The sequence below is a fragment of the Bacteroides oleiciplenus YIT 12058 genome (assembly GCF_000315485.1).
GTDB lineage: Bacteria > Bacteroidota > Bacteroidia > Bacteroidales > Bacteroidaceae > Bacteroides > Bacteroides oleiciplenus.
Genome location: NZ_JH992944.1, coordinates 149,781 through 207,451 on the forward strand (window position 1 = coordinate 149,781; position 57,671 = coordinate 207,451).

Sequence of the window (57,671 nt, forward strand, 5' to 3'; positions counted from 1 at the left end):
GGAGGAGGAGAATTGAGATAGTGCTGTTTATCATTTGCCTCATTACTAATCAGATTTGAGGCAAATGACTTCAGCAAGGCAAAGATGTATTTACAGCTTATTGAACGTATTCAGAAAGCTTGGGGAACACGCTCGGAAAGCTTACCGAATGTGTTCGAAAAGCTTACGGAACAAACCGTTCATATATAGACAGATATGGATTACCTTCTTTTACCTTATAAGTACATGGTTGTTTCCTCTCATGGTGATTCTATTTACCCCAAATGGCAACTTCATTTACACGCCGAGGTAAAGGCCGTTACATGCCGTGGTAAAGAGCGTTACAATAGGTGGTAAAGGTCGTTACATACGGCGGTAAATACTTTTACATTGTGAGATAAATTGTATGTAAATGCTATCTACTGATAATCAATAAACTAAGCAGATGCATTGGCAAGGCTGATTCATTCCTGTGCGGATATGATTCTTTTCATTAAAGTACACACTACGAATGGCATTATTTACCCAAAACGAACTCAACAATATCTTCCTTCTCTCCCATCCCCAACTTCTTGCGGATGTTCGTCTTTCGTTGATAAATGGTAGGAATGCTTTGCTGTGTCACCACACTAATCTCCTTTGTGGAGAACTCAGCACAAAGTAAACAGCATAGTTGCTGTTCCTTATCAATGAGTACGGAGCCGAAACGTTGATTCATTTTGGTATAGAACCCATCATAGATACGGTCGATTACGGGATACAAGTCTTCCCACACTAACAGGCTTTCTACAGGAAGCTCATGATTGGTGATACCGGATATACGCCGGAGCAATTCCTGGTTTTGGGATGTAGGCTGCGTAGCCACTAAACGAATAATACCCAACTGTTGCAAAAGTATCTTCCGGAAGAACTGCCCGTCTTTCACTTCTGTTGCCGAAGTCTCTTCCTGTCCCCTATCCCCTTTCGTGGCCTCTACTAACAAGCGATTCAGAGTCTCAATGCGTTCTTCCGCTTCAATCAAGCGGTTGCGGCGCCCCCGGATATAGAAGAAAGCTCCTCCACCTACCAATACCAGCACCAATACGCAGAACAATAGCGTCAATTGCGCTTCCTGCCGCTCCACCGTTAGCATCAGATTAGCATTGGAAAGCGACTCCTTGCTTTCATCTTTCCGCTGGATAGTGCTTTGCAAAGCATAGAGAGCATTGTGGATGGAATCGTTATAACGCATCACATCCAAGAAGTCGAATGTGCCGTAGCGGGTATAGTCTATCAATCCCTGATAGTAAGCAATCATATTTTCCGTAGTCAGGAACTTCTTGAAATGGCCAACCTCAGCCTTTCCCCGGTCGAGATAGTACTGGGCAGAATCCAATTCTCCAATTTTCAAATAGCATTCCGTCAGTACAAGAGTAATCATCGCATCATTTACTTTATCAGAAGGAAAACTCTGCAAGCGTTTTGAAACTCTTATCGCCTTTTCATAGTCTTGTCCTTTGTAAGACAATAACTGTGCATAATTGCGTAAATAGTGTACCAAGCGTGCCGTATCTTTCTTTTGCGTAACCAATTCGATACTGCGGTCCATATAATAAGAAGCGGAATCATTTCCCAGCAATCCCATGGCAATGCCCAGAGAATAGCACAGTCCTTCATCTTCGCGAATGGCAATCGCCCGGAGGTGAGCCTCTATCGCTTTCTTATAATCCTTCTCGACATATACATATCTATACGCTTGTTCAGCAAGCATACTGACCATCAAATAAGTATCCCGGCACGCGATAGCCTCCACAATACCACTATCAAGCACGGCCATAGACTCTGTATGTTTTTTCAGCCAATACAAGTATTTGGATTTCAGCACGTATGAGTTCAGCATCTTCACTGTGTCCCGACCGGAAACAAAATAATTGAATGCAGGCAGAATCAAGGAATCTTCTGCCATAGAAGCCCCTCTTACATTGTGTGCAAATGTACGCAACCAGCCGTACAGCATTTTTTCCTCAAACGGCAACCGCTCCGGATTCTTTATCTGCGACAGGAGTTTCATGGCACTATCTGCATTTCCATAAATCACGTCATCTGCCTGACGCAGTACAGCCGTATTATCCGTACGACTACAAGCACACAACAAAACACAAGTTGTGACGAAAAGATATAAGAGTTTCTTCATTGGGTATAATTCTTATTGCATCACTGCATCACAAAGTTGCCGTAAAGCCTGCTCCAGCACTGAACGGGGGCAACCGATATTCAGCCGCATAAATCCTTCTCCGGGTTTGCCGAACATGGTTCCGTCGTTCAAAGCCAAGTGTGCTTTCTCTGCAAAAAGACAGGTTAACGCTTCCTGGCTCAGTCCCAGCTTCCGGCAATCCAGGAAGACAAGGTAAGAGGCTTGCGGACGTATCATGCTAATGCCGGGAATATGCTCTTTCAGATAGCTTTCCGTAAAGTCTATATTCCCTTCTATATAAGCAAGCATTTGCTCCAACCACTCAGCGCCATGCTGGTAAGCAGCGGCAGCACCAATATAGGCAAGCAAATGTCCTTCGCTGAACTCTCCGGCTTCCATAAATGTCTGGAAACGTTCGCGGATGGTTTCATTTACAGTAATTGCATACGAACTACCCAGTCCCGGCATATTGAAGGCTTTGCTGGGAGCCATGAAGACAAGTGAGTTTGCAGCAGCCTCTTCGGAAACTGTGGCAAAAGGATGATGCTTGTAGCGAGGCAGAGTCAAATCAGCGTGGATTTCATCAGAGATGACAAATGTGCCGCTATTGTGGCAGATGGCCGCAATCTCTTTCAGTTCTTCTACTGTCCAGACACGTCCACCGGGATTATGAGGGTTGCAGAGGATAAGCACTTTGCAGTCCTGTATATCTTTACGAAAGCGACCGAAGTCAATATGATACTGCCCGTCGCGCAAATCCAGAGGGGAGTAGACAACTTCGCGTCCCATCCGTTCGGTCACTAGGAAGAAAGGATGGTAAACAGGTGTCATCACCATCACTTTATCACCGGGATTAGTGAAACACTGCAAGGCAAAAGCCTGACCACGGACAATACCGGGGACAAAGGTCAACATCTCACGGGTTATATCCCATTGATGGCGGTTATGTAGCCAGGTACAAATGGAGGTGTACCACTCTTCGCAGGCAAAGGTATATCCCAGTACTTCATGCTCCAGACGCTCCCGTAAAGCATTCATTACGAAAGGCGGGGTACGGAAATCCATGTCGGCCACCCACATAGGGAGCAAGTCGTCACGTCCCCAGATATTTTTTACACCATCCCACTTCACAGAATTGGTTCCACGTCGCTCTATGATTTCATCAAAATTGTATTTCATCGTTCTATTTTATTAATTATATCGGAAAAACTACAAACACTGCTACGTCCCATACCGCATGCGATACAATCAACGCCCCAAGTTTATGCGGATACAGTCTGTAAGCCAGGCCCCAAATGCCACCAACCACCAGCGCAGCCATTACCAACATAAAGTTGAACGACCAGATATGCACCAGCGCATACACCAGCGTCGTAATTATAAATCCAGCATTCGGGTTCCATCGTTTGGAGAGCGCATTCTGCACATAGCCCCGCCAGAAGATTTCTTCCGCAGGACCTATCAGAATAAGTAACAAGATGGAAAGTAACCAGGGATTTTCTCCGGTCTTCATTCCATAAATAAGCTCTACCTGCGGACGGGCAAAGTCAAAAAGCCAGGCAGAAGCCTTATCTCCCACCCAGAAGACTCCCCACAAGACTACCGCCAACGCCACACCACCGACAATATTCTTCCAGTCGAACTTCACATCTTCCACCCACCACTGTGGACGAAGGGCAAAAGCCATATTCATCAGCACAATAGCCGAGAAACTCATCGCTGTCCAGAAGTTGAATATTCCGCTGGTCCAGGGTGAAAACATGAAAAACCACAAGAAAGCGGCTATCAATAAAGGAATAATTACTCGTTTCATATATTATATAAGGAATGTAACCGTAAACAACAAACTGAACAGAAGTTGCAGTTTTGCAGTCTTTTCATCCAGATTGGAAATCGCACAAATCCCTTCTTTGGGCAAGCGCAACATAGCACGCGCATTGGCAATGGCAGGCAGGAGTCCAAGCATAGTCAGCAACGACCACCAGGGAAAATACCCCAACACTGCACAAACCACAATCCATAGAAACGGGAAAATGACTTCAAATATATAAAGGAAGACATCGGTCTTTTTCCCCAATTTCATTGCAAGAGTACTGATTTTAGCACGTACGTCAGTCTCGATATCACGGGTATTATTGGCATGCAGGATAGCTACAGTAATCAGACCTACCGGGACAATAATCAGTAAGAGGTCGGGCAAGAACCGTCCGACGGTGATATAAGACACCCCCAGTGTAGGCAATATGGCATAAGCTACAAAAATTACAAAGTCACCGAAAGCACGGTATTTCAGCCAAGGATAGAGTAATGAACAAATCGCTCCGCAAACTCCCACCCAAAGCAAAGGAAGTCCTGTACGGACCACCAGCCAAAGACCGATAACTACCGCCGGTACCATCAGTCCCAACGCCAGGTTACGTATTTCCAACGGCATGAACTGTCCGCTTGTCAGCGTCTTCACTCCAAAGGTATCTGCCCGGTCCACTCCCCGTTCGAAGTCGAAGTAATCACTCCACGCATTACCCGAAGCATGAAAGATAATAATACCGAACAGTGCCAGCAATCCGTTCTTCCAGTCTATTACACCGTAAGCCCAATATAAATATGCCAACGTCACAATCACCGGCATAGCCGACGCCGGAAATGACCAAGGGCGCACGGCAATCAGCCAATCTTTTAAGGAATGCTTCTTCATTGTTTATTGTCAATTAAAGATATTCTGTTTCATAAATGATAATTTAGCGAAGCAGAGCTTCGCAGTAGTAAGTAATAAGTAGCAAGTAGTTAGTAGAATAGTCCTGTTTATAAAGGTGGTTATAATCCAGAGTATCTCCTACTTACTACTTTACTACTTGATACTAACTACTTATCGCGCTTCGCGCGATAAATTATTTGCTTGCAAAAATACGAATTATCCTCGCTTTTGAGTACTTTTGCACACAAGTAAAATAGAAATAATATGATTAAAGCCCTGTTTTTTGACATCGACGGCACTTTAGTGAGTTTTGACACCCATGCTATTCCCGAAACCACCATAGAAGCCATCGCCGCTGCCAAAGCCAAAGGCATTCGGATATTTATCGCTACGGGACGTCCCGCAGTTATCATCAACAACCTCTCTGCCCTGCAAAATCGCGACCTGATAGATGGTTACATAACCATGAACGGCGGATATTGTTTCGTAGGTGAAGAAGTGATTTACAAAAGTGCCATTCCTGCCGCCGACGTGCAGAAACTTGCACGCATCTCTGCCGCACAGAACTTCCCTTGCATCTTCGTAAGCGAGCATGACATCTGTGTCTGCCAGCCGGACGAAATGGTAAAGAAGATATTCAACGACTATCTGAAAGTGGATATTATTCCGGAAAAGACGCCCGAAGAAGCTATTGGACAAGAGATATTCCAGATGACACCATTCATCACACTGGAGCAAGAGCAAGTGATTCTTCCCCAATTGCCGGGTTGCGAATCCGGACGCTGGTTTCCCGCTTTTGCCGACATTACCGCCAAAGGAAACACTAAACAGAAAGGCATCGACGAAATCATCAACCACTTCGGCATTCGCTTGGAAGAAACGATGGCATTCGGCGACGGCGGTAATGACGTAAGCATGCTCCGCCATGCAGCCATCGGTGTAGCCATGGGTAATGCCGTGGATGAAGTGAAGGAACATGCCAATTATATAACGACTTCGGTGGATGAAGACGGAGTAGCCAATGCACTCCGCCATTTCTCCATCATATAGTCCTCTTTCAATTTTTAATTATTAATTTTTAGTTCTCTTGTCCCAAACAGTAGATACCAACAACAAAGAATTTCAGGATGCCCTGAGTCTTATACAATATACCCGCCAGTCCGTCTTCCTGACCGGAAAGGCGGGTACGGGTAAATCTACTTTCTTGCGATACATCTGCCAGAACATAAAGAAGAAGCACGTGGTTTTGGCACCTACGGGCATCGCCGCCATCAATGCCGGTGGCAGTACTTTGCACAGCTTCTTCAAACTACCTTTTCATCCCTTGTTGCCCGATGACCCGAATCTGAGCCTGCAACGGGGACGCATCCATGAATTCTTCAGGTACACCAAGCCTCAGCGAAAGTTACTGGAAGAACTGGAACTCATCATCATTGACGAGATTTCCATGGTACGTGCAGACATAATCGACGCAGTGGACCGCATTCTGCGCGTTTACTCCCGCAACCTGCGCGAACCTTTCGGCGGAAAACAACTCCTGTTAGTAGGTGATGTTTTCCAACTCGAACCTGTAGTGAAAGGTGATGAACGGGAAATTTTGAATCGCTTCTATCCCACTCCTTACTTTTTCTCTGCAAGGGTATTCAGCCAGATAGACCTCGTATCTATCGAACTCCAGAAGGTTTACCGCCAGACGGACAAAGTATTCGTCAACGTTCTGGACCACATCCGCAGCAATACGGCCGGTGCCGCCGACCTGCAATTGCTCAATACCCGCTACGGTACCGACATCGAAGAAAACGAGGAAGATATGTACATTACCCTCGCGACGCGACGCGACAATGTGGATTACATCAACGACCGGAAACTGGCGGAACTGCCCGGCGACTCCATTACTTTCCGCGGCGAAGTCACAGGCGATTTTCCTGAAAGCAGCCTGCCTACTTCTCGAGAGCTAGTATTGAAGCCTGGCGCACAAGTCATCTTTATCAAAAATGATTTCGACCGTCGTTGGGTGAACGGCACTATCGGCGTAGTCAGCGGTTTCGATGAAATAGAAGAAACCCTCTACATCATCACCGATGACGGAAAAGAATGCGACGTCAAGCCTGAACACTGGAAGAACATCCGCTACAAATACAACGAAAAGAAAAAAGAGATAGAAGAAGAAGTGCTCGGCACCTTCTCACAGTTCCCCGTACGGCTGGCATGGGCAATCACTGTCCACAAGAGCCAGGGATTGACCTTCAGCCGTGTTGTCATCGACTTCACCGGCGGTGTTTTTGCCGGTGGGCAAGCGTACGTAGCCCTCAGCCGTTGCACATCACTGGAAGGTATTCAGTTAAAGAAGCCCGTCAACCGTGCCGACATCTTCGTCCGCCCAGAGATAGTGAACTTTGCCGAACGTTTCAACAACCGGCAAGCCATAGACCGCGCCCTGAAGCAGGCACAAGCCGACGTGGAATATGCCGCTGCTACCAAAGCCTTTGATGAAGGAAACTTTGAAGTCTTCCTAAACCAGTTCTTCAAAGCCATACACTCCCGATACGACATAGAAAAACCCGCCATTCAACGGCTCATCCGCCGCAAGTTAGGCGTGATTAACAAACTGCGTGACAGCAACGAACAACTAAAAGCTCAGATGGCAGAGCAACAGAAACGCCTGCAAACTTATGCACGTGAGTATTACCTGATGGGCAACGAGTCTATCACTCTTGCCCACGACTCCCGTGCCGCCATTGCCAACTACGACAAGGCACTGGAACTTTATCCGGAATACGCGGACGCGTGGGTACGCAAAGGCATCACCCTCTTCAACGACGGTAAATACCTTGAAGCGGAAGAATGTCTGACACGTGCTGTGAAACTACGCCCGGCAGAATTTAAAGCCGTTTATAACCGCGGAAAACTGCGCCTGAAACAGCAAGATACCGAAGGCGCCATTGCTGATTTAGACAAGGCCACCACCCTGAAACCTGAACATGCCGGAGCCCACGAACTCTTCGGCGATGCCTTGATGCAGGCGGGGAAAGAAGTAGAAGCCGCACTGCAATGGCGGCTGGCAGAGGAGATACGTAAAAAGAAGTGATTAAGGGTTAGTGATTAGTGATTAATACCATACGGCATGATAGTGCAGCCCATTAATCACTAACCCTTAATCACTAATCACTAATCGTTAATCACTAAATAACCTGCTTATTTGATAATAAGAAACTTATTCCCTACTTTTGTGTTATTATATATAGACTAATTGCCAGCCCTATGCTTCTGAAACTTTACGAAAAGAATAACAATCCCCAAGACCTGCAACAGGTAGTGGATATTCTGAATGACGGCGGAATCATCATCTACCCCACTGATACTATGTATGCCATTGGTTGCCATGGACTGAAAGAGCGTGCCATCGAGCGCATCTGCCGCATCAAGGATATTGACCCGCGCAAGAATAACCTTTCTATTATCTGCTATGACCTGAGCAGCATCAGTGAATATGCCAAAGTGGATAACACTACGTTCAAGCTAATGAAACGGAATCTGCCCGGTGCTTTCACTTTCATCTTGAACGGTACGACCCGGCTACCCAAAATTTTCCGTAACCGGAAAGAAGTAGGTATCCGTATGCCGGATAGTGCTATCATCCAGGAAATAGCCCGCATATTAGATGCTCCCATCATGACCACCACCCTTCCTCACGACGACCATGAGGATATAGAATACAGTACCGATCCGGAACTGATTGACGAAAAATTCGGTGATCTTGTCGATTTAATTATCGATGGCGGCATCGGTGGAACAGAACTTTCCACCATTGTGAATTGCACCAATGAAGAAATTGAAGTCGTGCGTCAAGGGAAAGGCTGGTTAGATGAAGGATAACTCAACCAAATGCTCATCTTGTTTGTTTCTTAAAATAAAGTAACAATAAGTATATGAGCACAAAAGAGCAATACTGGAAATATTCATTAATTACCATCATCATTGGGCTGGGCGTAATCCTATTCTTTCAGATCACTCCTTTTCTGGGAGGATTATTGGGCGCACTCACCATTTATATCTTGGTCAGAAAACAGATGATACATCTGACTGGTAGACGAAAAATGAAACGGAGCCTTGCCGCCGCACTCATCACCACCGAATCCATACTCTTTTTCCTGGTCCCGCTGGCACTGGCAGTATGGTTATTGGTCAGTAAATTACAAGATATTAATCTCGACCCTCAGAGCATTATCGCCCCCGTTGAAGACATGGCGCGCATTATTAAAGACAAGACAGGTTATGATGTACTTGGTAAGGATACAACTTCATTCATCATCTCTATACTCCCCACGATAGGGCAATTCGTAATGAATGGCATCAGCAGCTTTGCCGTCAACCTCTTTGTACTGGTCTTTGTACTCTACTTCATGCTGATAGGCGGGCAGAAAATGGAGAAATACATCAACGAAATACTTCCTTTCAGTGAAACCAATACGAATCACGTGGTGCACGAAATCAAGATGATTGTACACTCCAACGCCATCGGTATCCCTTTGCTGGCAATTATCCAGGGAGGTGTAGCCATGATAGGTTACTGGTTCTTTGATGTCCCTGACATTTTGCTGACGGGATTCCTCACCTGCCTTGCGACAGTTATTCCGATGGTAGGGACAGCGTTGGTATGGTTCCCCATTGCCGTCTACATGGCATTGTCCGGTGACTGGTTCAATGGCATCGGGTTAGCGATATTCGGAACTTTGATTATCTCCCAGCTTGATAACCTGATACGTTTCATTCTGCAAAAGAAAATGGCTGATATACATCCACTTATCACAATATTCGGAGTTGTCATCGGTCTTTCTCTATTCGGTTTCATGGGTGTTATCTTCGGACCGCTATTACTCTCGCTGTTCTTCCTTTTTGTGGATATGTTCAAGAGAGAGTATCTGGACAGGCAAAAATAAGCCAGATACATTGTTCAGGTGATATTATCGTTGTTCTCCTATACAATATACAAAATAAAGGCGGAAAGCCCCCCTATTACCCGAAGACTTTCCGCCTATAGAGCATTTGGATAATTGAATATCCAACACCCTAACCAGTAGTTATAATGGTAATATAGCAACAGTGTCTGTGATGCCAATTCTGTTATTAATTTGTCGTCAAAGTTAGAGCTATGAAACTACATAACCTAAAAAAGAGTGTGGACAAAGGAAATATGGATATTCAACTATATATCAACAATATACCCCAGTACAGCATGGCATTATGTGGACAAAAAAAGTAGAATTTAACTATCCAAACACACAATATCTTTCAGTTTAATTGCCTGAAACGTAATATGGGCTACACTACTCTCATAAAGGATACCAATGGTTTCTTTATCAACCATAGTAAGACAGGTGTATCCCCAGTTATCACCTTCGTCCAACAGAAGTTGATATTCCGGAAGCCAAGTTACACCTTTATCTAAACTGATCTTGATTGTAATATCACGACGTCCCTTTGTTGTATTGGGATTAGAGAAGATAAGCAAGTCGCGATTCAAAATATTATCTTTCGCCTTTACACTAATCAGACTTGCCATACAGACCGGTTCCTGCAAGGCTTTACGCGAAGATTCATGCTCAGCCCACGTTTCACCTAAATCTTTCGTGGTTGCTACAGCACGGCTTCCTCCCCGGTTATCACGCATATTCAGCATCAACACTCCCGGCTCAATCTCAGCAGCTTGAGCTTCTGTAGTATTTGTACGGGCATAGTTATGCATTTTCCAGGTCTTTCCCCTATCCTTACTATACATAATGCCTGCATTTGGCACACGGGTGGAATCAATGAACTGAGTAGGAAAAACGAGAGTACCATCATCCATCGTGATGCCCCGTCCTGGTCCTTGTAATAAAAAGTACCAGGATGGATCTTTCACTTGTTCTGTTATATTAATAGGTGCCGACCAGGTTTTACCATCGTCTGTACTCTTTGCCAGAACGAGTTGTGCCGTATGGTTCATATCCACTCCCGGATGTGAGCTCCACCAGGCACGCTGATTTCCCATACCATGAGTCCAGGCAGCAACTATCCACACATTGTTGGTTTTCGTATCTACCAATATGGCAGGGTCTCCCACTCCATTTTGAGCCGAAGGCAGCCCGCCCTCTTCACCGAAAGCCAGAGGCAGGCGCATCTTTTCCCATGTTTTCCCACCATCTATGCTGCGGCTCAATCCTATATCTACATGTTCCTGTAAATCGACACTATTATTATAACGTACATCATATACCCCCAGTAAAGTCCCTTCATTAGTGGTCACCAAACCCGGAATGCGATATGCCGCCGAATTGTCATCACCGGCATGGCGCACGCCCACTCCCATCCGGTGTTCGATACCATGCCGGGAAGCAATATCCAAAAGAGCTTCCTTACCATCCAGCGTAACGGAAGTCACAACTGCCATTACCTTAGTATCCAATGAAGCTTCCAGCTTCATCTGCAAACTAACCCAAAAGAAATTAATACCGGGAAACAAATTCTGATTAGCGACGAGAACAACACGGTTCTGCGGATTAGAAACTTCCGCTTTCTGTATGGAATAGGAAGGATTAGCAGCCAAAGTCTTCCCGGGCGTATGACTTGAAATATATTCTACAGGAGCAAAACGCCTCTTCCTCTTATCCTGTAATGCCTCAGTACCACTATAATAAAGTTTAACCGACTGAATTGCAGACACATTAGTATCCTTTCCAAAATCTAGCACTATTTCATTCAATACCTTGCTCTCCTTTGCATCCAGACGCAAACAGAACAAAACATTATCTACCCTTTCTATCAAAACAGGAATCTGTGTTTCCCGAATAAAGATTGTATCCGCAGCCCGGATAACTGAGATTGAACACAGTAAACAGAATAATAAAAACAGAATTGCCTGCTTCTTCATAATATAGATCAAGTTAATAGAGTGTTATCGGTTACAAAGATAACATTCAATAATAAAAATCCCATATTTGTTGCCGTAAAACATTCTTTCCCACCTCATCTTGTTGCAACATTCCCCTTTCCTGAAGAGAATAAAGCCTCTCCAGTAAAAGAACCATCTGTTTCTCACAAATATGCATGTCACAGACTTCTTTCGCCCAGTCCACTGTTTCTTCAAAAACATCGACAGAAGAAAGACAGAGTACTTTTTGTTTTTCAGGTTTGCGGAGCATATCCGCCATGAATGACAAAATCCTGGATACCATCTTCTTGCTCCGGCTGTGAACACGGGACTTCGGATTCTTTAAACGCAACAGAAAATATTGTCCAATCCATAAAGAGGCAGTAAAAGCTTCCGCAGAAGGATGCTCTAACCTTTTCCAAAATTTAATAAGAAAAGTATCCACTTCTCCTAACATTCCATCAGTATCATCATCTATATAATACCTGTGTGCCAAGCACTCTATCACGCATCCCAGTTTTGCTACACATACCCCGCTCTTGGTTTCACTCACTATCTTTTCCGCTTCCCTCAGAGACTTGAAAGCATTATCTTCTTCTATGCGATCGTCATACAGCCGGAATTGATGGAATAATGAAAGAGAACGGCATAGTAAGTCGTCAAAAGGGCAATCCGTATCATTCATATTCAAACGATTTATCCATTTAAAAAGTTATAAAGTTAAGAACGATAAAGATGATAACAAATAAATGTCAGTGGACAAAATCACTCCACAACAGGGAGTTAATTTTCAATATATTACCTCTAAAAAAGATATTATTTTTCAGGTAATAAGTGGACAAAACTAAAAAAAATAGCGCACTCCGCTCCACACTATCAGTGGAAAACGGACTGCGCAATTACTTTTATATGAAATATTCTTTTACTTCAGCAAAGAAACCGGGTCCAGATGATCCGCCTCAATATCTTTAAAGTAGCGATAAGTACCTACTTTCAATTCAAAAGTAGCATCGTCGTCCGCCACAATAATCCCTTTTTCATGCATCTGCAGAGCACTGATGGTCCACATCTGTGTAATGGCACCTTCTACTGCATGATAGAGAGCACGGGCCTTGTTATGACCGTTCACGATAATCATTACTTCCTTAGCGGAAAGCACTGTACCTACACCTACTGTAAGAGCTGTTTTAGGCACTTTGTTCACATCGTTATCGAAGAAACGGGAGTTGGCAATAATAGTATCTGTAGTCAAAGTTTTCTGGCGTGTGCGAGAAGACAAAGAAGAGCCAGGCTCATTAAAAGCAATATGTCCGTCAGGGCCGATGCCCCCCATAAACAGGTCGATGCCACCATAAGACTTAATCTTATCTTCATAGCGTGCACATTCGGCATCCAAGTCGGCAGCATTACCGTTCAGGATATTAGTGTTCTCCGATTTAATGTCGATATGGCTGAAGAAGTTATTCCACATAAAAGAGTAATAACTTTCGGGGTGCTCTTTGGGCAGACCTACATACTCGTCCATATTGAAAGTAACTACATTCTGGAAGGAAACAATTCCTTTCTTGTTCAGGTCGATTAACTCCTTGTACATACCAAGCGGTGATGAACCGGTAGGACATCCCAGGACAAACGGTTTTTCAGGCGTCGGATTAGCTGCCTTAATTTTAGCGGCCACATAATGGGCAGCCCACTTGGATACGGATTGATAATCCGGTTGGATGATTAGTCTCATTGTGATTGTTTTTTATCAGGTTAATAAATTAGGGGATTCTTGATTACTCCCTGTCCTTCTTCAGGCGCTCTGCCATAGAACGTGCCAGGTGTTCGCATTGTTCGTAAGTGATGTCTTTCATCGCTTGCTTCATCTCGACCGGGTCGGCTACAATTTCGAACTTGCTCTTCTCTGCGAATTCAGCCATACGCTTCACCGCAGCACCCGCCCAGGTGAATGAACCGAAATAGCCCAGATAGCGGCCTTTCACTTCACGTATCAGTATCTTGGAGAGCAAAGATTCTATATCCGGATAAATCTGGTTGCTATAAGTAGGGCTACCGATAATCAAGCCGCGATATTTAAAAATGTCAGCAATAATATAGGAGGGATTACTCTTACTTACATTATGCATCACGATATTCTTGACGCCTTGAGCTGAAAGTTCAGCAGCAATTGCTTCCGCCATCTGTTCCGTATGACCATACATGGAACCATAGGCTATCACCACGCCCTCGTCCGCAGCATAACGGCTCAGTTTGTCATAAATGCCTATCACCTTATTTATATAGTCTGTCCATACAGGACCGTGAGTGGAGCAAATGGTGGTAATGTGCAGCCCACCCAACTTCTGCAAAGCTTTCTGTACGGGAGAGCCATATTTACCTACAATGTTGGAGTAATAGCGCACCATTTCGTCCCAATAACGGTCGGTATTGATACGTGTATCAAGGAAGCCACCGTCCAGCGTGCCGAAACATCCGAAACCGTCACCGGAGAAGAGTACACCCTCTGTTTCATCAAAAGTCATCATAGTTTCGGGCCAGTGCACCATTGGTGTCAGGTAGAAACGGAGTTTATGATGTCCCAGTGCCAGAAAATCTTCGTCTTTCACAACGTATTGTTCGCCCGTCACGCCATAGTAACCCTCGATCATGCCGAAAGTCTGCTTGTTGCCTACGATAATTATGTCGGGATAATGCTGTTTTATAAGGCGAATGGAGCCGGAATGATCGGGTTCCATATGATTGATGATAAGATATTGAATGGGGCGTTCGCCAATAATGCTTTTTATCTTACGGAGATATACCTCAAAGTAACAGGCATCTACCGTATCAATCAGCGCTACTGTTTCGTCATCTATCAGATAAGAATTATAGGACACCCCGTAAGGCAACGGCCACAGGCCCTCAAACAAATGCTTGTTGCGGTCATTCACTCCTACGTAGTGTATTTTTCCTTTTATCATTGTCTTCTGGTTCATAATACTTCTTTATTTAGATTGATTCCACATTTAAACAGCCGCAAAAATAAGTTTTTTTTCTCACATTTCATATTTCTTTCCCTGATAAGCACCAAGTTGGCGCATTCTTTTTTGCACCCGATGGTTGAATTCATAATTTTTCAGTCCCCAGTCGGGTGCTATTAACAATTCTTTAGGAGACTGTGAGACAAAGCGTTCCAGTACTAAATCAGGACGAAGATGCTCTATGTAGTCTACCACCAAGTCAATATATTCTTCTACATCGAACAGATGGAAATCTTCGGGATGCTGTTCGTATTCATGCGCCATGCGGGTGCCACGTATCAGTTGTAATTGATGCATCTTCAGGGTTGTGAGCGGCAAGCGTGATAAAGTGGAAGCTTGCGCTACCAGTTCTCCGGGAGTTTCTCCCGGGAGTCCCAATATGACGTGTCCACCAGTAAGGATGCCACAGGCTACAGTACGCTCCACGGCATCTATTGTGTCCTGATAGGTATGCCCGCGATTGATGCGGCGAAGCGTCACATCATTGGTACTTTCGATGCCGTATTCAACTAATAAAAAGGTGTTTTTGTTCACCTCTTCCAGATAACGCAGCAGAGCATCCGGCATGCAGTCCGGACGAGTGCCGATAACCAAGCCCACCACATCGGGCACTGTCAGGGCCTCTTCATACTTTCGTTTCAGAGCTTCCAATTCGCCGTAAGTGTTGGTATATGCTTGGAAATAGGCAAGATATTTCATTTCGGGATACTTATGGGAGAAAAAGACTTTGCCTTCTTCCAGTTGCCGGGTGACGGATTTCTCAGTACGGCAATATTCGGGATTAAAAGTCTGATTATTGCAGTAAGTGCAACCGCCATAACCTTTGAAGCCATCCCGGTTGGGACAAGTGAACCCGGCGTTGAGCGATATCTTCTGTACCTTATACGGAAAATAACGTTTCAGAAAGCGTGGAAACTCATTATATAATATAGGTGTGGAATCCATATATCAGTTATTTAATGACAAAAATAAGGCTTTTCTTCGGGAAGTATGCGCTAAAGGGACACAAATTATACAAATAGTCAATCACCTCATAGGGAAGACAACCCAATATGGCAGATGCGCAAGCCTATAACATACCAGCTATAGCTTTATCACTCATTTAAACCGGACCTGAACCGGGCCTTCTCCTTCCCTATAGAGAAGGAGTAAGTAAGGAGTAGGTAGGGAGTAGGTAAGGAGTAAGTAAGGAGTAGGTCCATAGTGGATAGGAGAAAAGAGACTGATTACTCAAACGGTTTTCATTGTTCTTATTTTATAGAACACGCCGAAACCATTTGTTAACGAACACAAAAGAATAACTTTTAGACTGTACAAAAAAACGTTTCAAGCACTGATTTTCAAGCATATTCAATAACAATCTTACAATAAAAGGCAATACTATTATATATATTTTAGTGATTAGTGACATATTTTACACACATTTTCCTCGTTTCTAAGGCATTGAAAACAAAATAAATTCATAGCTTTGCCTAAAACCTTGATAAATCAACCTATAAATACTATAATCACCATGGCTACCATCGCTCTCGACATAGGCGGCACCAAAATAGCAAGCGCTATTTTCCTCCCCGACGGAAGTATGTTGTTCAACCGGAAGCGCCTGCTGAAAGGAAGAACAGGACACGAAGTAGGTAAACTCGCCGCAGAAATCCTTGCCAAACTCCTGACAGTTGCCCGTAGAAGCCGTATCCAGATTGACGGTATCGGTGTATGTGTGCCCGGCATCGTTTATTCACAGACGGGACGCGTATGGGCGCCGAATATCCCCGGATGGGAAAATTATCCGCTACAAGAGGTGCTCCGCACCGTGACTGCACCAGGTATCGACATTTACATCGACAGCGACCGTACCTGCTACATGTACGGCGAAATGTGGCAAGGAGCTGCCAAAGAATGCCACAGCGCCGTGTTCATTGCCGTGGGAACGGGTATCGGAGCAGGTATTATCATCGACGGACACGTGTTGCATGGTGCAAGCGACATCATCGGCGCTACGGGATGGATGGCACTTCAACCTCCTTATAATGAAGAATACGATGCTTGCGGTTGCTTTGAATATTATGCTTCGGGCAATGGCATCGGAGCCAGAGTGCGGGATGCTGTCCGGGCAAACAAATCTTATAAAGGCCGTCTGCGCCAGAAGCCGATTTGCCGCATTTCTGCCTATGATGTATTCAGCGCCTACAATGAGAAAGACCCGATTGCAGTTTCCGTTCTGCACAAAGCCATAGAAATGTGGGGAATGGCTTCTGCCAACATTGTCAGTCTGCTCAATCCACAAAAGATAATCTGGGGCGGCGGTGTATTCGGTCCCGCCGGCATTTTCATCGACGACATCTACAAGGAAGCCTGCAAATGGGCACAACCGCTCAGCATCAAACAGGTGGAATTCGTAGCCTCTCAATTATCCGGCAATGCCGGACTGATAGGAGCCGCTTTTCTCGCTATTAAAAAGCATTTATATGAGTAATTACAAAAAGAATCTGGTATTCACGGCTGCGTGCATCGGTATGTGCTTCTTTGGCATTTCGATGATTACGTTAGGGGCGGTATTGCCATCCCTCACCACCAAACTGGGTTTGGATAACCTCCAAGCCACCGCATTGGTGACGTTCCTGCCTCTCGGCCTATTGGGAGGTTCCCTGCTGTTCGGTCCTATTGTGGACCGCTTCGGACATAAGGCATTGCTATTGCTCAGTTGCCTGGTGGTGCTGCTCGGACTGGAGGGAATCGCTTTCTTCACAAGCATTCCGTTGTTACAGCTCTCTATTATCGGCATCGGGTTGGGCGGCGGCATTCTGAATGGTGAAACGAATGCGTTGGTAGCCGATATTTCCAACGAGGAAGAGAAAGGTTCACGCCTCAGTCTGCTCGGAGCATTCTATGGCATCGGAGCATTGGGAATACCTGTGTTGCTAAGCTTCCTGTCCGAATACTATTCTTTTGAAATAATACTGCAAGGCACAGGCGTTGTGATGCTGGCAGGCATTCTGTTCTGTCTCGGTGTACGCTTCCCCGCCCCCAAACAGCCGCAAGGATTCCCTATTAAGGAAGGCTTGGGACTGTTGAAGGAAAGCAGTCTGTTGTTGCTAAGTTTCATCCTGTTCTTCCAAAGTGGCATCGAAGGTGTATGCAATAACTGGACTACTCTCTATCTGGGACAAACCACCAACATCCCCGAAAACCGTGCTCTTATGGCACTGACCTGTATGGTGGCCGGACTGACCGTTGCCCGCTTGTTGCTGGTAGTCCTGTTCAAGAAGATACGACAGGAGACGGTTCTCCGCATCAGTCTGATTACGGCTGCGGTGGGATTCGCGCTATTGACTTTCTCGCCTAACTTCGCACGTGCCGCCGCAGGTATGGTGCTGATTGGTGCGGGACTGGCATCCACATTCCCCGTTATACTCAGCATCATCGGCAGCCGTTACGCCTCCCTTTCGGGAACGGCCTTCAGCGTGGCACTCGTCATCGCCCTCATCGGACAGACGTTGCTGAACAGCCTGACGGGAATTATTTCACAAGGATACAGCATAGCAGTGTATCCGTACATGATGATTGCCTCCTTACTCATCATGCTTCTATTGTTTAAACGTTCACTCAAATAAAAGAAATTATTTACCCCCTTAAAACAAAAAAATTATGTTAGCATTAGAATGGTTAAAAAACGCGCATGGCATCATGGAAAAACTGGAAGCCACGCAATTGGAGAATATCAAAAAGGCAGCCACCGTTATGGCAGACTCTATCGAAGCCGGACGCTGGGTACATACGTTCGGATGTGGTCACGCTACTATCCCTGTTGAAGAGATGTATCCGCGCATCGGCAGCTTCGTAGGTTTCCACCCGTTATGCGAACTCCCGCTGACATTCTTTACACAAATCATCGGCCAGATGGGTATCCACCAGTTCCTTTTCTTGGAAAGAACCGAAGGGTACGGACAAGCAATCATGAAGAATTATGATTTCGACTCCAAAGATTGCCTCTGGATTTTCTCTCACACAGGCATCAATGCAGTGAATATCGACGTAGCACTGGAAGCTAAGAAACGCGGCATGAAAGTGATTGTTTACGGTTCGGCTGGAGAAACGGGCGACAAGGCAAGCCGTCATTCCAGCGGTAAGAACTTGTTCCAACTTGCGGACATCGTAGTAGACTCCTGCGTACCTTTGGTAGATGCTTCCGTGCCTTTGAAGAACCACTTCGACAAGGTAGGTCCGTTGTCTACTCTGAGCTTTGTGACTATGGTATGGATGACCATCACTACCGTTGCCGAGATTCTGGCAGACCGTGGCGTACAATTGTACATACACCCGTCACACAATGTTCCGGGCGATACAACAGCTCACGAACGTCTGGATGCAGCTATTGCTGAGTATCAGAAAAAAGTAAAAATCCTCTAAAACCAACAGACGACCCTAATCATCATCTATGAGTGACGGTAGCCCGCCTCAGCTTTGCCCCCACAAAGCTGGACGGGCTTTTTTTCATGAATAAAACAAAATAAATATTCACTAAATGAGTGAATATCTTAAATTAGAGTTATCTTTGTTGTATAAATGTATTGGATATAACCAATCATTATCAATAAAATTATGAATACAGTAAAAAGAATACCAACGCATCCGGGAGATGTTTTGAAAGAAGAATTAGAATGCCGTAAAATCTCTCAAAAGAAATTTTCAGAAGTTTTAGGAGTGTCCTATACTATGCTCAATGAGATACTAAACGGAAAACGCCCCATAACCAGCGACTTTGCCTTAATGGTGGAAGCGGCTTTGGATATTAATGCGGAACTGCTTGTCAACATGCAAACCCGTTACAATATGGCTGTCGCCCGTAAAGAAAGTACGCTGAATAATAGACTACACGAAATACGCAAAATGTGTGCTTCCTTGTTATAGTCTTCTTTTAAGAATTTATTCCCATATCTATCCACCCACTAAAGAAATCAATCAGAATTATGAAACAGATAAGTATTGCAATTCTTCTTTGCCTCTGCACATTGGCAGGCTTCGCGCAAGGCGGTCAGGCACTTGATTTAAAAGATATTGTATCGGGTAAGTTCCGTGCTGAAAACATTTACGGGGTGATTCCCATTCCCGGAGACGGAGAACACTATTCACAAATGAATGCGGAAGGAACGCAGATTATCAAATATTCCTTCAAGACGGGCAAACAGGTAGAGGTATTATTCGATGCTGCTACCGCACGCGAATGTCCGTTCAAGAGGTTCGACAGCTACAGTTTCTCTCCGGATGGTAGCAAACTACTCATCGCTACGGAAAAAACTCCGATTTATCGCCATTCTTATACCGCTATACATTATATATATAGTCTGAAACGGAACATCAACGGAGAAATCAACAATATAGTAGAGAAACTGTCCGATGGCGGTCCGCAGCAGGTACCGGTATTCTCACCGGACGGAACAATGGTTGCTTTCGTGCGGGATAATAATATCTATCTCGTAAAGTTCCTGTACGGTAACAGCGAAAGCCAGATTACGGAAGACGGCAAACGCAATGCTGTGCTGAATGGCATTCCCGACTGGGTGTATGAGGAAGAATTTTCCTTCAATCGTGCTCTGGAATTCAGTGCCGACAGCAAAATGTTGGCCTATACCCGTTTTGATGAAACAGATGTACCTTCTTACAGTTTCCCGATCTTTGCCGGAAGCAATCCCCATATCTCTGCTTTTGAGAAGTATCCGGGCGATTATACTTATAAATATCCCAAAACCGGAGAAACGAATTCAAAGGTATCCGTACACACTTTTGACATCAAGTCGAAAGTGACACGTAAGATGCAAGTGCCGATGGATGCTGATGGATACATTCCGCGCATCCGTTTCACACAAGACCCTAACAAACTGGCTATCGTAACATTAAACCGTCATCAGAACCGTTTGGATATGTATTTCGGCGACCCTCGTTCCACAGTTTGCAAACAGGTATTGCGTGACGAAAGCGATGCATATATTAAAGAGAATGTATTTGATAATATCATTTTCTATCCTGATAACTTTAGTTATTTGAGCGAAAAGAGCGGTTATAATCATCTGTACTGGTACAGCATGGGCGGAAACCTGATTAAGCAAGTCACTGCCGGAAACTATGAAGTAAAGAACTTCTTAGGCTGGGATGCTGCTGACGATAGTTTCTATTATATCAGCAATGAAGAAAGCCCGCTCCGTCAAGCTGTGTACAAGATAGACCGCAAGGGAAAGAAAACCAAGCTTTCCGCTCAGCCCGGTATCAATAGCGCCCAGTTCAGCACGGACATGAAATACTACATGAACCGCTATTCAAATCTGAGCACTCCTACTGTTATCACCCTGAATGACAATACAGGTAAAGTATTGAGTACGTTGGTTACCAACGCCTCATTGAAACAAACCCTGGCGAAATACAATATACCCCAGAAGGAATTCTTCACTTTCCAGACACAGGATGGAGTAACGTTGAATGGCTGGATGATGAAACCGACAAATTTCTCCGCATCTAAGAAATATCCTGTACTCTTATTTCAATACAGTGGTCCCGGTTCTCAACAGGTACTCGATACATGGGGCATCAGTTGGGAAACTTACATGGCAAGCCGCGACTTCATCGTTGTTTGTGTAGATGGACGCGGAACGGGCGGACGTGGTGCCGAATTCGAGAAGTGCACCTACCTCAACCTGGGTGTGAAAGAAGCAAAAGACCAAGTGGCAACTGCTCAATACATGGGTAGTCTGCCTTATGTAGATAAAAACCGTATCGGCATCTGGGGATGGAGCTACGGCGGATACATGACCATCATGAGTATGAGTGAAGGTACTCCCGTCTTCAAGGCCGGAGTTGCTGTAGCTGCCGTGACCGACTGGAATTATTACGATACCATCTACGGCGAACGCTTCATGCGTACCCCGCAGGAGAATGCCGAAGGATACAAAAGTTCTTCCGCCTTCACACGTGCCAACAATCTGAATGGAAATTTATTGTTAGTTCACGGCATGGCAGACGACAATGTCCACTTCCAGAATTGCGCTGAATATGCAGAACATCTGGTGCAACTGAACAAGCAATTCGATATGCAAGTTTATACGAACCGCAACCACGGTATCTATGGTGGCAATACCCGTTATCACCTGTATACAAAACTGACGAACTTCTTTGAGAAAGAGTTGAAATGACAGATAGAGTACGCAAGCCTGAATGGCTTAAAATCAGTATAGGAGCCAATGAACGGTACACTGAAACCAAACGTATCGTTGACTCTCATTGCCTGCACACCATTTGCAGCAGCGGACGTTGCCCCAACATGGGAGAATGCTGGGGAAAAGGAACCGCCACCTTTATGATAGGCGGCGACATCTGCACCCGTTGCTGCAAATTCTGCAATACTCAGACAGGCAAGCCGCTTCCGCTGGACGCGGACGAACCTACCCATGTGGCAGAGTCCATAGCTTTGATGAAGCTATCTCATGCAGTAATCACCTCCGTAGACCGGGACGACTTGCCCGACCTCGGAGCCGCACACTGGGCACGTACTATCCGGGAAATCAAACGACTGAACCCCGAAACTACGGTTGAAGTGCTTATCCCGGATTTCCAGGGAAAGAAAGATTTGATTGCGCAGGTAATCGAAGCTTGTCCGGAAATCATTTCCCATAATATGGAAACAGTGAAACGTATCACTCCGCTGGTGCGCAGTGCAGCCCGTTATGATACGAGTCTGGAAGTGATACGCCAGATAGCCGATAGTGGAACAACTGCCAAATCGGGCATCATGGTGGGATTGGGAGAAACTCCGGAAGAAGTAGAAGAACTGATGGACGACCTGCACCGGGTGGGCTGCCGGATATTGACAATCGGTCAGTACTTGCAACCTTCGCACAAGCATTACCCTGTGGCAGAGTATGTTACTCCTGCACAATTCGCTTTTTACAAGGAAATAGGTTTAGCCAAAGGATTCGATCAGGTTGAGAGTGCTCCTTTGGTACGCTCCTCTTATCATGCCGAGAAACAAATCAGATTTTATAAAAAAGAAACGAAATAAAAACTAATTGCTCTACTTATTTGTTATCTATGAGATAACGACAAAATAAAGTTAGCAATGCCTAAAAAAGGAGTTCTATCATCTAAGTTTAATATGTCTTTGGGATTTATCCCTGCTATCGTATCGATTGTATTATGCGAATTCATAACCCAAGACATTTCCATCTACATTGGTGCAGGTGTAGGGATCCTTTATAGTTTATTTACGCTATGGAATAAAGGAGCCAGAGTTCCTAATTTTCTACTTTACTGTACCACGGCAATGCTCCTGTTATTAACTCTTACCACCTTTTTCTTCGGTGATTGCTCCACTCGCGGCATGTTTCCGTTGACGTTGGAAATAAGCACCCTTATACCGATTGTTGTCATCTTCCTGAACAGAAGAAGATTTCTTGCCCACCAGATTTCCCAATCAAAGAAATGTTGCAAACAGCTTTTCGCACAAGGGGCGGAGTCTGCCATTGTATCTACACGAGTGGTTATTATTATCGCCTTTATCCATCTGCTGGCAATCTTCATAGCTATACTGATTCCCGGCCCTTTAAGTGATACTGCCCGGAATATACTATTCCGGTTTTGTCCGCCCGCCGTATTTATATTGAGTATACTGTTCAATCAGTTTGGCATTCTCTACTTCAACGTAATAATGGAGCATACTGCTTTTGTCCCCATTGTCAATACGAAAGGAGATGTTATCGGAAGAAGCCTTGCAGTAGATGCCATCAACCGGAAGAACGAATATATCAACCCAGTGATCCGCATCGCTGTATCTCACAACGGAATGCTGTATCTACGCCCGCGTCCGCAACGTTGCATTCTCGAACGGGGAAAAACCGATGTACCGATGGAGTGCTATCTCTTATATGGAGAAACTCTGGAACAAAGCATCGTCCGCCTCATGAAACAGGCATTTCCACAAGCTCCGATACAGGATTTGCAGTTCAACATTATGTATCACTTTGAAAACAAAGTGACCAACCGCCTCATCTATCTTTTTCTTATTGATATAGAAGACGACAATCTTTTACGGGATAAACAGATAAAAGATGGAAAGCTCTGGACTTTCCAACAGATAGAGCATAATTTAGGTAAGAACTTCTTTAGTTGCTGCTTTGAGAATGAATACGAGCATCTAAAAGAAGTTATTTGTACAAGAGAAAAATACAAGGAATTTTAGAAAGATCGGGGACTTTTCCCTGCCACTCTTTCACTGTTTTGGTTCTGATATACTCTCCTTCGCACGTAATGTTCGCAGCAATACAAAGTTTGGTTTGCGGGCGGCAGTTACGCAAAATATCATCCACCATTTTATTATTGCGGTAAGGCGTTTCAATAAAAAGCTGTGTCTGTTGTTCGGAATAAACTCGCTGTTCCAAGGTTTTCAGTTTCTTGGCACGCTCATCCGGCTCAATGGGAAGATAACCATGAAAAGCAAAACTTTGCCCGTTGAATCCGGACCCCATGACAGACAGAATAATAGAAGACGGTCCCACCAACGGAACCACTTTCAGGTTCTTCCGCTGGGCAATTGCTACTACATCTGCTCCCGGGTCGGCCACTGCCGGACAACCGGCTTCGGAAATCACTCCCATAGATTGCCCTGCTATCAATGGTTTCAGATAACCGGAAATATCCTCGGGTGATGTATGCTTATTCAACGGATAAAAAGTCAACGCATCAATATCTATCTCCCGATCCACCTTTTTCAGGAAGCGGCGCGCCGAACGCACATCTTCTACAATGAAATGACGAATACCAAGTATGATCTCCTTATTATAGGAAGGCAACACAGTTTCAATAGGAGTATCCCCCAATGTGACAGGCAAAAGATAAAGAGCTGTTTCCACGTTGATAAGTGATTAGTGATGAGTGATTAACGGTTAACGGTAAGTGATGAGTGATTATTAGCTGCGCTGTTACACTGCATAGTTGTTAATCACTCATCACTTACCGTTAATCACTAATTATCATCCGTAAATAATGTTTCCATTTTCGTCCATATATTCATCCAGTCCCTTTTCATAAGTGGCCATAGCACGAAGACTCATACCTACGCTGGAGAAACCACCGTCGTGGAATAAGTTCTGCATAGTCACTTTACGAGTCAGATCGGAGAACATCACGATACAATAGTCAGCACATTCATCGGCTGATGCATTGCCCAACGGAGACATGCGGTTGGAGAAATCGAACAATTTATCCATGCCCTTCACACCCGAACCGGCAGTCGTCATAGTCGGTGACTGAGAGATGGTATTGACGCGTACATTATGTTCGCGACCATAGATATAGCCGAAGCTACGTGCGATGGACTCCAACAATGCCTTAGCATCTGCCATATCGTTGTAACCGTAGAACGTGCGTTGTGCAGCCACATAGCTCAATGCAAGGATTGAACCGTAATCAGCAATTGCATTCAACTTCTTGGCAGCCTGTATCATCTTATGGAAAGACACAGCGGAAATATCAAGGGTTTTGTCCAGCATATCATAATCCAAATCATCATACGTGCGTTTCTTGCGAACATTGGGAGACATGCCGATGGAGTGGAGCACAAAGTCAATCTGACCGCCCAGCACTTCTACGGAACGCTTGAATACATTTTCCAAATCTTCTACGCTTGTAGCATCTGCGGGGATAACTTCGCATTGCAATTTATCTGCCAGTGCAGATACCTCGCCCATGCGAACTGCTACCGGAGTGTTTGACAAGGTGATCGTTGCACCTTCTTCTACAGCTTTTTCTGCTACTTTCCAGGCAATGGACTGCTCATTCAGAGCACCGAAAATAATGCCTCTTTTTCCTTTCAACAAATTGTAACTCATACCTATATTAATTAAAAGTTGACAAGGTTTTCAGGGAACAAGTAAGCAAGGCATCGCCTTGTTATCTTGTATCTTTCCACCTTGTTCACTGATTTTGAGGCCGCAAAGATAGTGCAAATTGAACGCATAGCAAAATAAGCTCGCTTATTTTTGCTTTGCCGAAATGCCGCCTATCTTAATTTAAGATATGAACTTTCTACATAAAATCCCCGAAAGTGTGCAAAGAAAAGGACAAAACCACAAAAAATCCACCTAAACCAACAAATTGTGCACATGGTTTCGACTAAAGCCCGATACTTTTGCAAACGGTAATTAAGAGGTTTTTTCATAATATTTATTTAAGGTTAGAATTAGGTTAACATGAATCATTTATTATTTCTTTCGCAAGCCACTCGGGAGAGCCGCTTGCGGGAGGGTAATAAAAAAGCAGAGAAATTGAACCTTGGAGAAAACCTATTAATCCACAAACTTATAACTAATAACTTATAACTAAAATATAGTATCACGGATGAACACATTTATCAAAAAACTATTGGTGCTTACTGCACTAACCCTCCCGTTGCTCCCCGTTCAGAACACGGTGAAAGCCCAAAATGGAGATTATATAGATGATAGTATCTATGAGAATTTACCCTTCGATATGCCGAAAGTAGAACAACCCACATTTCCGAACTATACAGTCAGTATTGTAGAATTTGGAGCCAAAGGAGACGGCATTATGCTGAATACCAAGGCTATCAACGACGCAATCAAAGCAGTTAATGCCAAAGGCGGCGGTAAAGTAGTTATCCCCGAAGGCTTGTGGCTGACCGGTCCAATTGAATTACTGAGCAACGTTAATCTATACACGGAAATGAACGCGTTGATTCTGTTCACTGATGATTTTGAGGCTTATCCTATTATAAAGACATCTTTTGAAGGACTGGATACCCGTCGTTGCCAATCTCCGATTTCTGCATGGAATGCCGAGAATATTGCAATTACAGGACATGGTGTATTCGATGGTTCGGGTGATAGCTGGCGTCCGGTAAAGAAAGGCAAACTGACTTCAGGTCAATGGAGTAGCCTGGTAAAATCGGGTGGTGTTGTCGATGAATCCGGCAGCATTTGGTATCCCACTGCCGGAGCTTTGAAAGGAGCTATGGCTACCAAGGATTTCAATAATCCGGAAGGTATTGAAACAGATGAAGAATGGAATGAAATCCGTCCGTGGTTGCGTCCGGTATTGCTGAATATCGTGAAGAGTAAAAAAGTACTATTGGAAGGCGTTACCTTTAAGAACTCCCCCAGTTGGTGTCTGCACCCGCTGTCATGCGAACATATCACCATTCATAATGTAAAAGTATTCAATCCCTGGTATTCACAGAATGGGGATGCACTTGACCTGGAATCTTGCAAAAATGCACTGATTATCAACAACATCTTTGATGCGGGCGATGATGCAATCTGTATCAAGTCAGGTAAAGACGAAGACGGCCGCAGGCGCGGCGAGCCTTGCCAGAACGTGATTGTAAAGAACAACACTGTATTGCACGGTCATGGTGGCTTCGTAGTAGGTAGCGAAATGTCAGGCGGTGTAAAGAATGTATATGTAACGGATTGTACATTCCTCGGCACAGATGTAGGTCTGCGATTCAAGAGCACCCGCGGACGCGGTGGTGTGGTTGAAGGTATTTATATCCACAACATCAACATGATTGACATCCCGCACGAAGCATTACTGTTCGACCTCTTCTATGGCGGTAAAGGTGCCGGTGAAGAAACTGAAGACGATCTGGCAGGCAGAATGAAGGCAACCGTGCCCCCCGTAACGGAAGAAACTCCCGCTTTCCGCGATATCCATATCACGAATATAACTTGCAAAGGTGCCGGACGTGCCATGTTCTTCAACGGTCTGCCGGAAATGCCTATCCGCAACGTACATGTAAAAGATGTTGTGGTTACGGATGCCAAAGAAGGTATCGTTATCAGCCAAGCCGAAAACGTATCTATCGAAAATGTAAAGATAGAGACAAAAGGCAAGGCATTACAGGTGAAACAGGCTAAAGATCTGAAAGTAAACGGAAAGACATATAACAACTCAGCAGCTAAATCTTTGAACATCGATTTATAAAGTCTGTTAGTGAATGATATATATAGTTTTTCTTTATTCGTTTCTGTAGCGGTTTTGAATGAAATGATGATTTACTGAGTATCTCAATTAATTAGGCGGACTATCTTAACTCCCCTCCTCCAGTTGGAGGAGGAGAATTGAGATAGTGCTGTTTATCATTTGCCTCATTACTAATCACTAATCACTAATCACTAAACGCTAATCACTAATCACTTTTGTTCCTTTCTGCACAAACATGAACTAAATAAAAAAATCGGCAAACTATTTTATTGACCTTACCCACAAAGACGACAGTATTTATATCAAAATAGAAAAGGAATTACGCGAGGTTTGCACTACTTTTGTGGCAAATTAATTAGATATTTAATAACCATGAGAAAGAGAATCTTTACAGTATTACTGTTATTGTGCGGTCTTTCTGCTGTGGCAGAGGCACAAGATGCAGAAAAGAGTTTTACAGTGGAAGTAAGCAACGCCTGGAACAAGGCGAAAGCTGACGAACCGGTAGTAATCAAACTCAGCGAAATCAATCCCCAATTCCGCGTACGCTCGGCAGTTGTCATGAATGGCAACGAGGAAATCCCCTCGCAACTGGACGACCTGGACGGTGACCGCCGCCCCGACGAACTGGCATTTGTCATCGACCTGCCCGCCAAAAGCAAAAAGACGCTGACCGTCACCCTGTCTTCCGCCAAAAGTGACAAAACGTATCCCGCCCGCGTATATGCGGAAATGCTCGTCAGCGACAAAAGAGGTAAGCATGTGCCTGTGCAGTCCGTAACCATTCCGGGCACCAGCAATATATACAACCAGATGCATCACCACGGCCCGGCTTTCGAGTCCGAGTTGGTGGCTTACCGTCTGTACTTCGACCATAAACAGACCGTTGATATCTACGGCAAATTCAATAAAGGCTTTGAGGTGAAAGAATCACAATTCTATCCGACTGACGAACAACTGGCACGCGGCTTCGGAGATGATGTCCTTCTGGTAGGCGGCAGTTGCGGCCTAGGTGCGCTGAAAGGCTGGGACGGCAAGAAAGCAACCCACATCACTCCCGTTGCCACACTCACCGAACGCATCATTGCCTACGGCCCGGTGCGCACCATCTCGGAAATAGAAGTGGCCGACTGGCAATATCAGGGATCGGAACTGAACATGACCAACCGTTACACCCTCTACGGCGGACACCGCGACGTACTCGTGGAAACTTTCTTTGCAGAACCGCTGAAGGATGAAATCTTCTGTACCGGCGTCATAGACATCAAAGGTTCCGTCTCTTACTCCGACCACAAAGGCCTGATAGGCTGCTGGGGAACGGATTGGCCAGTGAACGACACAGTGAAGTACGCCAAAGAAACCGTAGGACTGGGTACGTACATTCCACAGAAATATGTAAAAGATGAAGTGAAGGACAAAGCCAACTATCTGTACACCATTGGTGCCAAAGGCAGCAAATACTTCACCCACAATATCACATTCACTTCCATGAAAGAAACTTTCGGATACAAGACGCCCGAAGCGTGGTTTGCCTATATCCGCGAGTGGAAGGAGGAGCTGGAACATCCGGCAATGGTGAAAGTGATAAAGTGATAGAGTGGTGTATGTTTTAATTCGTAATAAATAACCAATCACTAATAATTAATAACTAATCACTAAAGAACGTATCATGAAAGCAAGAAAGACCCTGGTGAGTCTATGTCTGTTGCTCGCCCTACCACTGGCGGCACAGCAGAAGAACTATGTTTCCGAGGTATGGGTAGCCGACCAAGGAAACGGTAAGTACAAGAATCCGGTGCTCTATGCAGATTATTCCGACCCGGACGCCTGCCGTGTAGGAGACGACTACTACATGACATCCTCCAGTTTCAATTGTCTGCCCGGACTCCAGATACTCCATTCCAAAGACCTTGTGAACTGGACTATCATTGGTGCTGCCGTACCTTACGCACTCTCCCCCATCGAAACTCCCGAACGTCCCGAACACGGCAACCGTGTATGGGCGCCCGCCATCCGTCATCACAACGGTGAGTTTTATATCTTCTGGGGAGACCCCGACCAGGGTGCTTTCATGGTGAAAGCCAAAGATCCGAAAGGTCCGTGGACCGAACCCGTATTGGTGAAACCGGGCAAAGGCATCATCGATACCTGCCCGCTTTGGGATGACGACGGTAAAGTGTATATGGTTCATGCCTATGCAGGCAGCCGCGCCGAACTGAAAAGCGTCATCACTATCTGCGAACTGAATGCCGAAGCTACCAAGGCCATCACTCCGTCACGCATCATCTTCGACGGTCATGAGGCGCACCAGACTTGCGAAGGTCCGAAGTTCTACAAACGCAACGGTTACTATTACATCTTCCATCCGGCAGGTGGCGTTCCCACGGGTTGGCAGGTAGTGCTCCGTTCCAAGAACGTATACGGCCCCTATGAATGGAAAACAGTGCTTGCACAAGGTGATAGCCCCGTGAATGGCCCCCATCAGGGTGCATGGGTGGACACTCCAACCGGCGAAGACTGGTTCTTCCACTTCCAGGATGTAGGCGCTTACGGTCGCCTGGTACATCTGCAACCCATGAAATGGGTGAACGACTGGCCCGTTATCGGCATCGACAAAGACGGTGACGGTTGCGGCGAACCCGTGATGACTTACAAGAAACCGAACGTAGGCAAGACTTATCCCATCTGCACTCCGCAGGAAAGTGATGAATTCGACGGCTATACTCTGTCTCCGCAGTGGCAATGGCACGCTAATATCAACGAGAAATGGGCCTATTACGCAGGCGACCAAAGCATTGTACGCCTGTACTCTTATCCGGTTGTGAAAGAGTATAAGAACCTTTTCGACGTTGCCAACCTGTTGTTGCAGAAAGCGCCGGCTCCCAACTTCACCGCTACGATGAAGCTGACCTTCAAGCCGACAGAGAAATATAAAGGCGAACGTACCGGACTGGTAGTGATGGGTATGGACTACGCCGGACTGATTCTGGAAAATACGGATAAAGGACTCGTTCTTTCTCAAGTATCCTGCCCGAAAGCCGACAAAGGCACTTCGGAAGAAGTGAACGGTACGGTTGCCCTGACGGACAACACCATCTACCTGAAAGTAAAGTTCGCCAGCGACGGAAAAAAAATCTCCAAAAGCGAAGGCGGACATGACCTATTAGTAATGTGCAATTTCAGTTACAGCCTTGATGGGAAGAAATATCAGCCGCTTGGCAAGCCTTTCCAAGCCAAAGAAGGCAAATGGATTGGCGTAAAGGTAGGTACATTCTGCACACGTCCCGCCATCACGACCAATGACGGTGGATGGGCGGATGTTGACTGGTTCCGCATCACCAAGAAATAAAAATAGCGCTTTAGCTATCATCATTCATTCCTCCTTACTGGGACTTTGCTCTCAGTAAGGAGGAATTTCAATTTGCATATACATCTAGATATCAACGCATTGCATTTACCAACAATTTACCGCAGGATGTAAAAGCATTTACCGCCGCATGTAACAACCTTTACCTCCTATTGTAACGCTCTTTACCTCGGCATGTAACGACCTTTACCTCGGTATGTAAATGAAGTTACCATTGGGGATAAAAAGAGTTCCCCCATAAAGTAACGGAAGTTATGCTGCAAGGTAACGGAAGTTTCCCCGCAGAGTTGTCTTCTTTTGATCTGCATCAACATATTGTTTGAACGGAATGCGCTATATTTGTGTTCTCTAATAAAAAAACCCTAAAGAAGTATGAAGAAATTGGTTATATTCGATTTAGACGGAACCCTACTGAACACTATTGCCGACCTGGCACAAAGTACCAACCACGCATTATCTGCGTTAGGTTATCCCACCCACGAAGAAAAAGAGTATAATTTCATGGTTGGCAACGGCATCAACAAGCTGTTTGAGCGTGCTTTGCCCGAAGAAAGCAGAACGGAAGAAAATGTATTGCGCGTGCGTAAAGAGTTCGTGCCTTATTACGACCAGCATAATGCCGACAAAAGCAGCCCATACCCCGGCATTACAGAACTTCTGGACGAACTACAGGCCGAAGGTCTGCAACTGGCCGTCGCTTCCAATAAATATCAAGCTGCCACTGAGAAACTGATAGCCCACTATTTCCCAAATATCTGCTTCACGGCCGTCTTCGGACAACGGGAAGGGGTGAATGTGAAGCCCGATCCCACTGTTGTACATGATATTCTAAAGATAGCACAAACTGCCAAAGAAGATGTACTCTATGTGGGAGACTCCGGCGTAGACATGCAAACAGCTAACAATGCCGAAGTGACATCCTGCGGTGTAACCTGGGGATTTCGTCCACGCACGGAATTGGAAACATTCCATCCGGATTACATAGTGGATAAGGCTGAAGAAATAACAGCAATAGCTTTCAAGTAAAAAAGAAAAATGCACTGCAATGTGACATAACTCCATTTTTACTCCTTTTTAGCCAGATATTCCCCCTGAAAGTGCCATAAACTGCCTAACCTTACAATCGAAATACCAAAAAATGAAAAACAATGATGAAGAAATGGTTATTAGTATGTTTTGCCGTAGCCTGCATAGGAAATAACGTGCAGGCACAGCAAGCAGATGAAACACTTAAATTATGGTATGACACCCCCGCCACACAATGGGTGGAAGCTCTGCCACTAGGTAACGGACGTATTGGTGCCATGGTTTTCGGTGACCCTGTGCACGAACAGTTCCAGTTGAACGAAGAAACCGTATGGGGCGGTTCTCCTCACAACAATACCAATCCTAAAGCCAAAGAGGCTCTGCCACGCATCCGCCAACTTATCTTCGAAGGTAAGAATGCGGAAGCACAGGCTCTTTGCGGCCCTGCCATTTGCTCGCAATCGGCCAACGGAATGCCTTATCAGACCGTAGGAACGCTGCATCTCGACTTCGATGGAATCAGTAACTATACTGATTATTACCGTGACCTGGATATTGAAAAAGCTATCAGCACCACCCGCTTCACTGCCAACGGAGTGACTTATACCCGGGAAGCCTATACTTCTTTCCCCGACCAAGTACTCGTTATCCGTCTGACAGCCTCACAAAAGAAGAGCATCTCATTCACCGCCAAATATACAACTCCTTACAAAGAGAACATAGTGCGTTGCATCTCTCCCCGAAAAGAGTTGCAACTCAATGGGAAAGCTAACGATCACGAAGGCATCGAAGGCAAAGTTGAATTCACCACCCTCACCCGTATAGAGAATAGCGGCGGAAACTTGGAAGTATTATCGGACAGCACCCTACAAGTGAAAAATGCCAATAGCGTCACTCTATACGTTTCCATAGGCACCAACTTTGTGAACTACAAAGACGTCTCCGGCAATGCCCAGACTACAGCACAAAAGTATCTGGCAAACGTAAACAAGAACTATACAAAAAGTAAAGCAACCCATACCAGCACCTATCAAAAGTTCTTCAACCGCGTATCACTGGACTTGGGACGCAATGCCCAGGCCGATAAACCGACTGACGTACGCGTCAAAGAATTCAGTTCCAGCTTCGACCCGCAAATGGCGGCCCTGTACTTCCAGTTCGGACGCTACCTACTGATATGCAGTTCGCAACCCGACGGACAAGCGGCCAACCTGCAAGGTATCTGGAACTATCAGCTCCGTGCCCCGTGGGATGGCAAATACACCACCGACATCAATGTAGAAATGAACTACTGGCCTGCCGAAAGTACTTCCCTGCCCGAAATGCACGAACCATTCCTGCAATTAGTGAAAGAAGTAGCTATACAGGGACGTAAAAGCGCCGCTATGTACGGCTGCCGTGGCTGGACGCTGCACCATAATACGGACATCTGGCGCAGCACTGGTGCTGTAGACGGTCCCGGTTATGGCATCTGGCCCACCTGCAACGCCTGGTTCTGTCAACATTTGTGGGACCGCTATCTCTTCTCCGGCGATAAGAACTATCTTGCCGAAGTATATCCTCTGATGCGTGGTGCCTGTGAATTCTACCTCGATTTTCTGGTACGTGAACCTGAAAATAACTGGCTGGTAGTAGCTCCCTCCTACTCTCCGGAGAACAGACCGGTTGTTAATGGAAAGCGGGACTTCGTAGTCGTTGCAGGAGCCACAATGGATAACCAAATGGTATACGATTTATTCTACAATACCATCGCTGCCGCCCAGTTAATGAACGAAAACACTACATTTACCGATAGTCTGCAAACGGTAGTTAATCATCTAGCCCCCATGCAAGTAGGTCGTTGGGGACAATTACAGGAGTGGATGCACGACTGGGATAATCCCAAAGACCGCCATCGCCACGTTTCCCACCTCTGGGGCTTATATCCCGGACGTCAGATCAGTGCATACAACTCTCCGATTTTGTTTGAAGCCGCCAAGAAGTCGTTAATCGGTCGTGGTGACCACTCCACCGGTTGGTCGATGGGTTGGAAAGTCTGCCTGTGGGCACGCCTGCTGGACGGCAATCATGCTTATCAACTGATTACCGAACAACTTCACCCCACTACTGATGAAAAGGGACAAAACGGAGGCACCTATCCGAATCTGTTCGATGCCCACCCGCCTTTTCAGATTGACGGTAACTTTGGTTGTGCTGCCGGTATTGCCGAGATGCTTATTCAGAGTCACGATGGTGCTGTCCATCTTCTTCCGGCATTGCCTGAAGTATGGAAACAGGGAACACTAAAAGGTATCCGTTGCCGCGGAGGATTTACGGTTAAAGAAATGACATGGGCAAATGGCGAATTACAAACAGCCATAATCACTTCTAATATTGGCGGTACACTCCGCATCCGGAGTCTGACTCCCCTGTATTTGAATGGGGAAAAATTGAGCCCGACCTCACAGGAGATATCCGATAACCCGCTTCTGCAATCGCAGAGTATCCGTAAGCCATTGGTTGCAGCCAACGTTCCGGTTTGCGTGCCAGAATATGCACAGACTTACGTGTATGACATTGATACGAATGCAGGAAATGAATACATTCTGACAGCAAAAGATCAATAGGAATAAATAGTAATCAAAACTATAGAGATACTGACAGAAATCAATGACCAATATGTTAAAATGTCAAGAGGGGAACAATAAATTCCCCTCTTTTCTGTTATATAACATCATTTAGGCAATCCGCAAAAGCATAATAGACAGTAAATAACAAAAAATACCACCCTAAAAACAGATATTACACATTTATCTTTTCACATCCCTATACATTTGCAACAATGAATTAACAGTGTGCCCGAACACACTAACGAAAAAAATCATATTTAATTAATATCATGCAAAGAATGTCTAACAAGATGAAAAACATGCGCGCCGCACTACTATTCTTTTTAGTAGCCGTGATATCGCTTAGCGTATCAGCGCAAAATGTAACCGTAACAGGTACTGTGACGGACAAAACGGGAGAAACCGTTATCGGCGCTTCCGTAGTACAGAAAGGGAATACTGGTAACGGTACTATTACCGACATTGATGGTAATTTCTCCCTTAGTGTTCCCGCAAATTCCACATTGGTATTCTCTTATGTGGGAATGACTCCTCAGGAAATAGCATTGAAGGGCAAAACCACAATTGATGTAGTAATGGAAGATGATGCACAAGCCTTGGATGAAGTAGTGGTTATTGGTTATGGTACAGTACAGAAGAAAGATCTGACAGGTTCTGTAGCCTCTGTTAGTGCCAAACAGTTAGAATCGATTCCGGTTTCAAGTGCCTCAGAAGCTTTGCAAGGTAAGATGGCAGGTGTACAGATTACTACAACTGAGGGTTCACCAGATGCGGACGTTAAAATTCGCGTACGTGGTGGCGGCTCTCTCTCACAAGACAATTCTCCTCTTTACATTGTAGACGGTTTTCCTGTATCCAGCATCAGTGATATTGCTCCTACAGATATCCAGTCTGTAGACGTATTAAAAGATGCTTCTTCTACTGCAATCTACGGTGCACGTGGTGCCAATGGTGTAATTATTATAACCACTAAATCCGGTTCAGAAGGAAAAACCCAAGTAAACTTTGGTGCATCTTACGGTTTCCGTAACGTAATCAAGCAAGTAGGCGTATTGGATCCATATGAATTCAGTCTCTATCAATACGAGTTGGATCAGACTGGTACATCTTACGGTGCATATAAAGATTTGGAAATCTACAAATCGCTGGAAGGTTCAAACTGGCAAGATCAATTGTTTGGTCGTACAGGTAATCAACAACAATACAACATCAGCGTAAGTGGTGGTACCAAGTCTACCAAATTCAACATCAGCTACGCACGTAATGATGAAAAGAGTATCATGAGGGGTTCTGGATACTCTAAAAACAACATCAATGCTAAAATCAATACGGAAATCAACAAATGGTTAAGCCTCGACTTCAATGCCCGCCTGATACAACAGAAGATAGACGGTCTGAGCGGAGGTGCTGATAATGAAAGCAGTAAAGCATATTCATTAGTAGCCCGTGCCATCACTCATGCACCAATAAAGGCATTAAATGAAGACTCTGAAGATGATGAAAACAGCACCAATGCACGTTACACTCCGTTGGAACGCGTAGATGCAACTTATAAACAACAAAGAAGATTCCGTCAGGACTACAACGTAGGCGTTAACTGGGAACCACTTAAAGGGCTGAAATTCAGGAGTGAATTCGGATATGGTTGGAAGTTTGATGATACAGACCAAGTATGGGGATATAAAGCAACAGCAAACTCCAAATTTGGTCATGGTGGTCTTCCACAAGCATATCTGACAAACTCTGACAATAAGAACTGGAGAAATGCCAATACATTGACATACGAAAATAAGAAGTTATTTAATGGACGCGACCGTCTCAATGTTATGATTGGTCATGAGGTCTCCACTTCTCAGGATACAAAGAAATACGTAACTGCAGTGGACTTCAGTAAAGATGCAACAACACAAGAAATTCTTGCTGCACTCGGTAACGGAACAGCACTTCCTACCAGTACATATATTGGCATCAAAGATAATTTGCTTTCATTCTTTGGTCGTGCCAATTACACGCTGATGGATAAATACTTGTTTACGTTCACAATGCGTGCCGACGGTTCCAGTAAGTTTGCCAAAGGTAGTCAATGGGGTTATTTCCCCTCGGGAGCTATCGCATGGCGCATCTACGATGAAGCTTTCATGAATAATACAAAAGAATGGTTATCCAATCTGAAGGTTCGCGTAAGTTATGGTACAGCAGGTAACAATCGTATTCCAAGTGGTTCTATGTACACCACTTACTCCGTTGCCGGAACTTCTGAAAAAGGTATCTATTTTGATGAAACAACAGCAGTCGTATTGAAACATGGCAATGTACTCTCCAATCCCGGACTAAAATGGGAAACAACTATCTCACGTAATGCCGGTATTGATTTTGGTTTCTTCAACAATCGTCTGTCCGGTGCTATTGACGTATATTGGAATACAACGAAAAACTTGTTGATGAAAACGACTATTGCTTCCAGTTCCGGTTATTCTTACCAATACAAAAACATGGGTCAGACATCTAATAAAGGTGTAGAGCTCCAGTTGGATGCCGTATTAGTGGACGCTAAAAATTTCGGTCTGAATTTCAACTTCAACATTTCATATAATCGCGGTAAGATTGACAAATTAAATGGCAGTTCATTCTGGCAAAGTAGTAGCTGGGCAGGAACAGCCGCAGCAGGTATCGAGGATTTCTTAGTTGAAGAAGGCGGACGTTTAGGTGAAGTGTATGGTTACAAAACAGATGGTTTCTATACTGCTGATGACTTTACCTTCGACACAGAAAAAGGAACCTATGCCCTGAAATCAGGAGTTAACGATTGTAGCTCCCTTATTGGTGGTAAAGTATACCCCGGTTCCATTAAGCTGAAAGCTGATGAAAATGGCGAATACAAGAAAGAACGTTTAGGAAATACCGTACCTACCGTATCCGGAGGTTTTGGCCTGAATGCCCGTTGGAAAGGTTTTGACTTTACAGCTTTCTTCAACTATTCACTTGGAAACAAGATTGTGAATGCAACAAAATTAGGATCAAGTTTCTATAGTGGTTCATCTAAGAACTGGAATATCAACGACCATTTTACTTCAGCCAATCGCTATTCCTGGATTGATCCTTCAACAGGTACCAACCTGCTGAGCAGTGCCTCTATCAAAGCAAATGGTGAAGCATGGACTGTCAACCGACTAAACGAAGTAAATGCAGGCTCAAGCATTTGGAATCCTGCTGCTGCTACAGTTATGCCACTCGTTGACTGGGCTGTAGAAGATGGCTCTTTCTTACGCGTCAATAACATTACAATCGGTTATACATTACCAAAATTGCTTGTAAACAAACTGAATATACAAAATATCCGTATCTATGTTACAGGATACAACCTGCATTGCTTTACCAAATACTCAGGCACTGACCCTGAAGTAGATTGTTGTACAAGCACACCTATGACTCCGGGTATCGACTATGCTGCATATCCTAAGAGTCGTTCATTCGTAGGAGGCATCAACGTTACATTCTAATTTTAAAGACAGAGAAGAATCATGAAAAATATATTAAAATCATTTGCAATAGTAGGAATAAGTGCAATAGTTCTTACTTCTTGTTCCGACTTTCTGGATCAGACCTCTCCTTCTGAAATGACTGGAGAAGCTGTATTCAATTCAACGACCTACACCCAGCAAGCCTTGAATAAGGTATATGCGGGGCTCACCAAGGATGAGACCTACGTACAATCAGTTCCCATCCATTTCGGTATGAACTCAGACATCGAATTAGTGGACGGATTAGGTGCAACTAATTCCAATTCTAACAATGAACGCGGTACGTGTAACTACAATCCGCAGTTGAGTTGGTCAAAGCTTAATAATAATTGGAAAGGTATGTACGAAGCCATTGAAAATGCCAACATTGTAGTTGAAGGTATTGAAGGTAGTACACTGATTGCCGAAGGCAATGCTGCTAGAAACAAAATGTTGATGTTCAAGGGAGAAGCACTAACGTTGCGCGCCATGCTTTACCTGGATTTAATCCGTACTTATGGAGATGTACCAATGAAATTTGAAACAACCAATACGGACGGCTCTAACATCTATTTGGGCAAAACAGACCGTGATATTATCATGGATCGCTTGATTACGGACTTAGAAGAAGCTATCGGATATTTGCCTTGGGCAGGAACTTCTGGTTACACCACAGAGAAAATGACTAAAGGATTTGCCCATGGTTTATTAGCTCGTATCGCCATGACATACGCCGGATATTCTATCCGCGAAAGTTCTAAATCAGGTTATGAAAACATGCCTAATTGTGATGCAACTTATCCTACACAACGACCAGGTACAGAAAAGCGTAGAGAACTCTACACTCTTGCTGTAAAACACTTAGATGCCATTATCGCCAGCGGTTATCACAAACTCAATCCTTCTTATGAAAGTGAATGGTATCTGTTGAACCAGTTAACTTTAGATCAAACATATCAAGAGAATTTGTATGAAGTAGCACACGGTGTAAGTTTTTCCGGAGAAATGGGATATACTATAGGTGTCCGCATCAACGGAAAAACAACTTACTACGGAGCTAAAGGTAACTCAAGTGGTAAAGTAAAGGTTATCGCTCCCTTCTTCTGGAGCTTTGATAAGAATGACCAACGTCGTGACTTAACTTTTGCCAACTTCGATATTAGAGAAGGAGATAATGGCAATACTGTTGAGACAATGCAGGGAAATTCTCCATTTGGTATATACTTGGCAAAATGGGATCCTCGAAAGATGACAGACAAATGGTTGAATGCAGCAAGAGCATCCGCTGACAAGGTAGCTACGGGTATCAATAATGTTATCATGAGATATTCTGACGTATTGTTACTGTATGCAGAAGCGTTGAATGAACTTCAAGGTGCTGATGCTGTCGGGCCGACATGTGGTTTAAGCGCAAGAAAAGCTTTTGAAGAAGTACGTAGCCGCGCATTTGCCGACGCACACAAAACTGAAGCAATCAGCTATGTCAATAGTTTAAGTAGCGGTGACGAATTCTTCAATGCACTCGTTGACGAACGTGCCTGGGAATTTGCAGGTGAAGCTATCCGTAAATGGGACTTGATACGTTGGGGATTGCTCTCACAAAAAATAGAAGAAGCTAAGGCTGCTTATAAGGAACTAATCAAGGTAGCCCCCAAAAAGTTGTACTACAAAATGAAAGCTGACAAACCAGGAGAAATTGATCCTGAAAGCATTTGCTGGTACGAAGAACCACAGGTCACTACTGACTATAAGAGTGTAACCTTCTGGGGATCTGAAAACGAAGAAACCGGTAGCAATGTTGTAGATAATCTGCCATACATCAGTGCAGGTTTGAACACTCCGGTTATCAACAGACACGTATTCCCAATTGGAGCCACTACAATATCCGACTCTAACGGAACGTTACAAAACTCTTATGGATTCTAATATCATAAAAACAACGGTTATGAAAACAAATAAGCTAAAATATATAGCCTTATCAGGAGCACTAATGCTCCTGACGGCATTCGCCGCCACATCTTGTGACGATGTGAACGACTGGACCACTGATTCGTCTTACAACAGACTGTTCAGTGTTCCTAAAATGAGTGTATCAGCCAATGCCACAGATGCTGAACTCACATGGACTACCACTCCGGGAACTGAATATTATATTATAGAAATCAGTTTAGATAGTCTATACGATGACATAGCTATGGGAAACAGTAAAGGATCAATCATTTACGGTGAAAACAAATCTATCACTAAATCTCCCTATACTTTGGAAGGTTTATACAGCGACAGCAAGTATTTTATCCGTATGAAAGCATTTTCTGCCAATACGCCAGAATCTAAGTGGGGATATATGAGCGATTTCTCATTCAAGACCCGTACCGAACAAATCTTTGAGAAATGGACCATCAGCCATGACAAGATAATGCTGTACTGGCCGGCTAATTCAACTGCTGACCGTATCGAAATTACAGATACAAACGGAACAGTAGTCAAAAATATCACTTTGACTTCTACCAATCTGGAAGATGGAACCATTGTTATAGATGGTCTGACTCCTCTCACATCCTATACCGCAACTCTTTACAATAAAGAGTCAAAACGCGGTGTTGTAGACTTTACAACAACTGCAAAAGTGCCTGATGCTGATTATACGGCTTTCTTACAAGCAAGTGATTCCTTGAACAATGACTTGTTCACTACAATGGCTGAAGCAGGCTATCAGACTGTAAACATAGCACTGCCTGCCGGAAGTTCTTATTACAACGAAAACAATATTAACATTCCTGATGGCATGTCTGTAACATTCTTCGGTCTCCCTGGAGAAAAACAAGCTATCATTGGCGTCAAAGGTATTGATATTGCAGGAACTCACAGCTTCATCAAATTTGAAAATGTAGAAATTACAGGTGCTGGAAAGAAAGCAGACGGTAGCAATACAACCAATGATTATCTCTTCAACCAATCAAAAGCTGCTACAGTTGGTTCTATCGAATTCAGCAATAGCTTCATCTATGGCTTCAAGAATACCCCGGTGAGATTACAGGGCTCTGACATTAAAGTTATCGATCTGGTTAAATTTGAAAACTGTACGGTATATGGAGCAGATGCAAGAACTTACAGCCTTATACATATAGACGCAGGTAGCGGTAAGGGTAAGATTGAAAATATTGAGTTCAGCAAAACGACTGTAGTCTATAGTGGGAAATGCTTGGTTTATAGCAGAAATACAGACTTCACATCCTTAACGCTGTCTGATTGTACTTTCAGCAAACTTCTGGGCAGTGGAGACTATATATTGGATTGTGACAAAAATGGTAATGGTCCATCACAAGGAGTGACTATCACCAACTGTATTTTTGGTAGTACGCTAGCCGAAGGCAAGGGTATCCGCGCCAATGATAAACCTGTAGAAGTTACCAACAGTTATATAACCAATGATATGAAAATCACAGGCAACAAGATCAATGATTTGATTACCTATGACGGTGGTGAAGCTAATCTTTTCAAGGATCCCGCTCAGTATGATTTCACCATTATCGATAACAGTTTTGCTGGTAAAACAAATTGTGGTGACCCGAAATGGTACATGAAATAAAAAGGTTATTATAAGCAAATTGCCAAGATAAAATTCTTGAAAATTAGCTTTAAGAAACTATTCCTGAATGAAATGTCCCTCAAAAGTCTTTGTTAACTTTTGAGGGACATTTCATTCAGTACCAAAAGATATAGATTTTCCTCCTCTTTATAGCTGCAAATCTAATGCATAAAATTATTTCTTTCCCCCCTTATCCCTATATTCCGTAGGTGTCATCCCCATCTTCTGCTTGAAGCATTTGCTGAAATAGCGCGGGTCGTTGATACCTACCATATAGGAAATCTGAGTCATGGAATATTCTCCCGTTTCAATGAACTGAACAGCACGCTTGATACGCATTTCCTTGATAAACTCAATGGGCGCCAAACCAGTCAGCGTCTTTAGTTTCTTGAAGAAAACAGAACGGCTGACGGCCAGTTCCTGTACCAAGTCATCTACCACCAGATCACCGTTATCCATATTCTTCTCCATCAAGTCTACCAGTTTATCCATAAACTTACGATCATTGGGAGACATTTCAGGCCCCTTCTCTTCTACTGTTTCTTCGGTGGAATCAACTGTCGGGTTTCCTGTCATCAGGTTATCGCGATAGATGCCTTGCAACTTCTGACGTTGGGTAAGCAAATTCTTCACACGTGCTTTCAGGTAAGTAGCACTAAACGGTTTCGTGATATAATCATCAGCTCCATACTCCAATCCCTCCAGTTTACTTTCAATGGAAGTCTTGGCTGTTAGTAATACAATAGGAATATGGCTGGTTGTCATATCTGCACGCAGTTCACGAGTCATTTCGATACCATCTTTTTCAGGCATCATAACGTCGCTGATAATGATATCCGGAAGGAATTTCAATGCTTTACTCCAGCCTTGCATACCATCCACTGCCTCCACAATTCTATATTCCGACGCAAAAATACTACGAAGGAACAGGCGAAGTTCAGAGTTGTCTTCCACTAACAACATGGTCCCTTTAGAATCCGTATCATCTTCTGCTTCTTCAGCAATAATATCTTCTTCCGGTTGAACCGGCACTTCACTTGCAATATCAGTGACCTGCTCTGCAATTCCCATGCCCACGGTGGCATCATCCTGCAAAAATTCCACTGTTTCATCATAGTGCTCTTTCCCTTTCAGGAAATCAACTTTAAAACAACTACCCTCACCCAGTTTACTGTCGACTGTAATGATAGCCTTATGCATCTCTACCAGCTCCTTCACCAACGACAGACCGATGCCGGTACTTGACTGATTGAACAGGTTACGGTCCACCAGATTTTCGAAACGGACAAACAAAGACTTTTTCTTATTATCGGCAATACCTATTCCCTGATCTTCCACACCCACGGAAACCGTTTTCTCATCTTCACGGACAAGGACAGTAATCATTTTCCCATTCGGAGTATATTTAAAGGCATTGGAAAGCAAATTGAATACTATCTTTTCAAACTTATCCACATCTACCCAAAGATACAATTCATCCTTTTCCGTTTCAAACAGGAAATCTATCTGATGTTCCTCGGCTACAGACTCAAAGTTCTCCATTATCTTGCGGGTGAAAGCTACCACATTGACACGTTGCACCTGCATCTTCATCTTCCGGTTCTGTATCTTCCTGAAATCTAAAATCTGATTAATCAGTCTCAACATGCGGTTCGTGTTCCGTTCCACCACCTGTAACTGTTCGCGGGCATCATCCGGGAGCTTGGTATTCTCCAAAACATACTCCACAGGTCCGGAAATCAAAGTCAATGGTGTACGCAGTTCATGAGAGATATCAGTGAAGAAGCGCAGTTTCATGTCGGTCACTTGCTGCTCTACGGATACTTCATGTTTCAGACGATAAATCGTGAATAAAATATATACCGCCGCCACAATAATCATGATAAAGAAAAGCACATACAAGAAATAAGCAAACGGAGTCTCCCAGAAAGAGGGAAGGATTTCGATATCCAGGGTACGCGTGTTTTCAGTCCACACCCCGTCTCCATTCGTTGAGCGGACTTTAAAAACATAGTGCCCTTTCGGAAGGTTGGTATATGTTGCCACACGCTGCTTACCAACAGCGTTCCAGGCTTTTTCAAAGCCCTCCAGAATATAAGCATACTGGATTTCGGAAGGTGCAGAATAATCAAGCGCAGCAAACTGGATGGTAAAGATATTCTCCCTGTGTGACAACACCAACTCCCTCGTGTCATCCAGAGCTTGTTTCAGCACAGAGCCCTGCCCGGGCAGTATGTCCTTATTAGCAATTAGCAACTTAGAGAAAACAATGGGTGGCACATACTTGCTCTTACAAATGGAATCCGGATTAAAATAAAAGATACCCGTACTGGCCCCGAAAAGCATATTGCCCGATGCTGTATACTCCGAAGCGGCTTCACTGAAACGCGCCCGGAAAAACACCTCTTTATCAGCGTAGTTTTCAAACTTCTCCTCGGAAGGAACAAACTTACTGATTCCGTTTTCCGAACTCAACCACAAACTACCATTTTTATCCTCCCGTATGGAAAGCAACACATCTGAAGGAAGACCATCAGATACTGTATAAGACTTAAACTCAGCATTACCCTCCTTATCCAAGGATACCAGTTTATTCAGTCCGCCGCCAAAAGTGGCGATGAAGAGTTCTTTGTTCTGAGTCGATACAATCCAATGCACATCGTTGTTACTCAAACTATGTTCATTGTCCGGAATACGCAGGAAATGATGGAACTTCACATCTTCGGGATTCTTGAAGTTCGCATCAATCATCAGTGCCCCAATAGTAGTTCCAATCCAGATATTTCCCTGATAATCACCTGTGATGAAACGGGCTTTAGAACAATAATCAATAGGATAGCCTTTCAGATTATTACGGTGATTCACAAAGATTTCCTTTCCATCCTGATTGTGTGCCATATAGTTTATGCCACCGGCAAAAGTAGCTATCCAGATACGTCCTTGAGTATCTTCGTATACACAGTAAACATTATCATCGCTCAAACTGTAAATATCGTCTTTCTGATGCTGATAACGTGTTATCTTATACTGATAGGCATTTTTCTGCCTTTCGGCTCTCACCAGCCCGTCCCCTTTCGTTGCAATCCAAAGGTTATGTTGACTATCTTGTAATATGAAATACACAGTACCGCGCAATGGAGTACCACTCTGCGAAACAGTGCCGGATTCAGTCAGGTAGCCCCGGTTCACACGATTTTTGTCATACACCCGCAGTTTACCATCTTTCAGACCAACCCACAAATTCTGGTCTACATCCTCACAAAGAGCACGTACTTCATTGCTCAATGATTCGTAGTCATGGGGAACCGGTGTCATCACCCGAAATTGTGACGGGCGGAATGTCACCTTCTCCAACCCCTTGGAGTGTGTACACATCCACAGATTGCCCTGCCTATCAGAGAAAGCAGCATGAATTTTATTGGAGAAGCGCCAATCATGTCCCGACAGACTATTATAAAAAGAACGCAAGCTATTGCTCTCACGGTCAAAATAGGAGAAACCTCCACCATAAGGGTGCACCCACAGCACACCGTTAGCATCTTCATGGACATGAAATGCCGGGCGTGAACGGTCGCTGCTGGTAGGCTCCACAGCTATTTCTTCACGTTTCAAGATTCGCGTATGAGGGTTAAAATGCATGATTGAACCCGGAGTATGTTGTTCAAACCAAACTTCGGATGCTTTATCCACATAAACAGAGTGGATAGACCCTTTCGGAAAACGGGAAGCAGGAAAGTGTTCCATTTCCTCTATCTTAAACTTATAAGAAAAGAAACCATCTTTCGCAGTAGTAAATATCATCTCCTCTCCATCTGTACCATCAATAGAGACAATACGGGAAGAAGCTGTCAGGCTCAATAACAGAAACTGCCCACCCTCTTTTTGATAACGCCACACGCGTCCGTTGTCCGAGCCAAAATAGATTTCCGAATCATGTTCCAAACAAGAATAGAAGGCTTGCCCACCTTTTTTTTCCCGCTCTGTAGTTTCAGAAAAATAAAAGACCGGTGTTTTCTCTCCGGGAGCCAGCATTCCCAATCCATTGTCGGATAATATCCATTCATTACCCGATTGGTCTTCGTGGACACGAAACACGCGCGTTGCAGAGAATTGTCCCGATTGAGCAGAAAACCATTGTGAAGTTAAACTATAGTCTTGCGGATTGGTCGTCACACGAATGGCTCCTCCAGTTTCCGACAACAACCATACCGTTCCTCCCGGAAGCACTTTTATCTTCGTAACGTTAGTGGCAAAGCCATCTTCATTCTCCCCGGGCACACACTCAAACGTTTCTGTACGAGGATCAAAGCGATAGGCATGATTATCATAAGTCTGCAACCAGATAAAGCCATACTTATCTTCCGTCATATAGTCCACACGATTATGGCTCAGCACGATACGGTTATCGAGCCGCGCCTTATACGTTTTGAATGAATATCCGTTGAACTTATTAATGCCATCCCATGTAGCAAACCACATATTCCCTTTGTGATCTTGCAGAATGCTCATTATTGTATTCTGAGAAAGTCCGTCTTCAGACGAATAATGGGTGAAAAAACAATCCGGTTGTGCTTTTACTGACACTGCACATACCAACCCAACTATCAGATATAAGATTTTTTTCATCATAGCACGCCTTTTCTATGCGGTAAAGATAAGGAATTCATATAAAATTCATGTATCTTTGTTTGCATTTTAACAACCACAAGCTATGAAGCGCATTACAAGTATTCTTTTAGTAGTCCTCTTCGGACATCTTTCCTCCATTGCCCAAACAAATACTATTCCTTATGGGGTCGTCAAGAACATGCCTGTTTTCTACGAGCAACTTAAACAACAACTCACTTATCCGATGGCGTGGGGAAATTCCCCTGTCCGCAAATTCGACAAGTGGCGTTCGCAGGCACGGGAAGTTTTATTGGAGTGCATGCAGATTCTCCCTCCCGCTCCTACTAATTATGATATGACAATAGTTGCTACAGAACGGCGCAACGGATACGAAGCCCAGAAGATAATGTTCAATGTATCAGAATGGTGCCGTATTCCGGCATACCTGTTAGTACCGGATGGTGAAGGCCCTTTTCCGGCAGTTGTCATGCTGCATGACCACGGAGCCCACTTTTCCATTGGCAAAGAGAAAATGGTGCGCCCGTTCGGAGTAACTCCTGAGATAATGGCGGATGCCGACAAGTGGGCGGTAGGTTGCTACGACGGGCAATATACAGGAGATTACTTTGCCGAACACGGATACGTAGTACTGTCCATAGATGCCCTGTTCTGGGGAGAACGTGGCCGGAAAGAAGGAGTAGATTATGACGGACAACAAGCTTTAGCTTCCAACTTCCAGCAAATGGGTAGCTCTTGGGGTGCCTTCATCAATATGGACGATGTGCGGAGTGCAGAATTCCTCGCTTCACTCCCATTTGTCGATAAGAATAAAGTGGGTTGCCTCGGTTTCTCAATGGGAGCCTACCGTTCCTGGATGCTTTCAGCAATCACCGACTGCATAAAAGCCTCCGCCTCCATCTGCTGGATGAACACTACTGAATATCTGATGACATTAACGAATAATCAGAATAAAGGTGGCTCGGCCTTTTCAATGCTAATACCCAGCCTACGCCGTTACCTTGATTATCCGCACGTGGCAAGCATTGCATGTCCCAAACCCACCTTATTCTTCAATGGTACCCAAGACAAACTATTCCCTGTAGAGGGGGTAAAGGATGCCTATAGCATCATGCAGTCCGTTTGGCAGAGCCAGAAAGCCTCCGACCGTCTGGTTACTAAGATATGGGAAGAGAAGCACTTTTTTAATAAAGAGATGCAACGGGAAACATTGGAGTTCTTTAATAAATGGTTGAAATAAATCTCGTTTGGAATCCAGTCATGAAACGAATCGGAATACTATTCACATTTTGCATATTCAACATCACTTTATGTCTGGCACAATTGCCACACACCTTTACACAATATACCTCTGAGGACGGGCTTGCACAGAAAACCATACAGGGAATTATGCAAGACCATAAAGGAGTCATGTGGTTCGCTACATGGGACGGGCTTTATAAGTTTGACGGATATACGTTCAAGAACTATAAAGCACATCCGGGAGACAGTATCGGACTAAGCAACAACCGCCTGGACAACATAAAAGAAGACAGATACGGCTATATCTGGGTGCGAAGTTATGACCATCAGGTTTATCGGTTTAATCCAAGAACCGAACAATTCCAGGCTATTCCTTACGAAAATTATCTGTCTCAGGACATATATGTGCTTCCATGTGGAGATGTATGGGTGGTAACTGCACTAAATGAGTTAATCCGCGTAACCATTCAGCCCGACACCCGGGAAATGAAAGCTACCAATTTCTTCAAGTCCCATCAAATCTCATCTTCAGAACGGATTAACTCTATCTTTCAAGATAAGCAACAAAACCAGTGGATACTTACAGAAAACGGGTTATACAGGTTGAGTAAGAATAAAGAGGAAGAGGAACTATCCTCCTACTTCGTCTCTCCCTCAGCCAAGGATAAGCAACCCTTTTATGACGCATTAGAGAATGAGCATGCCATTTACTTCACATCCAAACGGGGATGTATGTACGAATACCACCCCGATAACGGTCAGTTTTCAAGAGAAGAATTCACCACCCACTCCTCTATAAAGTCTGTCCGGCAACTAAAGCACGATAAACTATTTATCGGTACAGCGTCCGACGGCTTCTTCATTCACGACCTCAAAAGCAAGAGTTTTCGCCATTACAACACCTCCACTTGCTCTTCATTAAGAGATAATCAGATTAAGGAAGCATATGTAGACTCCAACGGAGAAGTCTGGATACGTCTGCAAACTAAAGGAGTAACGCACTTCAACCCAGAAAACGAACAGTTCGATTTCTTCATCCTGAAAGATAAATATGGGAAAGATGTAGTTGATTCCCGACCTGAAATGTATATCTATGAAGATATAAACGGGGCTTTATGGTTGCACCCTTCCGGCGGTGGATTTGCCTGGTATGACCGTAAAAACAATCGGATAAAACCCTTCTACAACCCAGCTTTGCAATCCGGATGGAGCTCCGACAATAAAGTCACCGCTATTTTCACCGATAAACAAGGTAATCTATGGTTGGGGTCTTATGGGAACGGACTGGAGAAAGTATCTTTCAATACCAACCACTTCCATCTTTTGACAGCCGCCCCGGATGATCCTGAATTTCCCGGCAGTAATATTCGTGCTATCTATCAAGACCGCAATGGGTATCTATGGACCGGAAACAAAGATAAGATAGTGCGGGTTTACGACAAAAAACAACGCTACATAGGTAATCTTACAGCGCAAGGAACCATTTCTCCTCACAGCACAGACGAATTGGGTATAGCCTATGCTATCACGCAGGACCATGAAGGAACTATCTGGATCGGTACCAAAGGCAACGGACTATTTGCAGCCACCCCCCAAAGTAAACCATTGACCTATCATCTGAAACAATACACAGCCGATACTGACAACATATACAGTCTGAGTGGTAATGAAATCTATAGTTTGTATGAAGATAAACAGCAACGAATTTGGATTGCAACATTTGAGGGCGGAATAAACTATCTGGAAAAAGGAGTGGAAGGAGAATCCGCCCGGTTCATTAACTACCGGAACCGGTTAAAAAACTACCCCATTACCCAATGTAACCGCACGCGCTTCATTACTTCCGATGCCCAAGGCAATATCTGGATAGGCAGTGCTACAGGATTGCTAATGTGTGAGGGAAATTTCAGCGAACCGGAGAATATCACTTTCCATCGCTATAGCCGCATACCGGGTAACCCGCAAAGCCTCAGCAATAACGATGTGCACAACATATTTTTCACTCAAAAAGGAGAAATGTATGTGGCTACTTTCGGGGGCGGACTGAACAGATTACTGTCACTTGACGAAGAGCAAGCCACATTTAAAGCCTATACCATGAAGAATGGGCTTCCTTCAGACGTTTTATTATCCATCGAAGAAGATACAGACGGCAATTTGTGGTGCGCCACCGAAGAAGAGCTTTGCAAGTTTATACCGGACACGGAGAAGATCACAAACTACCCTTCCAGAGTTTTTCCGAGACGGATTAATTTCAGCGAAGGAGCTGCGCTACGCACACATTCCAACTATCTGATGTTCAACACCGTCAAAGGTATCCTTTATTTCTTTCCGGACTCAATCCATACCAGCACTTATACTCCCCCAATCATTTTCACCCGCCTGCAACAGGCGGAGAAGACGGTAACACCCGAAGAAGGCGGCATACTAACCACCCACATCGATGATACCCAACTCCTGACATTGCCACATGACAAGAATGGATTCAGTATTCAGTTTGCAGCGTTGGATATGAAATACCCGGATAACATTTCTTACTCCTACCAACTGGAAGGGTTCGAAAAAAACTGGAATGATATAGGAAATCAGCGCACCGCCACTTACACCAATCTTCCAAAAGGACATTATACCCTGAAAGTTCGCTCTACAAACAGTGACGGTGTATGGGTAGAGAATACACGCACATTAAATATCACTGTGCTCCCCTCTTTCTGGGAAACCCCTTGGGCGTATCTTCTCTATGTGCTCTTCATCCTGTTAGTCATTTTCACAGCCGCCTATATTCTCTTTACCATTTTCAGGCTTAAACATAAAGTCTCTGTCGAACAGGAGATTTCAGACATCAAGCTACGCTTCTTTACGAACATTTCTCATGAACTGCGCACACCGTTGACTCTAATTGCAGGCCCCATTGAGCATATATTGCAACATGGTAAGCTGAATAATGAAGAAAGAGAACAATTGGTGTTAGTGGAACGCAACACAAACCGCATGCTTCGCCTTGTCAATCAGATACTGGACTTCCGCAAAATCCAGAACAAGAAGATGAAGATGAGAGTGCAGCAGATTGACCTTATCCCCTTCACTCGCCAGATTATGGAAAGCTTCAACAGGCTGGCAGACGAACATCAAATAGACTTTGGAATGACTACGCAAGTCTCCCAACTCAAAATATGGGCGGACCCGGATAAACTGGAGAAGATATTGTTTAACCTGTTATCAAATGCATTCAAGTATACCCCCCAGGGCAAGCAAATTAAAGTTATCGTGCAGGATGGAGAAGATGAAGTAATGATTGCGGTAGAAGACCAAGGCATTGGTATCGCCGAAAGCAAGCAAAAGTCTTTATTCATCCGCTTTGAAAACCTGGTGGACAAGAACCTGTTCAATCAGGCCAGCACCGGCATCGGCCTTTCACTCGTGAAGGAACTGATTGACATGCATCATGGAACAATAAATATCCATAGTAAGCCCGGTGAAGGAAGTTGCTTTACGGTAAAACTTCCCAAAGGCAAGGAGCATTTCGACAAAACAGTTGAGTTCATCCTGACTGATTACACCATAACCGATGTTGCTCCGGGATACATGAATACCCCATTGGCCTCCTTTGCCGAAAGCGAAGGAGAGAAACTGAATAATGAAAAAGAGACTATTCTGATAGTAGAAGATAATCAGGAGTTGCGCTTCTTCATCAAGACCATCTTCATCCAGCACTTCAATGTGATAGAAGCCGAAAATGGAATTATCGGATTGGAAAAGAGCAAGAAATACCTTCCGGATATCATCATCAGCGACGTGATGATGCCTGAGAAAGACGGCATTGAGATGGTGCGTGAGCTTCGCGAAGAAATGAGCACCAGCCATATTCCTATCGTAATGCTTACAGCCAAGTCAACTATTGAAAGCAGAATAGAGGGTCTGGAATCGGGAGCGGATGATTATATTACAAAACCATTCAGCGCAGCTTACCTGAAGGCACGGATTTTCAATCTGATTGACCAGCGCAAGAAGTTGCAGGCATTGTTCTGTGCCAGCCTGTTGCCCACATCCATTGAGCAACAGCCGGACAAAGGAAAGGAAGAGACGCCTGTCCTCTCTCCCAACGACCGGAAATTTATGGATAAAGTAATGGAAACCATAGAAAAGCATCTGGATAACGGCGACCTCATGGTGGAGGATATTGCCAATGAAGTAAATATGAGCCGCTCCGTATTCTTTAAGAAGCTGAAAACACTGACCGGACTGTCGCCCGTTGAGTTCCTGAAAGAAATACGCATGAAACGTGCCGCCCAACTGATAGAAACTGATGAATACAGCATGGCTCAGATAGCTTACATGGTGGGGCTTAATGATTCTCACTATTTCAGTAAATGCTTTAAGCAACAATATGGCATTACCCCAACTGAGTACAAAGAAAACCGGAAGCTGAACATAGATTGACGGAAGGTTATCGAATGCATTTTGCCACCCCTTTGGCAAAGTTTTGCCACAGCCTTGGCAAAGTCTTGCCAAAGGGGTGGCAAAACCTTGCCAAAGAAGGGGCAAAACGTTGCCAAGGCTGTGGCAAGATATCCTTGCTACTAACCTTTGATTTACAGACTTTTATCCAGGAATGATAAAACAGCTTCCTGCACCTTTATCCCGCAGTCATGTGGCATATCCCATAACTCAGTAACAAGTTTATCACCTGCCGAACGGCTTTCCCATACCTTCCTCATTTCGGCAAAAGCCGCATTCACTCCCACCGGAGGAAACAATTTATCATGCTCGCCATTCAGGAAAAACATGGGCTTGGGACAAGCTATAGAAGCGATATGCGGATAATCCAGATAACGCCTGATGCCCGGCAACATATTGGCAAAACCTCCTCTTTCGCGTCCATACTCCCACGAGAATTGGCAATCCGTAGTCACCATCCAACAAACTGCTGCTCCTGCCTTTACTTTGTCTGTCAGCGCCGAAAGCATCCAGGCACGGTAAGCACCCATGGAGAAACCCATACAACCGATGCGCTCAGGGTCAACTTCCGGCAATGTCGCCAGGAAATCAGTGGTGTACATATCTTCATAGTTCATAAAAGCACTCCAACTACGTCCCAACATCATAAAGTTGCCCGCCACAGCCATATGCCGGTCACCGTCAACCCCTTCTTTACGCCCGCGTTCTCCCCAGAATATGGCATCAATAGAGATAACCACATAACCATGAGCCGCCAGATAATCGCCTACATATTGCCCACCATAGCATTGTTTAGCCCATGCATCAGCATCAGCCAACACCTCGGGAGACACGTCGAAGGGACGGATCATTTTCTCTTTGCCAATTGTATAATGGCCTCCGTGGTCATGAAGAAGTACAACTGCCGGAAATGGTCCTTCGCCGTCAGGAACCAGCATATAGGCATTCACACGCGAATAGCCCGTCAGGTTGAAGCGCAGTTTCCTTGCTTTATACCCATCGCGTTGTTCTTCCGCAACTACCTCCAACTTATAATCAGTAGTATAAGGAGGTGGGGCCAACATGGCATCCAGCACAGTGTTACGCGCCTGTTTACGCCATTTCTTAAAGTTCTTCATCGGACTGTTTCCCCAAGCCATAGGGTAAGTCAACTCTTGCTTTAGCTGGTCCAGGAAAACCGGCATCTCTCTCTCCAGCTCGTAGCCGGATAAATGCTGAGAAAGGGCGGCCACCGAAGTGACCAACCCTAACACGCAAAGAATGATATTTCTTATCATACCAAAAACATATATTAATAATTCGGATTTTGTTTCAAATTAGGATTATTATTCAACTGAATGGCAGGTATCGGATAAATTCCCCTCCATTCTTCTGTTACACCGGTTTTATAGAACCAGGTATCTGTGAAGTAAGATCCAAAACGAATCATATCACGGCGGCGCTGATTCTCCCAGATGAATTCACGGGCACGTTCTTCTTCTATCTTTTTCAGGGTCAGTTCATCCCAATCGGCCACTCCACTGCGCCGGCGCACCTGATTGACCAATTCGAGGGCTTCGTCCAACTGTATTCCTTGTCTGAACAAAGCCTCAGCCTTCATCAAAAGAACATTGGAATAGCGTTCCAGAATATAATCATTATCAGCTTTACTGCCGGACCATGCCACACCTATCGGTGAATATTTCAATACCCGGTAGCCTTCATTATCCTGCGCAGCAACCATATCTTTGATGGTTGTCAGTACGAGTTGAGTACCTTTATCATCACATAGCGGAGTCACTCCATCCTGATAATACTGAGGTCCGTATTCCAGAAGTTCCAGACGTTCATCACCTTCTTCATATCTCTTCAATGCATCATCAGTAAAGCAATATCCATTGGCCGGCGCAAAAGACAAATTATACTTCTTCTGGTCGAGGGCATGCTGGGTATAGAGTATAAACTCATTTCCATCCACACCTTTCGACGGGTCTACCGCAAAGGAAGAAATGACTTCCGATGAGTTTGCTTCGTTTGTAGCAAGGAAACAGTCTCCCACTTTATTTTCCAGGGAATAGGCGTTTGTTCCGATAACATGATTACACATCGTCACCACGTCAGCCCAATGAGCCTCGCCGGCATACACCTCAGCATTCAGGTAAACGGAAGCTAAGGCTGTATATACCGCCTCTTTTGTCAAACGCGGATAATAGGCAGCTCGATTCACTTCTTTAATGGAAGGCAACTCTGCCGCAGCCTCTGCAAACTCTTTCACCACGAACTCGTAAACTTCCTTTCTGGATGCCGTTTTCGGTAAATCATTCGCATCCACTTTAGCTCCTGTGAAAAGAGGAACATTTCCGAAATAATCCATCGCATAATAATATCCGTAGGCACGAAGAGCCCGTGTCTCTGCAATCAAGGCTTTCAAGTCGTCTTTCATGGGAGAGGATTCCATACTGGCTATCACGGCATTGGCAGCGCCGATTCCCGGAAACAAATAAGTTCCCCAGCAGGTTTCAAGACGGGCATTATCCGGTGTTATCTTATGCGCCATTATCTGCATATTGCCTTCGTCATACCAACCACCACTGGCACGCCCCGGACAGAAAAACTCATCTGTACCAAACTCTCCTATTCGCCAGCCATCACCGCCGGCTCTGGACATGTATGCCAGATATTGATATACACCGACTACAGAAGAGAGAGCTTCTTCTTCTGTCTGATAATAGGTCTCAGGAGAAAGTCTGCCATATAATTCTTCATCCAGATTAAGGCAACCGGACAACATACTGATTCCGATGCCACAGGCAACTATGCTTTTAAATATTCTTCTTGTTTTCATCTTCTGATAATAAATTAAGGTTAAAATGAAACGTTGATACCCATTGTGAAAGTACGTGCTTTCGGATAACTCAGATAGTCGATACCCATCGGAGCTACGCCGGTTCTTGAAACTTCGGAGTTTACTTCAGGGTCCAGACCGGAATATCCGGTAATGGTGAACAAATTCTGGCCGGAAACAAATACACGTGCATGGGTAATACGTAACGGTTTGAAACTGAAATCATAGCCCAAAGAGAGATTATCCATACGCAGGAACGAACCATCTTCTATAAATCTGGAAGAGAACACCTTGGCTTCTTCACGGTTCACACCGGCGGTCACAGCTTCTTTCAACACATTTCTACCCGGCAGGTTATTCAGATAAGCAAGGTTATTTGCCGTACAGTTATATACATCATTGCCTACACTACCGCGCAGATTCATGCTCAAGCTCCAGTTTTTATAGCGTAAAGTGGTAGAAATGCCATATGTAAAGTCGGGTTGTGCGCAACCAATGATTTCAGACTCACCATCATTGGCAAATTGTTCTTTTCCGTCCTTGATGCCAATGAACTTCTTTCCATAGAAGGTTCCCAATGGTTGCCCCGGCATAACCAACTGAGCATAAGAACCGGAAAGCCCCTGCCCTTGACAAGGAGCTACCTTCATATTTTCCCCGGTCCACTTATCATTCGACAGACTTATCAATTCATTCTTATTACGACTGAAGTTCAGATTTATATCCCATGAGAAATTCTTTGTACGCAGCACATCGAATCCCAAATCAATTTCAATACCCTGATTCTTTACTGAACCTACATTGGCAATCTGCGAAGTAATCAAAGACGGAGAAGGAACTGCTACTGAAAGCAGCAAATCGGTGGTTTTCTTATAGTAATAATCAATACTACCATGAATTCTTCCGTGGAAAAGTCCGAAATCCAAACCTATATCCGTCTGTGCAGTCTGTTCCCATTTTATATCCGGATTGGAATATTGTTGCGGCAATACAATGGTTACTTTTTCACCACCTACCAAATATCCGTTGGTGCTGGCTCCCAACGTATTCAGAGAATTATAGTTACCTATTTCCTGATTACCTGTGATACCATAGCTGACACGCAGTTTCAGGTCGGTAAGAATATCGCTATGGTAAAATTCTTCTTGAGAAATTCTCCAGGAAGCAGCAGCCGAAGGGAAAACACCCCACTTATGGTCCGCACCGAAACGGCTGGAACCATCACGACGTACAGTAGCAGTAAACAGGTATTTATCTCCATAATTATAGTTTATACGACCATACATAGATATCAGCGTGTTACTTTCAGCAAAACTGCTTATGCTCTCCACCGTCTTTGCCGCAGCAAGGCTATACCACTTGAATGTATCAGACAAAAAACCGTAGGCACGAGTATGGTTACCTTCATCATAGAAATACTGGTAAGAGTACCCCAACATGGCATCAATAGAGTGTTTGCCGAACTTCTGATTATACTTCAAGATGGTTTCCAGCAATTTAGAATAGTCTTGCAGCTTTTGTACGCTGACGTAGCCGCCATTACCATTACCAAGCAGGTTGCTCTTGGATATATAGGAGTTACGCTCAATCGAATTATAAGTGTAGCCCAGATTCACCTGAAACGTGAAAGGTTTATAGAAATTCCAATCTGCGGTCAGATTACCCAGGAATTTCCTGTTCTTACGTTCGTCCAGAATCTCCGATGCAAAAGACACCGGGTTGACACGATAAGGAGGCACATCATAGAAGTCACCTTCATCATTATAGACCGGATAAGTGGGATTAAAGACATAGGCTTCGTACAGCATGCTACTTCCCATTTCACTGCCAACCGTATTGGACACTGGTGCCTGGTCGGCATTTGTTTCACCATAGTTCAAGTTCATACTCAGTTTCAGTTTGCCATCCAGTGCCGTATGATTAATATTCATACGGGCATTGGCACTGGTCATACCGGAACCTAACATGACGCCTTCCTGATCGCTGTAGCCCAAAGATGCACGGTAGTTTGTATCCTCACCCCCACTCATGAAAGAAAGGTAATGGTTCTGAGAAATTGCCGTACGGAAAATACGGTCTTGCCAGTCTGCATTATCACCTTTATCATCCAATGTCAGTCCTAAATCATTCACTGCCTTACGGTATTCATCACCCGTCAGTACATCCAGCTTATTGCTCACATTAGAAATACCTAAACTATAGCTATAATCCAATTGCTTAACTCCCTTCTTTCCTTTCTTGGTAGTAATCATAATGACCCCATTAGCACCACGGGAACCATAAATGGCAGTAGCGGAAGCATCTTTCAGGATATTGATGGATTCAATGTCATTAGGATTAATAGAAGCTAAGGGATTCACCGATTCCTGGTCAAAGAAGTCCGTATTACTACCATTAGAAGCAATGTGACTTGAACTTACACCGGCAGAGCTATTGATAGGTACACCATCAATTACATATAATGGATCATTGGAAGCGGAGATGGATGTACCTCCACGGACACGGATTGTATTAGAACCACCGGGTTTACCGCTATTCTGGCTGATATTTACACCAGAAAAGGCGCCCTGCATCAATTGCTGAGGACTCAAGTCGGTACCCACCTTAAACCGGTCGCTACTAATAGAAGAAACGGCTCCGGTTAAATCGGACTTTTTCATCGTACC

The 57,671-nt window shown here is 44.5% G+C and carries 36 protein-coding genes (1 of these 36 only partly in view); 21 read left to right on the plus strand and 15 right to left on the minus strand.

The window, feature by feature from the left end:
* Positions 1 to 496: 496 nt before the first annotated feature.
* The 4 genes from HMPREF9447_RS20355 to HMPREF9447_RS20370 are packed head-to-tail and all read right to left on the minus strand — an operon-like array spanning position 497 to position 4,847.
* A complete protein-coding gene (locus HMPREF9447_RS20355; RefSeq protein WP_009131669.1) occupies positions 497 to 2,152 on the minus strand; it encodes a hypothetical protein in 1,656 nt (551 codons plus the stop codon).
* Between the two features lie 12 nt (positions 2,153 to 2,164).
* Positions 2,165 to 3,331, minus strand: coding sequence for a MalY/PatB family protein (locus HMPREF9447_RS20360; RefSeq protein ID WP_009131670.1), 1,167 nt, complete (start codon positions 3,329 to 3,331; stop codon positions 2,165 to 2,167).
* 16 nt (positions 3,332 to 3,347) lie between these two features.
* A complete protein-coding gene (locus tag HMPREF9447_RS20365) occupies positions 3,348 to 3,965 on the minus strand; it encodes a CPBP family intramembrane glutamic endopeptidase (protein WP_009131671.1) in 618 nt (205 codons plus the stop codon).
* Between the two features lie 3 nt (positions 3,966 to 3,968).
* Positions 3,969 to 4,847: a prenyltransferase gene (locus HMPREF9447_RS20370; RefSeq protein ID WP_009131672.1), complete on the minus strand. Its 879-nt coding sequence runs from the start codon at positions 4,845 to 4,847 to the stop codon at positions 3,969 to 3,971.
* A gap of 264 nt (positions 4,848 to 5,111) precedes the next feature.
* Here HMPREF9447_RS20370 and HMPREF9447_RS20375 point away from each other — a divergent pair, with 264 nt between their 5' ends.
* From HMPREF9447_RS20375 to HMPREF9447_RS20390, 4 genes are all read left to right on the plus strand, one after another.
* On the plus strand, positions 5,112 to 5,897 hold the full coding sequence (locus HMPREF9447_RS20375) for a Cof-type HAD-IIB family hydrolase (protein ID WP_009131673.1): 786 nt from the start codon (positions 5,112 to 5,114) through the stop codon (positions 5,895 to 5,897).
* Positions 5,898 to 5,934: 37 nt separating this feature from the next.
* On the plus strand, positions 5,935 to 7,935 hold the full coding sequence (locus tag HMPREF9447_RS20380; RefSeq protein WP_009131674.1) for an AAA family ATPase: 2,001 nt from the start codon (positions 5,935 to 5,937) through the stop codon (positions 7,933 to 7,935).
* 173 nt (positions 7,936 to 8,108) lie between these two features.
* Entirely contained in the window at positions 8,109 to 8,723 is a 615-nt protein-coding gene (locus HMPREF9447_RS20385; RefSeq protein WP_009131675.1) for an L-threonylcarbamoyladenylate synthase, read from the plus strand.
* Positions 8,724 to 8,776: 53 nt separating this feature from the next.
* Positions 8,777 to 9,787 carry an AI-2E family transporter gene (locus HMPREF9447_RS20390; protein WP_009131676.1) on the plus strand — a complete coding sequence of 337 codons (1,011 nt, stop codon included), beginning with the start codon at positions 8,777 to 8,779 and terminating at the stop codon, positions 9,785 to 9,787.
* A gap of 326 nt (positions 9,788 to 10,113) precedes the next feature.
* Here HMPREF9447_RS20390 and HMPREF9447_RS20395 read toward each other — a convergent pair whose 3' ends face one another.
* The 5 genes from HMPREF9447_RS20395 to HMPREF9447_RS20415 all read right to left on the minus strand — a co-directional run bounded on the left by HMPREF9447_RS20395 (position 10,114) and on the right by HMPREF9447_RS20415 (position 15,725).
* Positions 10,114 to 11,757, minus strand: coding sequence for a sialidase family protein (locus HMPREF9447_RS20395; RefSeq protein ID WP_009131677.1), 1,644 nt, complete (start codon positions 11,755 to 11,757; stop codon positions 10,114 to 10,116).
* A 46-nt stretch (positions 11,758 to 11,803) separates the two neighbouring features.
* Positions 11,804 to 12,442, minus strand: a complete 639-nt coding sequence (locus tag HMPREF9447_RS20400) for a hypothetical protein (RefSeq protein WP_009131678.1) — start codon at positions 12,440 to 12,442, stop codon at positions 11,804 to 11,806.
* A 237-nt stretch (positions 12,443 to 12,679) separates the two neighbouring features.
* Positions 12,680 to 13,492: a glucosamine-6-phosphate deaminase gene (gene nagB, locus HMPREF9447_RS20405; protein ID WP_009131680.1), complete on the minus strand. Its 813-nt coding sequence runs from the start codon at positions 13,490 to 13,492 to the stop codon at positions 12,680 to 12,682.
* 43 nt (positions 13,493 to 13,535) lie between these two features.
* Complete coding sequence (locus tag HMPREF9447_RS20410; protein WP_009131681.1) at positions 13,536 to 14,735, minus strand: FprA family A-type flavoprotein; 1,200 nt, start codon at positions 14,733 to 14,735, stop codon at positions 13,536 to 13,538.
* Between the two features lie 60 nt (positions 14,736 to 14,795).
* Positions 14,796 to 15,725 (minus strand): TIGR01212 family radical SAM protein, encoded by a 930-nt coding sequence (locus HMPREF9447_RS20415; protein WP_009131682.1) that lies wholly within the window; start codon positions 15,723 to 15,725, stop codon positions 14,796 to 14,798.
* Positions 15,726 to 16,293: 568 nt separating this feature from the next.
* Here HMPREF9447_RS20415 and HMPREF9447_RS20420 point away from each other — a divergent pair.
* The 7 genes from HMPREF9447_RS20420 to HMPREF9447_RS20450 all read left to right on the plus strand — a co-directional run bounded on the left by HMPREF9447_RS20420 (position 16,294) and on the right by HMPREF9447_RS20450 (position 24,003).
* Complete coding sequence (locus tag HMPREF9447_RS20420; protein WP_044138495.1) at positions 16,294 to 17,253, plus strand: ROK family protein; 960 nt, start codon at positions 16,294 to 16,296, stop codon at positions 17,251 to 17,253.
* On the plus strand, positions 17,246 to 18,391 hold the full coding sequence (locus tag HMPREF9447_RS20425) for an MFS transporter (protein WP_009131685.1): 1,146 nt from the start codon (positions 17,246 to 17,248) through the stop codon (positions 18,389 to 18,391). The genes HMPREF9447_RS20420 and HMPREF9447_RS20425 overlap by 8 nt, the downstream gene beginning before the upstream one ends.
* Positions 18,392 to 18,425: 34 nt before the next feature.
* Positions 18,426 to 19,187 (plus strand): sugar isomerase domain-containing protein, encoded by a 762-nt coding sequence (locus tag HMPREF9447_RS20430; RefSeq protein WP_009131686.1) that lies wholly within the window; start codon positions 18,426 to 18,428, stop codon positions 19,185 to 19,187.
* A gap of 192 nt (positions 19,188 to 19,379) precedes the next feature.
* Positions 19,380 to 19,688, plus strand: coding sequence for a HigA family addiction module antitoxin (locus tag HMPREF9447_RS20435; RefSeq protein WP_009131687.1), 309 nt, complete (start codon positions 19,380 to 19,382; stop codon positions 19,686 to 19,688).
* A gap of 59 nt (positions 19,689 to 19,747) precedes the next feature.
* Positions 19,748 to 21,961 carry a S9 family peptidase gene (locus HMPREF9447_RS20440; RefSeq protein WP_009131688.1) on the plus strand — a complete coding sequence of 738 codons (2,214 nt, stop codon included), beginning with the start codon at positions 19,748 to 19,750 and terminating at the stop codon, positions 21,959 to 21,961.
* Positions 21,958 to 22,827 carry a lipoyl synthase gene (lipA, locus tag HMPREF9447_RS20445; protein WP_009131689.1) on the plus strand — a complete coding sequence of 290 codons (870 nt, stop codon included), beginning with the start codon at positions 21,958 to 21,960 and terminating at the stop codon, positions 22,825 to 22,827. The genes HMPREF9447_RS20440 and lipA overlap by 4 nt, the downstream gene beginning before the upstream one ends.
* 57 nt (positions 22,828 to 22,884) lie before the next feature.
* The gene (locus HMPREF9447_RS20450; protein ID WP_009131690.1) at positions 22,885 to 24,003 is read left to right on the plus strand and encodes a hypothetical protein; all 1,119 of its coding nucleotides are present in this window, start codon (positions 22,885 to 22,887) and stop codon (positions 24,001 to 24,003) included.
* Here the strand turns inward: HMPREF9447_RS20450 and HMPREF9447_RS20455 are convergent.
* Both HMPREF9447_RS20455 and HMPREF9447_RS20460 read right to left on the minus strand, forming a co-directional pair.
* Complete coding sequence (locus tag HMPREF9447_RS20455) at positions 23,969 to 24,673, minus strand: SAM-dependent methyltransferase (RefSeq protein WP_009131691.1); 705 nt, start codon at positions 24,671 to 24,673, stop codon at positions 23,969 to 23,971. The genes HMPREF9447_RS20450 and HMPREF9447_RS20455 overlap by 35 nt on opposite strands.
* Positions 24,674 to 24,793: 120 nt before the next feature.
* Positions 24,794 to 25,651 (minus strand): enoyl-ACP reductase FabI, encoded by an 858-nt coding sequence (locus HMPREF9447_RS20460; protein WP_009131692.1) that lies wholly within the window; start codon positions 25,649 to 25,651, stop codon positions 24,794 to 24,796.
* Positions 25,652 to 26,159: 508 nt separating this feature from the next.
* On the opposite strand from HMPREF9447_RS20460, the gene HMPREF9447_RS20465 reads away from it, so the two are divergent.
* From HMPREF9447_RS20465 to HMPREF9447_RS20500, 8 genes are all read left to right on the plus strand, one after another.
* Positions 26,160 to 27,764: a glycoside hydrolase family 28 protein gene (locus HMPREF9447_RS20465; RefSeq protein WP_009131694.1), complete on the plus strand. Its 1,605-nt coding sequence runs from the start codon at positions 26,160 to 26,162 to the stop codon at positions 27,762 to 27,764.
* Positions 27,765 to 28,136: 372 nt separating this feature from the next.
* Positions 28,137 to 29,357, plus strand: a complete 1,221-nt coding sequence (locus HMPREF9447_RS20470; RefSeq protein WP_009131695.1) for a DUF4861 domain-containing protein — start codon at positions 28,137 to 28,139, stop codon at positions 29,355 to 29,357.
* Positions 29,358 to 29,433: 76 nt separating this feature from the next.
* Positions 29,434 to 31,113, plus strand: coding sequence for a glycoside hydrolase family 43 protein (locus tag HMPREF9447_RS20475; RefSeq protein WP_009131696.1), 1,680 nt, complete (start codon positions 29,434 to 29,436; stop codon positions 31,111 to 31,113).
* A 390-nt stretch (positions 31,114 to 31,503) separates the two neighbouring features.
* Complete coding sequence (locus HMPREF9447_RS20480; protein ID WP_009131697.1) at positions 31,504 to 32,157, plus strand: HAD family hydrolase; 654 nt, start codon at positions 31,504 to 31,506, stop codon at positions 32,155 to 32,157.
* Between the two features lie 125 nt (positions 32,158 to 32,282).
* Positions 32,283 to 34,763 (plus strand): glycoside hydrolase family 95 protein, encoded by a 2,481-nt coding sequence (locus HMPREF9447_RS20485; RefSeq protein WP_009131698.1) that lies wholly within the window; start codon positions 32,283 to 32,285, stop codon positions 34,761 to 34,763.
* 281 nt (positions 34,764 to 35,044) lie between these two features.
* Complete coding sequence (locus tag HMPREF9447_RS20490; RefSeq protein WP_009131699.1) at positions 35,045 to 38,266, plus strand: SusC/RagA family TonB-linked outer membrane protein; 3,222 nt, start codon at positions 35,045 to 35,047, stop codon at positions 38,264 to 38,266.
* A 21-nt stretch (positions 38,267 to 38,287) separates the two neighbouring features.
* Entirely contained in the window at positions 38,288 to 40,192 is a 1,905-nt protein-coding gene (locus HMPREF9447_RS20495; RefSeq protein ID WP_009131700.1) for a RagB/SusD family nutrient uptake outer membrane protein, read from the plus strand.
* 19 nt (positions 40,193 to 40,211) lie between these two features.
* A complete protein-coding gene (locus HMPREF9447_RS20500) occupies positions 40,212 to 41,855 on the plus strand; it encodes a DUF5123 domain-containing protein (protein ID WP_009131701.1) in 1,644 nt (547 codons plus the stop codon).
* Positions 41,856 to 42,029: 174 nt separating this feature from the next.
* On the opposite strand, the gene HMPREF9447_RS20505 is transcribed toward HMPREF9447_RS20500, so the two are convergent.
* Entirely contained in the window at positions 42,030 to 46,481 is a 4,452-nt protein-coding gene (locus HMPREF9447_RS20505; RefSeq protein WP_009131702.1) for a hybrid sensor histidine kinase/response regulator transcription factor, read from the minus strand.
* Between the two features lie 85 nt (positions 46,482 to 46,566).
* Here HMPREF9447_RS20505 and HMPREF9447_RS20510 point away from each other — a divergent pair, with 85 nt between their 5' ends.
* Both HMPREF9447_RS20510 and HMPREF9447_RS20515 read left to right on the plus strand, forming a co-directional pair.
* Entirely contained in the window at positions 46,567 to 47,721 is a 1,155-nt protein-coding gene (locus HMPREF9447_RS20510; protein WP_009131703.1) for a dienelactone hydrolase family protein, read from the plus strand.
* Between the two features lie 20 nt (positions 47,722 to 47,741).
* Entirely contained in the window at positions 47,742 to 52,163 is a 4,422-nt protein-coding gene (locus HMPREF9447_RS20515) for a two-component regulator propeller domain-containing protein (RefSeq protein ID WP_085938353.1), read from the plus strand.
* Positions 52,164 to 52,315: 152 nt separating this feature from the next.
* Here HMPREF9447_RS20515 and HMPREF9447_RS20525 read toward each other — a convergent pair whose 3' ends face one another.
* The 3 genes in view from HMPREF9447_RS20525 to HMPREF9447_RS20535 are tightly spaced (at most 20 nt apart) and all read right to left on the minus strand, a layout consistent with a single transcriptional unit that may run on beyond the window.
* Positions 52,316 to 53,458, minus strand: coding sequence for a dienelactone hydrolase family protein (locus HMPREF9447_RS20525; protein WP_009131705.1), 1,143 nt, complete (start codon positions 53,456 to 53,458; stop codon positions 52,316 to 52,318).
* 14 nt (positions 53,459 to 53,472) lie between these two features.
* Complete coding sequence (locus HMPREF9447_RS20530) at positions 53,473 to 55,005, minus strand: RagB/SusD family nutrient uptake outer membrane protein (protein ID WP_009131706.1); 1,533 nt, start codon at positions 55,003 to 55,005, stop codon at positions 53,473 to 53,475.
* A 20-nt stretch (positions 55,006 to 55,025) separates the two neighbouring features.
* A protein-coding gene (locus tag HMPREF9447_RS20535) for a SusC/RagA family TonB-linked outer membrane protein (RefSeq protein WP_009131707.1) crosses the window boundary here: on the minus strand, positions 55,026 to 57,671 show its 3' portion. The gene runs 348 nt beyond the window's last position; the window shows 2,646 of its 2,994 coding nt (coding positions 349-2,994); its start codon lies beyond the right edge, outside the window; its stop codon occupies positions 55,026 to 55,028.

Coding starts and splice junctions, on each gene's coding strand:
- HMPREF9447_RS20495 (WP_009131700.1), top strand. CDS start 38,288: ATGAAAAATATATTAAAATCATTTGCAATAGTAGGAATAAGTGCAATA.
- HMPREF9447_RS20365 (WP_009131671.1), bottom strand. CDS start 3,965: ATGAAACGAGTAATTATTCCTTTATTGATAGCCGCTTTCTTGTGGTTT.
- HMPREF9447_RS20430 (WP_009131686.1), top strand. CDS start 18,426: ATGTTAGCATTAGAATGGTTAAAAAACGCGCATGGCATCATGGAAAAA.
- HMPREF9447_RS20460 (WP_009131692.1), bottom strand. CDS start 25,651: ATGAGTTACAATTTGTTGAAAGGAAAAAGAGGCATTATTTTCGGTGCT.
- HMPREF9447_RS20355 (WP_009131669.1), bottom strand. CDS start 2,152: ATGAAGAAACTCTTATATCTTTTCGTCACAACTTGTGTTTTGTTGTGT.
- HMPREF9447_RS20410 (WP_009131681.1), bottom strand. CDS start 14,735: ATGAACCAGAAGACAATGATAAAAGGAAAAATACACTACGTAGGAGTG.
- HMPREF9447_RS20530 (WP_009131706.1), bottom strand. CDS start 55,005: ATGAAAACAAGAAGAATATTTAAAAGCATAGTTGCCTGTGGCATCGGA.
- HMPREF9447_RS20465 (WP_009131694.1), top strand. CDS start 26,160: ATGAACACATTTATCAAAAAACTATTGGTGCTTACTGCACTAACCCTC.
- HMPREF9447_RS20385 (WP_009131675.1), top strand. CDS start 8,109: ATGCTTCTGAAACTTTACGAAAAGAATAACAATCCCCAAGACCTGCAA.
- HMPREF9447_RS20395 (WP_009131677.1), bottom strand. CDS start 11,757: ATGAAGAAGCAGGCAATTCTGTTTTTATTATTCTGTTTACTGTGTTCA.
- nagB (WP_009131680.1), bottom strand. CDS start 13,492: ATGAGACTAATCATCCAACCGGATTATCAATCCGTATCCAAGTGGGCT.
- HMPREF9447_RS20475 (WP_009131696.1), top strand. CDS start 29,434: ATGAAAGCAAGAAAGACCCTGGTGAGTCTATGTCTGTTGCTCGCCCTA.
- HMPREF9447_RS20525 (WP_009131705.1), bottom strand. CDS start 53,458: ATGATAAGAAATATCATTCTTTGCGTGTTAGGGTTGGTCACTTCGGTG.
- HMPREF9447_RS20420 (WP_044138495.1), top strand. CDS start 16,294: ATGGCTACCATCGCTCTCGACATAGGCGGCACCAAAATAGCAAGCGCT.
- HMPREF9447_RS20450 (WP_009131690.1), top strand. CDS start 22,885: ATGCCTAAAAAAGGAGTTCTATCATCTAAGTTTAATATGTCTTTGGGA.
- HMPREF9447_RS20480 (WP_009131697.1), top strand. CDS start 31,504: ATGAAGAAATTGGTTATATTCGATTTAGACGGAACCCTACTGAACACT.
- HMPREF9447_RS20510 (WP_009131703.1), top strand. CDS start 46,567: ATGAAGCGCATTACAAGTATTCTTTTAGTAGTCCTCTTCGGACATCTT.
- HMPREF9447_RS20500 (WP_009131701.1), top strand. CDS start 40,212: ATGAAAACAAATAAGCTAAAATATATAGCCTTATCAGGAGCACTAATG.
- HMPREF9447_RS20435 (WP_009131687.1), top strand. CDS start 19,380: ATGAATACAGTAAAAAGAATACCAACGCATCCGGGAGATGTTTTGAAA.
- HMPREF9447_RS20360 (WP_009131670.1), bottom strand. CDS start 3,331: ATGAAATACAATTTTGATGAAATCATAGAGCGACGTGGAACCAATTCT.
- HMPREF9447_RS20485 (WP_009131698.1), top strand. CDS start 32,283: ATGAAGAAATGGTTATTAGTATGTTTTGCCGTAGCCTGCATAGGAAAT.
- HMPREF9447_RS20470 (WP_009131695.1), top strand. CDS start 28,137: ATGAGAAAGAGAATCTTTACAGTATTACTGTTATTGTGCGGTCTTTCT.
- HMPREF9447_RS20425 (WP_009131685.1), top strand. CDS start 17,246: ATGAGTAATTACAAAAAGAATCTGGTATTCACGGCTGCGTGCATCGGT.
- HMPREF9447_RS20440 (WP_009131688.1), top strand. CDS start 19,748: ATGAAACAGATAAGTATTGCAATTCTTCTTTGCCTCTGCACATTGGCA.
- HMPREF9447_RS20375 (WP_009131673.1), top strand. CDS start 5,112: ATGATTAAAGCCCTGTTTTTTGACATCGACGGCACTTTAGTGAGTTTT.
- HMPREF9447_RS20505 (WP_009131702.1), bottom strand. CDS start 46,481: ATGAAAAAAATCTTATATCTGATAGTTGGGTTGGTATGTGCAGTGTCA.
- HMPREF9447_RS20515 (WP_085938353.1), top strand. CDS start 47,742: ATGAAACGAATCGGAATACTATTCACATTTTGCATATTCAACATCACT.
- HMPREF9447_RS20490 (WP_009131699.1), top strand. CDS start 35,045: ATGTCTAACAAGATGAAAAACATGCGCGCCGCACTACTATTCTTTTTA.
- HMPREF9447_RS20370 (WP_009131672.1), bottom strand. CDS start 4,847: ATGAAGAAGCATTCCTTAAAAGATTGGCTGATTGCCGTGCGCCCTTGG.
- lipA (WP_009131689.1), top strand. CDS start 21,958: ATGACAGATAGAGTACGCAAGCCTGAATGGCTTAAAATCAGTATAGGA.
- HMPREF9447_RS20415 (WP_009131682.1), bottom strand. CDS start 15,725: ATGGATTCCACACCTATATTATATAATGAGTTTCCACGCTTTCTGAAA.
- HMPREF9447_RS20390 (WP_009131676.1), top strand. CDS start 8,777: ATGAGCACAAAAGAGCAATACTGGAAATATTCATTAATTACCATCATC.
- HMPREF9447_RS20400 (WP_009131678.1), bottom strand. CDS start 12,442: ATGAATGATACGGATTGCCCTTTTGACGACTTACTATGCCGTTCTCTT.